Origin of the sequence: Anaerovorax odorimutans DSM 5092 (assembly GCF_000426305.1) — a bacterium.
GTDB classification, from domain to species: Bacteria; Bacillota; Clostridia; order Peptostreptococcales; family Anaerovoracaceae; genus Anaerovorax; species Anaerovorax odorimutans.
In genome coordinates, this window is record NZ_AUFC01000020.1 from 1 (window position 1) to 57671 (window position 57671).

The 57671-nt window shown below is 32.5% G+C and carries 54 protein-coding genes and 1 riboswitch (1 of these 55 running past the window's edge); of the genes, 43 read left to right on the forward strand and 11 right to left on the reverse strand.

Annotation, left to right across the window (positions count from 1 at the left end):
- The 3 genes from K292_RS16535 to K292_RS0108450 all read right to left on the reverse strand — a co-directional run.
- Positions 1-224: hypothetical protein (locus tag K292_RS16535; protein ID WP_037372889.1), on the reverse strand; the 224-nt coding region annotated here is incomplete at its 3' end.
- Between the two features lie 86 nt (positions 225-310).
- Positions 311-1360: a DUF4179 domain-containing protein gene (locus tag K292_RS0108445; RefSeq protein WP_027399468.1), complete on the reverse strand. Its 1050-nt coding sequence runs from the start codon at positions 1358-1360 to the stop codon at positions 311-313.
- Positions 1357-1908 (reverse strand): sigma-70 family RNA polymerase sigma factor, encoded by a 552-nt coding sequence (locus K292_RS0108450; protein WP_027399469.1) that lies wholly within the window; start codon positions 1906-1908, stop codon positions 1357-1359. Before K292_RS0108450 ends, K292_RS0108445 begins: the two co-directional genes overlap by 4 nt.
- Positions 1909-2112: 204 nt before the next feature.
- On the opposite strand from K292_RS0108450, the gene K292_RS0108455 reads away from it, so the two are divergent.
- From K292_RS0108455 to K292_RS0108485, 7 genes are all read left to right on the forward strand, one after another.
- Positions 2113-3384 carry an MFS transporter gene (locus K292_RS0108455; protein WP_027399470.1) on the forward strand — a complete coding sequence of 424 codons (1272 nt, stop codon included), beginning with the start codon at positions 2113-2115 and terminating at the stop codon, positions 3382-3384.
- Between the two features lie 223 nt (positions 3385-3607).
- Complete coding sequence (locus K292_RS0108460) at positions 3608-7033, forward strand: PD-(D/E)XK nuclease family protein (RefSeq protein ID WP_027399471.1); 3426 nt, start codon at positions 3608-3610, stop codon at positions 7031-7033.
- Between the two features lie 236 nt (positions 7034-7269).
- Entirely contained in the window at positions 7270-8196 is a 927-nt protein-coding gene (gene cysK, locus K292_RS0108465; protein WP_027399472.1) for a cysteine synthase A, read from the forward strand.
- Between the two features lie 30 nt (positions 8197-8226).
- Positions 8227-9570: an APC family permease gene (locus K292_RS0108470; RefSeq protein ID WP_027399473.1), complete on the forward strand. Its 1344-nt coding sequence runs from the start codon at positions 8227-8229 to the stop codon at positions 9568-9570.
- Between the two features lie 243 nt (positions 9571-9813).
- Positions 9814-11556 carry an AMP-dependent synthetase/ligase gene (locus K292_RS0108475; protein WP_027399474.1) on the forward strand — a complete coding sequence of 581 codons (1743 nt, stop codon included), beginning with the start codon at positions 9814-9816 and terminating at the stop codon, positions 11554-11556.
- The gene (locus tag K292_RS0108480) at positions 11546-13360 is read left to right on the forward strand and encodes an AMP-dependent synthetase/ligase (protein WP_245570845.1); all 1815 of its coding nucleotides are present in this window, start codon (positions 11546-11548) and stop codon (positions 13358-13360) included. Before K292_RS0108475 ends, K292_RS0108480 begins: the two co-directional genes overlap by 11 nt.
- Before the next feature lie 31 nt (positions 13361-13391).
- A complete protein-coding gene (locus K292_RS0108485; RefSeq protein ID WP_027399476.1) occupies positions 13392-14489 on the forward strand; it encodes an alanine/ornithine racemase family PLP-dependent enzyme in 1098 nt (365 codons plus the stop codon).
- Between the two features lie 61 nt (positions 14490-14550).
- On the opposite strand, the gene K292_RS0108490 is transcribed toward K292_RS0108485, so the two are convergent.
- A complete protein-coding gene (locus tag K292_RS0108490; RefSeq protein ID WP_027399477.1) occupies positions 14551-14955 on the reverse strand; it encodes a bacteriohemerythrin in 405 nt (134 codons plus the stop codon).
- A gap of 71 nt (positions 14956-15026) precedes the next feature.
- Positions 15027-15572: a rubredoxin-like domain-containing protein gene (locus K292_RS0108495; protein ID WP_027399478.1), complete on the reverse strand. Its 546-nt coding sequence runs from the start codon at positions 15570-15572 to the stop codon at positions 15027-15029.
- A 318-nt stretch (positions 15573-15890) separates the two neighbouring features.
- Between K292_RS0108495 and K292_RS0108500 the strand changes: the two genes are divergently transcribed.
- The 13 genes from K292_RS0108500 (at position 15891) to K292_RS0108565 (ending at position 27459) form a co-directional block, all read left to right on the forward strand.
- Positions 15891-17093 (forward strand): ABC transporter substrate-binding protein, encoded by a 1203-nt coding sequence (locus K292_RS0108500; RefSeq protein ID WP_051280549.1) that lies wholly within the window; start codon positions 15891-15893, stop codon positions 17091-17093.
- A 76-nt stretch (positions 17094-17169) separates the two neighbouring features.
- On the forward strand, positions 17170-17394 hold the full coding sequence (locus tag K292_RS0108505; RefSeq protein WP_027399480.1) for a NifU family protein: 225 nt from the start codon (positions 17170-17172) through the stop codon (positions 17392-17394).
- A gap of 8 nt (positions 17395-17402) precedes the next feature.
- Complete coding sequence (locus K292_RS16540; RefSeq protein ID WP_051280551.1) at positions 17403-18647, forward strand: CapA family protein; 1245 nt, start codon at positions 17403-17405, stop codon at positions 18645-18647.
- Positions 18648-18871: 224 nt separating this feature from the next.
- Entirely contained in the window at positions 18872-20323 is a 1452-nt protein-coding gene (pepV, locus tag K292_RS0108515) for a dipeptidase PepV (RefSeq protein ID WP_027399481.1), read from the forward strand.
- Between the two features lie 22 nt (positions 20324-20345).
- A riboswitch (FMN riboswitch) is annotated at positions 20346-20476 on the forward strand.
- Between the two features lie 131 nt (positions 20477-20607).
- Positions 20608-21150 carry an ECF transporter S component gene (locus K292_RS0108520; RefSeq protein WP_245570846.1) on the forward strand — a complete coding sequence of 181 codons (543 nt, stop codon included), beginning with the start codon at positions 20608-20610 and terminating at the stop codon, positions 21148-21150.
- Positions 21151-21197: 47 nt separating this feature from the next.
- Complete coding sequence (gene tsaE, locus K292_RS0108525) at positions 21198-21623, forward strand: tRNA (adenosine(37)-N6)-threonylcarbamoyltransferase complex ATPase subunit type 1 TsaE (RefSeq protein WP_037372883.1); 426 nt, start codon at positions 21198-21200, stop codon at positions 21621-21623.
- A 57-nt stretch (positions 21624-21680) separates the two neighbouring features.
- On the forward strand, positions 21681-22427 hold the full coding sequence (tsaB, locus tag K292_RS0108530) for a tRNA (adenosine(37)-N6)-threonylcarbamoyltransferase complex dimerization subunit type 1 TsaB (RefSeq protein WP_027399484.1): 747 nt from the start codon (positions 21681-21683) through the stop codon (positions 22425-22427).
- Positions 22420-22866 carry a ribosomal protein S18-alanine N-acetyltransferase gene (gene rimI, locus K292_RS0108535; RefSeq protein WP_027399485.1) on the forward strand — a complete coding sequence of 149 codons (447 nt, stop codon included), beginning with the start codon at positions 22420-22422 and terminating at the stop codon, positions 22864-22866. The genes tsaB and rimI overlap by 8 nt, the downstream gene beginning before the upstream one ends.
- Positions 22867-22931: 65 nt before the next feature.
- Positions 22932-23144, forward strand: a complete 213-nt coding sequence (locus tag K292_RS0108540) for a hypothetical protein (RefSeq protein ID WP_027399486.1) — start codon at positions 22932-22934, stop codon at positions 23142-23144.
- Positions 23145-23159: 15 nt separating this feature from the next.
- Entirely contained in the window at positions 23160-24176 is a 1017-nt protein-coding gene (tsaD, locus tag K292_RS0108545) for a tRNA (adenosine(37)-N6)-threonylcarbamoyltransferase complex transferase subunit TsaD (protein ID WP_027399487.1), read from the forward strand.
- Positions 24177-24208: 32 nt separating this feature from the next.
- Positions 24209-26158 (forward strand): ABC-F family ATP-binding cassette domain-containing protein, encoded by a 1950-nt coding sequence (locus K292_RS0108550; protein ID WP_027399488.1) that lies wholly within the window; start codon positions 24209-24211, stop codon positions 26156-26158.
- A 161-nt stretch (positions 26159-26319) separates the two neighbouring features.
- Entirely contained in the window at positions 26320-26547 is a 228-nt protein-coding gene (acpP, locus tag K292_RS0108560) for an acyl carrier protein (RefSeq protein ID WP_027399489.1), read from the forward strand.
- Positions 26548-26817: 270 nt separating this feature from the next.
- Positions 26818-27459, forward strand: a complete 642-nt coding sequence (locus K292_RS0108565; RefSeq protein ID WP_027399490.1) for a redox-sensing transcriptional repressor Rex — start codon at positions 26818-26820, stop codon at positions 27457-27459.
- A gap of 121 nt (positions 27460-27580) precedes the next feature.
- On the opposite strand, the gene K292_RS0108570 is transcribed toward K292_RS0108565, so the two are convergent.
- Complete coding sequence (locus tag K292_RS0108570) at positions 27581-27751, reverse strand: DUF362 domain-containing protein (RefSeq protein ID WP_027399491.1); 171 nt, start codon at positions 27749-27751, stop codon at positions 27581-27583.
- A 143-nt stretch (positions 27752-27894) separates the two neighbouring features.
- Here K292_RS0108570 and K292_RS0108575 point away from each other — a divergent pair, with 143 nt between their 5' ends.
- From K292_RS0108575 to guaA, 8 genes are all read left to right on the forward strand, one after another.
- Positions 27895-28698, forward strand: a complete 804-nt coding sequence (locus tag K292_RS0108575; protein ID WP_027399492.1) for an Asp23/Gls24 family envelope stress response protein — start codon at positions 27895-27897, stop codon at positions 28696-28698.
- A 42-nt stretch (positions 28699-28740) separates the two neighbouring features.
- A complete protein-coding gene (locus tag K292_RS0108580; RefSeq protein WP_037372885.1) occupies positions 28741-29640 on the forward strand; it encodes a DNA-3-methyladenine glycosylase family protein in 900 nt (299 codons plus the stop codon).
- A gap of 16 nt (positions 29641-29656) precedes the next feature.
- Complete coding sequence (locus tag K292_RS0108585; RefSeq protein ID WP_027399494.1) at positions 29657-30343, forward strand: DUF554 domain-containing protein; 687 nt, start codon at positions 29657-29659, stop codon at positions 30341-30343.
- A gap of 225 nt (positions 30344-30568) precedes the next feature.
- Entirely contained in the window at positions 30569-30841 is a 273-nt protein-coding gene (locus K292_RS0108590; RefSeq protein WP_027399495.1) for a co-chaperone GroES, read from the forward strand.
- A 56-nt stretch (positions 30842-30897) separates the two neighbouring features.
- On the forward strand, positions 30898-32532 hold the full coding sequence (groL, locus tag K292_RS0108595; RefSeq protein ID WP_027399496.1) for a chaperonin GroEL: 1635 nt from the start codon (positions 30898-30900) through the stop codon (positions 32530-32532).
- A gap of 200 nt (positions 32533-32732) precedes the next feature.
- A complete protein-coding gene (locus tag K292_RS0108600) occupies positions 32733-33554 on the forward strand; it encodes a M15 family metallopeptidase (protein WP_051280552.1) in 822 nt (273 codons plus the stop codon).
- On the forward strand, positions 33554-35044 hold the full coding sequence (locus K292_RS0108605; RefSeq protein WP_027399498.1) for an IMP dehydrogenase: 1491 nt from the start codon (positions 33554-33556) through the stop codon (positions 35042-35044). The genes K292_RS0108600 and K292_RS0108605 overlap by 1 nt, the downstream gene beginning before the upstream one ends.
- A gap of 39 nt (positions 35045-35083) precedes the next feature.
- Positions 35084-36631 carry a glutamine-hydrolyzing GMP synthase gene (gene guaA / locus K292_RS0108610; RefSeq protein ID WP_027399499.1) on the forward strand — a complete coding sequence of 516 codons (1548 nt, stop codon included), beginning with the start codon at positions 35084-35086 and terminating at the stop codon, positions 36629-36631.
- An 82-nt stretch (positions 36632-36713) separates the two neighbouring features.
- Here guaA and K292_RS0108615 read toward each other — a convergent pair whose 3' ends face one another.
- A complete protein-coding gene (locus K292_RS0108615) occupies positions 36714-37811 on the reverse strand; it encodes an ion channel (protein ID WP_027399500.1) in 1098 nt (365 codons plus the stop codon).
- A gap of 184 nt (positions 37812-37995) precedes the next feature.
- Here K292_RS0108615 and K292_RS0108620 point away from each other — a divergent pair, with 184 nt between their 5' ends.
- The 5 genes from K292_RS0108620 (at position 37996) to K292_RS0108640 (ending at position 41967) form a co-directional block, all read left to right on the forward strand.
- The gene (locus K292_RS0108620) at positions 37996-38298 is read left to right on the forward strand and encodes a tyrosine-type recombinase/integrase (RefSeq protein ID WP_027399501.1); all 303 of its coding nucleotides are present in this window, start codon (positions 37996-37998) and stop codon (positions 38296-38298) included.
- Between the two features lies 1 nt (position 38299).
- A complete protein-coding gene (locus K292_RS0108625; RefSeq protein WP_027399502.1) occupies positions 38300-38647 on the forward strand; it encodes a plasmid mobilization protein in 348 nt (115 codons plus the stop codon).
- Entirely contained in the window at positions 38619-39680 is a 1062-nt protein-coding gene (locus K292_RS16545) for an AAA family ATPase (RefSeq protein ID WP_051280554.1), read from the forward strand. Before K292_RS0108625 ends, K292_RS16545 begins: the two co-directional genes overlap by 29 nt.
- Positions 39681-39875: 195 nt before the next feature.
- A complete protein-coding gene (locus tag K292_RS0108635; protein WP_027399503.1) occupies positions 39876-40163 on the forward strand; it encodes a DUF262 domain-containing protein in 288 nt (95 codons plus the stop codon).
- Positions 40164-40209: 46 nt separating this feature from the next.
- A complete protein-coding gene (locus K292_RS0108640) occupies positions 40210-41967 on the forward strand; it encodes a DUF262 domain-containing protein (RefSeq protein ID WP_330364944.1) in 1758 nt (585 codons plus the stop codon).
- A 657-nt stretch (positions 41968-42624) separates the two neighbouring features.
- Here K292_RS0108640 and K292_RS0108645 read toward each other — a convergent pair.
- Positions 42625-44700 (reverse strand): hypothetical protein, encoded by a 2076-nt coding sequence (locus tag K292_RS0108645; protein WP_027399505.1) that lies wholly within the window; start codon positions 44698-44700, stop codon positions 42625-42627.
- Positions 44701-45119: 419 nt separating this feature from the next.
- Complete coding sequence (locus tag K292_RS17860) at positions 45120-45395, reverse strand: helix-turn-helix domain-containing protein (protein ID WP_051280556.1); 276 nt, start codon at positions 45393-45395, stop codon at positions 45120-45122.
- A 213-nt stretch (positions 45396-45608) separates the two neighbouring features.
- Here K292_RS17860 and K292_RS0108655 point away from each other — a divergent pair, with 213 nt between their 5' ends.
- The gene (locus K292_RS0108655) at positions 45609-45935 is read left to right on the forward strand and encodes a hypothetical protein (RefSeq protein WP_027399506.1); all 327 of its coding nucleotides are present in this window, start codon (positions 45609-45611) and stop codon (positions 45933-45935) included.
- A 40-nt stretch (positions 45936-45975) separates the two neighbouring features.
- Here the strand turns inward: K292_RS0108655 and K292_RS0108660 are convergent, their stop codons facing one another.
- Both K292_RS0108660 and K292_RS0108665 read right to left on the reverse strand, forming a co-directional pair.
- Positions 45976-46626, reverse strand: a complete 651-nt coding sequence (locus K292_RS0108660; RefSeq protein ID WP_027399507.1) for a MutH/Sau3AI family endonuclease — start codon at positions 46624-46626, stop codon at positions 45976-45978.
- On the reverse strand, positions 46627-46863 hold the full coding sequence (locus K292_RS0108665; protein ID WP_027399508.1) for a helix-turn-helix domain-containing protein: 237 nt from the start codon (positions 46861-46863) through the stop codon (positions 46627-46629).
- Positions 46864-47079: 216 nt separating this feature from the next.
- Between K292_RS0108665 and K292_RS0108670 the strand changes: the two genes are divergently transcribed.
- From K292_RS0108670 to K292_RS17865, 9 genes are all read left to right on the forward strand, one after another.
- Positions 47080-47802 carry a TRM11 family SAM-dependent methyltransferase gene (locus tag K292_RS0108670; protein ID WP_037372886.1) on the forward strand — a complete coding sequence of 241 codons (723 nt, stop codon included), beginning with the start codon at positions 47080-47082 and terminating at the stop codon, positions 47800-47802.
- Positions 47803-47900: 98 nt separating this feature from the next.
- Positions 47901-48728, forward strand: a complete 828-nt coding sequence (locus K292_RS0108675) for a DNA adenine methylase (protein WP_027399510.1) — start codon at positions 47901-47903, stop codon at positions 48726-48728.
- An 11-nt stretch (positions 48729-48739) separates the two neighbouring features.
- Positions 48740-49537: a DNA-methyltransferase gene (locus tag K292_RS0108680; protein WP_027399511.1), complete on the forward strand. Its 798-nt coding sequence runs from the start codon at positions 48740-48742 to the stop codon at positions 49535-49537.
- Complete coding sequence (locus tag K292_RS0108685) at positions 49518-50381, forward strand: type II restriction endonuclease (protein ID WP_027399512.1); 864 nt, start codon at positions 49518-49520, stop codon at positions 50379-50381. The genes K292_RS0108680 and K292_RS0108685 overlap by 20 nt, the downstream gene beginning before the upstream one ends.
- Before the next feature lie 14 nt (positions 50382-50395).
- Complete coding sequence (locus K292_RS16555) at positions 50396-50629, forward strand: hypothetical protein (RefSeq protein WP_037372887.1); 234 nt, start codon at positions 50396-50398, stop codon at positions 50627-50629.
- 8 nt (positions 50630-50637) lie between these two features.
- The gene (locus tag K292_RS18260; protein WP_084145949.1) at positions 50638-52134 is read left to right on the forward strand and encodes an AIPR family protein; all 1497 of its coding nucleotides are present in this window, start codon (positions 50638-50640) and stop codon (positions 52132-52134) included.
- Positions 52135-52552: 418 nt separating this feature from the next.
- The gene (locus tag K292_RS0108705; protein ID WP_027399513.1) at positions 52553-55033 is read left to right on the forward strand and encodes a LuxR C-terminal-related transcriptional regulator; all 2481 of its coding nucleotides are present in this window, start codon (positions 52553-52555) and stop codon (positions 55031-55033) included.
- A 205-nt stretch (positions 55034-55238) separates the two neighbouring features.
- Positions 55239-55472 (forward strand): DUF2442 domain-containing protein, encoded by a 234-nt coding sequence (locus K292_RS16570; RefSeq protein WP_037372888.1) that lies wholly within the window; start codon positions 55239-55241, stop codon positions 55470-55472.
- 16 nt (positions 55473-55488) lie between these two features.
- Positions 55489-57671: the 5' portion of an S-layer homology domain-containing protein gene (locus K292_RS17865; protein WP_051280559.1), read on the forward strand. It continues 1447 nt past the right edge of the window; the window shows 2183 of its 3630 coding nt (coding positions 1-2183); the start codon lies at positions 55489-55491; the stop codon falls past the right edge of the window.

Consider the following 57671-nt stretch of genomic DNA (forward strand, 5'->3'; position numbering starts at 1 on the left):
TCCATAAATGCAAACAGTATTATCTTTAATAATTTTAGTGCATCACATTTTGGGCGACCTGTTCTGCAGCCTTCCTCTGCAAAGTATGGTGTTAGGTCAATATGATCCACTACATCACAAAAGGTATACATTGGATCAGACAAATCAATAAGTTTTTCTAAATCCAGTGGTAATTTTAACTGTCTTGTTGTAAAATTAAAGTTGGTATTTTTGTTTTTTTGCATAAATAAATTATACCAAAAACCCGCTATGGTTTCTATGACCACAGCGGGTTTTCTATTTGGGGAGTTTTTTTACAGCCCCTTTTGCTTTAATTTTTCATATCAATTTGTATATCGCAGAAATCAATGGTATCAATTTGAGACAAATCTAATACTTCTGAAAAACTGTAATTTATTATAATTGTATCAAAGCTTGTAGACATTCCTGAACTGAAAATCTTATCAAATGTTTCACCATTTTTTAATTTTATAGTCATATGATCACTTAATCTTTCATTCGAATTGTCTTCAGGGGGTTCTTCATCATATTTTTCGATTTCTGATCCTTTTATTTTTAGACTTAAGGATATAGGAGATAAAGTTATTTCTTTTAATGTTACAGTATAAGATGAAAAGTGAATTTTTTCGTTTATTTTATGAACTATAGAATTATCACGATAGTTTAATTTAAATGAAATACTCCAATTACCTTCAATTAATTTAGTATACCAATCTTCAATTGATTCACCTTCAGGATTATAGCAGGAAAAATCTATAAAATTCAGAGTCATTTCTCTGCCAATAAGTTTTTTCCTTGAATCTAAAGATAGCAACATAGGTATAATGTTATCATTAGGATTATTATCTGAGAGTTCTTCTATATGCCAGCCCATGGAAGTACCACCTGATATATTTACTCTTGTTTCTTCAAATAAATATTGTAAATCCTCTTGAATCTTATCTTCAGGTATGATTACATCAAATATAATATTAACAGAATGTCTGTCTCCTATGGCTTCTTTTACATCTATAGTTAATCCGTTTGCAGATACTTGCTTGTTAATGACAGTTCCAACGGAATTTAGTGAAGATAATTCTTCTTCATTATCAGGTTTAAAAAAATTTAAAGCATCTTCGCTTGCAATATAATGATAAGCAGCAAAGGATAAAGTAAATGTTGCTAATATAATGATACAAGCAATCAGTAATGATCTGAATCTATTTCTGTTAAAACTTGCTTTTACACCTCTATTTAAGTTGGCTTTTTTCAGCGTTTTTGCAAGTATTTGTGATTTTTCTTTATTTGAAAGAGATTCTGATCCTAAATCAAATTCTTTTTCTAAAATGTATACATCCATTAATTCATCTATCTTTTTCATATTATAATACCCCCTTTTTCTAAAATGGTTTTAAGTTTTTTTCTACCCCTGTATAATTTATTTTCTACGGTTTTTGCATCAATAGAAAGTCTTCCTGCAATATCTGATATTTTTTCGTAGAAGTAATAGCGATAAATAAATATTTCTTTATCCGGTGGAGGCAAGCTGTCTATTGCGGATTTAATAATTTCAGCGTTTATATTATTAGAAATTTCGTCAGCAATGTCAGTGTCAATTTTTAATTCTACTTCTTCTAATGGAAGTAAATCTCCTGAGCGTCCAATTTTTCTTCTGTAATCCAATGCTGTATGCCTTGCAATTCCACATAAATAATTTTTTAAGGAGATATTTTTGCTTTTATCAAATCTATGTATGCTCTGCCATAGACGGACAAATGTATCAGAAACACATTCCTCCAAATCTTGCTGATTATTACCGATTATTTTTAATGTAATCCACTTTACTAAATCACCATATTGATTTATTGCTGCTTCTAAACCTTTTGACGGAGAATTTTCTAAAAGTAAAATTATTTGATCATCATTCATATTTTTCCTCCAAGTAAGTTATATAAAACGTTTTATATAAATAAATTCGTATGAAAGAAGAATTTCCACTCAAAAAATATTTAATAATTATATTATAAGAGTAAGTATACAAAATTCAAAAGTATTTTTTATAGTATTGCCATTATAAAGAGTTTACAATATAAACTAATAATAAGAAATTAAAAATTAAGGAGAAATAAAAATATGAAAAATCCTACTATGACTCTGGTTAGGACAGATAAATTTCATCCTACGCAACTAAAAGTATTTTTTACTATGATTACTCTTTATACTTTTTATTTCGCATCTAATTATAACCTTGGACCTGCAACAAAATATATACAGGATGATTTTAATTTGTCTAATAGTGAATTTGGAGTTTTATTTACTATTTTTACAGTTGGATTTGGTTTGGGACAATTCGCAGCAGGATTTTTAGGGGACAGATACAATCCCAAATTACTTATGTTTCTAGGGGCGATTGGTTCAACTATTGCAAATTTTTGCTTTGGATTATCAAATTCTATGACTGCGTTTTCATTCTTCTGGGCAATCAATGCTGTTTCACTTGCTATGGGTTGGTCACCGGGATGCAGTATATTATTTAAATGGATACCAGAGAGGCGATGGGGTCTTTTTATGGGGCTCTTCGATGCATTTGCTTTTTTAGGAGGTATTATTGTATACCCTATTGCAGGGTTTGCAATTACATACCTTAGCTGGAGATATGCTTTTTTTATTCCTCCATTAATGCTATCTGTCTGGACTGTTGTTTTTTTCTTTGTGGTAAAAAGTACACCTGAAGAAGCAGGACTCAGAGTAGAATGGAAAAAACAAGATGAAAAAACTGAAACAGTAACATTAAAAGATTATGCGAAAATATTAAAAAATCCTGTAATGAATTTAATTTGTGTTGTGGCTATATGCAGTCAGTTTGTAAGATGGGGCTTGGTTAATTGGATCATTAAAATTCTTACTGAATCTACTCAATTAGGAGGATTTGGCATATCTTTGGTAGTTGCAGCTGCCATTGCTTCGGCAATGCATTGGGGCGGAGCCTTTTTTTCCATAGGCATGGGATTTATTTCTGATACAGTATTTCGTGGCAGCAGATGGCAAACTGTTGCAATTGGCTTTTTAGTAAGTTGTATATCCTTAATTATTGTTTTCTTTTGCGGTCAACAGATTATAGCTTTAAAAGGTGGCATTATATTCTTAACTGTTTTACTTTTTTTGGCAGGTGGTTGTATTCAAGGTGTTCAAGCACCGATTTTTAACTTGCCGGGAGATATTTTAGGAAGCAGATTAGGAGGTACAGGAGTGGGAGTTGTAAATGGGTGGTCATATATAGGAGCATCATTTGCAGGAGGTACCTTAGGTTTTATGATGGATAACTTTAGCTTGACAAGCGGACTCCTTTTAATGGCAGGAATTTCTTTATTAGGTTCAATTACTATAACAATAGTAAGAAAATAAATTTAAATATAAATATAGGTAAAACATAATAAGTGTCACGGTTATATATATTAAAGTAGGTTACTGAAACTCAGAATCTGCTTTTTTATTATGTAATATATAGTAAGATAATAGGAATAATTCAAAGTGCCAATCTCAGTGCCATAAATATTTTATTATAAGTAAATTAGTGGTATAATTAAGGAAAGATGTTGCGTATAGTATACATATAAAAGAGGTACACATGTTAAATCTATTTTACGGCAGAGAAAGCTTAGACAAGGATAAATTTTTATTTGATAATATTAAAATACAATTAGAAGAAATAAAAAGTACAGGAAAGAACATTATCTTATTAGTACCTGATCAATTTACGCTGCAGGCAGAGCGTAATGCTTTTGCGTATCTTGGTGTGAGTGGAATTATGGAATTGGATATTCTCAGTCAATCCAGATTAGGATTTAAGGTTTTGGAAGAAATAGGAGGAAGTACTCGAACCCATATTGATAAATATGGCAGACACATGATTCTTGCAAAGATATTGGCAGATGAAAATGACAGACTAGATGCATATAAAGGAATGGGCAAAGTTCATTCTTTTATTGATATGATTAACAATTTAATTTCTGAAATGAAGCAGTATAATACTAAAACTAGTGATCTGCCTGGGATTATAGAAAAAACTCAAGATTCGGCTATATTAAAAAGAAAGTTAAAAGACATACATATAATATATACAAAATATGAAAAAGCCATCGAAGGCAAATATATAGATACTGAGGATTATTTAAATCTCTTTATTTCTAAGTTGAAAAAATCAAAACTTATTCGTAATGCAGAAATTTGGGTTACGGGTTTTGATTACTTTACGCCTAAAACGATAGATATATTAAAGGAGCTTATACAAACAGCAAACAATGTAAATATAATTATGACAGGTTCAAATAGATTATCAAGAGATTCCGAGCTTTTTTTGTTAACAAAGAGTATTTCAATTAAACTTAAAGAAATAAGCAATAGGCTTGGAACTAAGTATAATGAAGAGGAAATTGATAATAGATATGAAATAAAAGCAGGTATATGGGAAACTGAAAAAGATTTTGCACTTGCTCATTTGGAAAAAGAACTTTATGCCTATCCAAATAAAAATTATGATAAAGAGCAGAATAAAACAGGGGAACAAACTTCGTTAAGTGACTGTGCACTTACCCTTTGCAATGCAGCGAATTTTTATGCTGAGGCTGAAAGTGCAGCGGCATATATATTAAGCTTGGTTCGTGAAAAAGGTTATCGATATCGTGATATTGTTGTAGTTTGCAACGATATGGATGCCAGAGCTTCTGTTATTAAGCGGGTATTTGCAGATTATAATATTCCTGCATTTATAGATAAGAAAAGAGGCATTTTACACAACCCAATTATCGAATATATTAATGCATTAATTGATATTATTTCAAAATCGTGGAAATATGAAGATGTCTTTCGCCTGATTAAAACAGGATTGACTCCACTTTCACAAGAGGATTGTCAAAGTCTTGAAAACTACGTTATTAAATATCGTATTAGGGGAAGCAGATGGAATTCAGACTTTAAATATGGCATAAAAGATATTGGAGAAAAAGAACTTGCAAGGTTAAATGAACTGAGATTAATTTTGGTGTCATATATTAAACAGTTTGATGATGAATTTAAAAAAAGTAAAACAGTAAGAGAAAAGATAATTTCGATTTATAATTTTTTAAAAGATAAAGCAAAGCTTTATGAAAAAACTGAAGAGCTGATTAATTATTTGAATAAAAACACTCAATTTGAGTATGCAGAAGAGGCGGCTCAAATTTGGGGTATAGTAATGGGAATTTTTGACCAGATGGTTGAACTTCTGGGAGATGAAAAACTCAGTAATTCAGAATTAAGTGACTTATTAAAGGCAGGGTTTGAGTCTGTTGAAATTGGATTGTTACCACCAATAATAGATGAAGTGATAGTAGGGACCATGCAAAGAACAAGAGTAGGGAATATAAAAGCATTAATTGTAATTGGTGCCAATGATGGGCTTATTCCCGCATCTGTGACAATGGAAGGACTTCTAAGTGAGGATGAAAAAATAAAGCTTTTAGACAGAGGTATAGAAATTTGCAAGCTTGATGATTTGCGTGCACGGGAAGAAAGACTTGCAATTTATAAAACTTTTTCAAAACCAATAAAGCATTTATGGGTAGGCTATTCTGCAACAGATCTTGAAGGAAAAGAAATGAAGCCTTCACTTATCTTTGAAAAGCTGAGAAACATATTCCCGAATATAGAAGTGGATAAGGATATACTTAATCAAGATAATGATATTTCACTGATTTCTACTCCAAAAAGTACTTTAACTCATATGACTAAAGCTTTTAGAGGTGCTATGGAGAATGAAGAGTTAAAAGATGAATGGAAAACAGCTGCAAATTGGTATTTACATAACAATAAAAATAAAAGCTTTGTAGATACTTTAGAAGAAGGCTTATTTTTTACAAATGAACAGCGAAGAATAGAAAACAGCTTAATAAATAAACTATATAAATTTGATGAAAAATCTATGCAAGATGATCTTATTTTAAGTCCTTCACGATTAGAGAAATTTTCGAGATGTCCTTTTGCACATTTTATTAATTACGGATTAAAGCCGGAAGAACGCAGAATATTTGAAATTGCAGGAAGAGAGATAGGTGATGTATACCATGAGACTTTGATGAAAATATCAAACCAGTTGACTGTACCGGGTATGGATATAACTGATGTAAATTCTCCATGGATGAAAATTTCAAAAGAAGAATGTCAAAAACATGTAGATGCAATTATAGAGGAAGAATCAAAGACTTATTTAGAAGGAGTTTTAAGTCAGGGTAAAGAAGAAATATATCGTACAAACAGAATTAAGGAAGTTTGTGGACAGTCAGCATGGGCATTGGTGAACCATGTACAGCAAGGACATATAAAAAAAGTGTTTTTTGAAAGTAAATTTGGAAAAGGAGAAAACAGTCATTTCCCGCCAATCGAAATAAATGTTGAAAAAGGCAAAATACGTATAGAAGGTAAGATTGACAGGGTAGATATTCTTGATGGAGATTATGTAAAAATAATAGACTATAAGTCAGGAAGAGAAAAGTTTGATTTAAAAGAAGTAAAAGCAGGATATAAACTACAACTTATGTTATATCTGAAAGCTGCCGTAAATAATGATAATTTGAAGCCGGCAGGTGTGTTTTATTTTGAAATCGCCGAACCATCTATAGATTCAACTCAATTAACTTTAAAGGAGTATAAAGATAAATTACAGATGGAGTTAAGCAAAAAGTTTAAGTTAGATGGTATAGTACTTGATAATACTAAAGTAATAGAAGGTATTGCCGGTAATTTTAATGGCTATTCAGATATAATTCCAGTCAGGAAAACAAAAGAAGGAAATTTTGCAGGAACTTCTGAAGGAAAGCTTTTGAATGAATTGGAATTTATGGAATTTCAAGATGCTGTAAATGAAACTGTCAATAAATTATGTGGTGATTTAATTGACGGCTGTATTGATATCAAGCCAAAGAAAACAAAGACAGATACAGCATGTAAGTATTGTATATATAAAAGCATTTGTAATTTTGATTTAGCATTTTCAGGCTGTAAATATGAGAAGATATAATGCCTGTTTAATTTAAGAAAAAGTACATAAATATTTGTCAAGGTTGCATTATACATTATTAAGAGATAAGAGAAAAATAATAATAAATATTATATTTTATATAAATTAAAAGTCTAGCTAATAAATGTCAACAGTGAATAGATAAAAAGTCCAATATTTTTTAAATTCTAAAAAAGGGTATCTTTCATGGATCTTTTGATATTTAGTTAAGCAGGTGGTTTAAAGGAGGAATACTAATGAAAATAGTAAATAATTTAACAGAATTAATTGGAAATACACCGATGATGTATTTATCCGCATATAGTAAAGCCGTTTCTCTGGAGGGCGTAAACTTAATTGGAAAATTGGAGTATTTTAATCCCCTTGGAAGTGTAAAAGATAGAGCAGCTCTTTCCATGATAGAGGATGCAGAAAAAAGAGGAGAATTAAAGCAGGGAAGTGTTATTATAGAACCAACAAGCGGAAATACAGGAATTGGGCTTGCGTTTGTATCTACAATTAAAGGGTATCGTATAATTCTTACAATGCCTGATAGTATGAGTTTAGAACGAAGAAATTTACTTATGGCTTTAGGCGCTGAACTGGTTTTAACCCCAGGAGCAAAAGGTATGAAAGGTGCAATTGCTGAGGCAGAAAAACTTGCATCAGAACTTCCTGATTCCTTTATCCCGGGTCAGTTTACAAATCCTGCAAATCCAAGGATTCATATAAGTACTACTGCAGAGGAAATTTGGAGAGATACAGATGGTCAAGTTGATATTTTCGTAGCAGGAGCAGGAACAGGCGGCACTATAACAGGAGTAGGAGAAGGCCTTAAAAGCCACAGCAGATTTATTAAAATTGTTGCGGTAGAACCTTATGATTCTCCTGTTCTTTCAGGAGGAGAAGCAGGACCGCATAAGCTTCAAGGTATAGGAGCAGGTTTTGTGCCTACTGTATTAAACGTAAAAATTCTTGATGAGATTATTAAAGTAAAGGCAAATGATGCTTTTGAAACAGCAAGAACACTTGCACAAACCGAAGGCTTACTTGTTGGCATTTCTGGAGGTGCAGCCCTTTATGCAGGTACTCAGCTTGCCAAGAGAAAAGAAAATATTGGGAAAAATATTGTCGTGTTGCTGCCTGATTCAGGAGAAAGATATTTATCTTCGGAACTTTTTTAATATTAATTTATGACACATAAGGAGAATAATATGGAACGACAGAAGCGAGGCTATAGCTTGTTTACTGCAATTGCTATGATTGTAGGTATTGTCATAGGTTCAGGGATCTTTTTTAAGGCAGATAATATGCTGGTTGCCACCAATGGAAATGTGGGATTGGCTGTTATAATGTTTTGTATTGCGGCGTTCAGCATTGTATTTGGAAGTTTAACTTTCAGTCAATTTGCATCACTTACAGATAAGCCGGGAGGGATTATTACTTATGCTAATGAATTTGTCGGTAAACGATTTGCTTGTGCACTTGGATGGTTTCAAACTTATGTTTATTATCCAACCTTGACTATAGTTTTATCTTGGGTTGTAGGTATTTATACAGGAGTAATGTTTGGATGGGATTTATCTCTTGCAGGTCAAATTTATATAGGATTCATATGGTATATTATATGTTTCGGATATAATATGATTTCAGCCAAATTAGCTGGAATTTTTCAAGAAATTGCTATGCTTATCAAATTAATTCCACTTATTGGTATTGCAGTTTCCGGAATTATGTTTGGAGATCCTGTTGGTGCAATTATGAATCCTACACCTGAAGCAATAGAAGCTACAAAAAATTTAGCCTGGATCTCTGCCATAGGACCAGTAGCCTTCTCTTTTGATGGATGGATTATTTCCACTGCGGTAGCTCACGAGGTAAAAAATGCTAAAAGGAATATGCCACGGGCACTAATTGCAGCACCATTATTTGTTTTAGCCGTATATATTCTTTATTTTGTAGGAATTTGTGGTTATATAGGACCCGAAAAAGTAATGGAACTTGAAGATGCCAGTGTATCTCTTCTTGCTGACAAATTATTTGGAACAGGATTTGCAGCAATGATTATGGTATTTATAGTTATATCAGTTATGGGGACTACAAATGGAATTATACTTGGATATATTCGTGTTCCGTATTCTTTAGGAATTAGAAATATGATACCGGGTTCCAGATTTGTAAGCAGGGTAAATCACAATACAAATGTACCTTTTAATTCAGCATGTTATTGCTTTGTCATTGGAGTAATTTGGTGGGTTATTCATTTTATAACACAAAAATATGGATTCCTTCCTAATTCTGATATATCAGAAATTGCCATTGTAATGAATTATTTGCTATATATAGTTCTTTACTATGCAGCTTACAAAATGTGGCGAATAGGCAGAATTCGAGGTGTAGGTGCCGGTTTTGTTTATCCTTTGCTTGCAACAGTAGGTTCATTGACAATATTGTTTGGAGGCTTGCAAAATCCTAACTTTTTTGCATATATTGCAATCAGTTTAATTGTTATCATAGTGGGATTTTTTTATGGCAGCAATGCACGTATGTCAATATAGTAATTAAGCAATAAAAAGGAGCACACAGCTCCTTTTTATTGCTTATATTTGTTAATAATGATAAAATATTTTATATATAGAAAATATCGTTTATAGTATTTTAGGATAAATAAATTTCTATATATTAGATTAATATTACTAAAATGTAAGAGTCATTGAATTAGGTTAAAGATTAAACAGATATAATGATATGCAAAATAACAGCAAAGTTTTGAGCATAAAAATAAAGGGGGAGCCCGTTATATGAATAGCGCTAAATATAAAGATGAAATATATATACATAGACCAATAACAGATTTAAAAAATATGATTAATACAAGTGCCGAGTTGTATGCAGAAAAAAATGCTTTTCTTGTAAAAGATACTCCGGGAGGGGGATATAGGCCAATTAAATTCAAAGACTTTAAAAAGGATATTGATAGTCTTGGCACTGCTTTAATGGATATAGGGCTTACCGGTAAAAAAATAGCCGTAATTGGTGAAAATAGATATGAATGGGTAGTATCCTACTTGTCAGTGGTAAATGGGGTTGGAATTATTGTTCCGTTAGACAGGGAACTTCCTAAATCAGAAATACGTAATTTAATCATGCGTGCAGAGGTTAGTGCCATTGTATATTCAAGTAAAGTAGAAAGAACTGTAAAAGAAGCCGTAGAAGGAGTAGCGTCTATCGAATATATGATTGGAATGGATAGTTTGGAACATGAGGGTATGAATCTTTCGCTGAAGAAGCTAGTTGAACAAGGAAAAAATTTGGTTTCTAAAGAAAAACGATTTTTTATTGATGCACAGATAAATCCTGAGGAAATGTGTTCTATCATTTTTACTTCCGGAACTACAGGTCTTGCAAAAGGTGTAATGCTTTCTCATAAAAATATAGTTGCTAATGTATATCATATGTCAAAGTATGTGGATGTATCAAATAATTTTACAGGGCTTTCTGTTTTGCCTATGCATCATACTTATGAGCTTACTTGTCATGTCTTTACATCAATGTATCAAGGTTGTTGCGTAGCTATTTGTGAAGGACTGAGATATATTGTAAAAAATATGGCTGAAGCAAAGGCTACTGTTATGCTTGGTGTTCCTCTTATTTTTGAGAATATGCATAAAAAAGTGTGGAAAAAAGCAGAAGCAGGGGGTAAAGCAGACAAAATGAAAGCGGCCGTTCAGCTTTCAAAAAAATTAAAGAAATTTAATATAAAGGCAATGAAAAAATTATTTAAAGATGTACATAATGCTATGGGTGGAAGTATGCAGCTGTTTATATCGGGGGCTGCTGCAATAGACCCTGCAGTTGTTGAAGATTTCAATGCCATGGGTTTTACAATGATTCAAGGGTATGGGATGACAGAAAATTCTCCTATTATAGCAGTTAACAAAGACAGATACTATAAACCTGCCTCTGTGGGACTACCCATGCCAGGAACAGAGATAAAGATTATCGATAAAGATGAAAACGGAGTGGGAGAAATAATTTGCAAAGGCGATTCTGTAATGCTTGGATATTATAACGATAAAGAGGAGACTGAAAAAGTTTTAATAGATGGATGGCTTCATACTGGAGATTATGGATATTTTGATAAAGATGGTTTTCTTTATATCTCTGGCAGAAAGAAAAATGTTATCATAACTAAAAATGGTAAGAATGTATTCCCTGAAGAAGTAGAATTTTATTTAAATAAAAGTGATTATATTAAAGAGGTTCTAGTTTGGGGGAAAGATGATGATAACGGAGATACGGTTATTTGTGCAGATATTGTGCCCAACTATATTCTAATAGAAGAAGAACAAGGTAAATTATCAGATGCTGAATTGAGAAAGCTTTTTAAAAAAATTATTGATGATGTAAATGACAGCATGCCTATATATAAAAGGGTAAAGCGTTTTGAAATAAGGGAAACAGAATTTGAAAAGACTACAACACAAAAAATAAAAAGACATACTGCAAAGCATAACGGGGAGGACAGTAAGCATGGACATTAGCCAAGAAGAATATGCATTATTAAAAGAAAAGGAAATGGAATATGCTAAAGAAGTTGTAAACAAGGTAAAAAACAGCAAAGACAGAAATATTATGTATAAAGATATTCGTCCTATTACAGATATTAAGCATATGTTTGAAACAAGTGTAGAGTTATATGGTAATAATACAGCTTTCCATGTAAAAGATAAAGAAGGGGGACCATATAGATCCATTACTTTTAAAGAAAGTAAAATTGATGTTGATGCACTTGGTACGGCTTTTATTTCATTAGGGCTTAAGGATAAAAAAATCTCAATTATAGGGGAAAATCGTTATGACTGGGCAATTACTTATTTAGCAATAGTTTGTGGTACAGGCGTAGCAGTACCTCTTGATAAAGAGTTACCTATAAATGAACTTGCTCAATTAATTAATGAGGCTGATGTTGAATGTGTCATATATTCTAAAAAATACGATAAAATTTTTAAAGAAATGAAAGAGAGTGGAAAAACCTCTTTAAAGCTGTTAATTAATATGGACTTAGAGGAGAGTAATGATTATTCACTGGCATTAAAAGATGTAATTGACGGAGGTAAAGAATTAATAGAGAGGGGAAACAGAAAATTTCTTGATGCACAGATTCATAGAGAAGAGATGCGTATAATTATATTCACATCTGGTACAACAGGTATCGCAAAGGGAGTTATGTTGTCTCATGGTAATATTGTTGAGGATCTAATGGCATCACCAACTTTGCTTGAAGTTCGTCAAAAGGATGTGTTCTTTTCCATACTGCCTATTCATCATACTTATGAATGTACATGCGGTTTTTTAATGCCTCTTTATAGGGGTGCCTCAATTGCTTATTGCGAAGGTTTAAAATATATTACTAAAAATTTAGCTGAAGCAAAACCAACAATATTTTTGGGAGTACCTCTGATCGTAGAAAATCTTTATAAAAAAATATGGCAGAATGTTAGAAAATCAGGTAAAGAGGATACGTTAAAGAAAATGCTTTCCATAAATAAAAAAATGAAAAAAATTGGTATAGATTTAAGCTCGGTTTTATTTAGGCAGATAGCTGCGGTATTTGGTGGAAGAATGAAAGTCATTATATGTGGAGGTGCAGCTATTGATCCTGAAATATTACAGGGAATAAGAGATTTTGGAATTAATGCTGTACAAGGATACGGACTTACAGAATGTGCACCTATTTGTGCATTAAATCCCGATAAATATCCTAAAAATGATTCAGCAGGATATATTCCGCCCGGATTTAAAATTAAAATTGATAAAGCTGATCCTGAAACAGGAATAGGAGAAATCTGTGCTAAAGGGGGAAATGTTATGCTGGGATATTATAATAATCCTGAAGCAACAGCAGAAGTTTTAAAGGATGGATGGTTTTATACAGGTGATCTTGGATATTTGGATAAGGATAATTATGTATATATCACGGGCAGAAGCAAAAATGTTATCATTACAAAAAATGGAAAAAACGTTTTTCCTGAAGAACTTGAACACTATTTAAATAAAATTCCTTATATAGAAGAATGTTTGGTATGGGGTAAAGATAGTGATGAAACTAAAGAAACACAAATCTTTGCAAGTATTAGAGTTTCATATGATGAAGTCAGGGATAAATTAGGAGACAATTACAGTGATCCAGATGTGGAAAAATTAATTTGGAGAGAAATTGATGCAATAAATATAAATCTGCCTCTATTTAAAAGGATAAAAAAGATTAGTATAAGAAAAGAAGAATTTGAAAAAACAACAGGTCAAAAAATTAAAAGATATGCAGAGTCTAATAAAAAATTATAAATTGATTTTTAATAATATGGAGAAATAAAATATGAATAAATTAGATTATCAATATCCAAGAGTAGAGCTGGATTTAAAAAAGTTAAAATGTAATATAGATCAAATTGTTTCACGCTGCAAAGATCAAGGTATAGGAGTTGCAGGAGTAATCAAAGGCTTTAATGGTATTCCAAAAGGTATAATGCAGTATGAAGCATCCGATTGTGATTATATTGCAACTTCAAGATTAGAACAGCTTCAAACAGCGGCAAATTTAGGTGTTACAAAACCTCTTATGTTAATTCGTATTCCTATGCTCAGTGAGGCAGCAGATGTAGTCAGAATTGCTGATGTAAGTTTAAACAGTGAGATTAGTGTAATAAAAAAGCTTAATGAAGAGGCAGAAAAACAAAATAAAATTCATAAAGTTATTCTTATGGTTGAACTTGGCGATTTAAGAGAGGGTTTTTGGGATAAAGAAGAACTTATAAAAACAGCAGTTTATATAGAGAAAGAATTAAAAGGATTAAAACTTTTAGGAATAGGAACTAATCTGGGTTGTTATGGGTCAATTGCCTCAACCCCTGAAAAAATGAATGAGCTTATTGAGTATGCAGAAAAAATTGAAAAAGAAATAGGAAGAAAATTAGATGTTATTTCGGGAGGAGGAACTAGGGCTTTTCCTTTGGTTCTTAAAGGCATTATGCCAAAGAGAATTAATAATCTTAGGATTGGTGAAGTTATTGTAATCGCAAAAGAATTAGAAGAATTGTATGGATATGATATAAGCTTTCTGAATCAAGATACTTTTATATTAAAAGCTGAAATAATTGAACTAAAAGGAAAACCTACATACCCTATAGGGGAAAAGGATTATAATGCTTTTAGAGAAGTAGATGAATATGAAGATCGTGGAATAAGAAAACGAGCACTTGCTGCATTAGGAATAGTTGACTTTGTATTTACAGATCAATTAAAACCTACTGATGCAAATATTAGTATTATCGGTGCAAGCAGTGACCATTTAATTTTAGATGTTGAGGATTGTAAAGAAAATTATAAGGTGGGAGATATTTTAGAATTTAAATTATCTTATTCTACACTCGTAAACGTTACTAATTCACCTAATGTAAAAATTATATGTAAATAAAAAATAATAAAAGGAGTGTATGAACTATAAAATTAGTAAATACATTCCCTTTTGATTAACCTTATTTTGTTGAACGTATATGGGCAGCTACTTTCACATCTTCCTTTTTAATATGGTTAAGAAGCCAGCCGGCAATACTGCTGTTTACTTTGCCTACTAATACAATTGTAGGACCTTCCGCATTTAATTGATTCATTAAATCTTTTACTACACTTTTAAAAGTTTCATGATACTTTTTATGATTTTCATAATCAGGGTATTTGCTTTGTAATTGAAGCTTTTCTTCATCTGCAAAGTGTTTTGATGTATAATCGTATAAAAATTCTGTTACATATTTTAATTCATCTCTGCCTTTTCCTTTTGCGCAGGCGTCCAGTAAGTTATTTATTGCTGCTATTAACTGTTTGTGTTGACCATCAATTTTAGTATTTCCGGTTTCTAAATCGGATGTCCATGCATATGCCATAATTAATTCACCCCTCTAATAAAAATCATCAGGAAGATTAGTATCAATCTTTCTGATGATGATATATAAAATTATCCGAAATATCTATTTAATAGACCTTCAAAAGCTTGACCGTGTCTCGCTTCATCTTTAGCCATTTCATGAACAGTGTCATGTATAGCGTCAAGATTTTTTTGTTTTGCAATTGTAGCAAGAGCTTTTTTACCTGCACAAGCGCCGTTTTCTGCATCTACTCTCATTTCAAGATTTTTCTTTGTAGAATCTGTTATTACTTCACCAAGTAATTCAGCAAATTTTGCAGCATGTTCTGCTTCTTCATATGCAGCCTTTTCATAGTACATACCAATTTCAGGGTAACCTTCTCTGAAAGCTACTCTTGCCATTGCAAGGTACATTCCTACTTCTGTACATTCACCGTTAAAGTTATCTCTAAGACCTTGTAAAATTTCAGCATCTACACCTTTAGCTACGCCAACTACGTGTTGATCAGCCCATTCTTTTTTTCCTTCTTGTGCTTTAATAAATTTGTCTGAAGATGCTTTACATTGTGGACATTGAGCTGGTGGTTCTGCTCCTTCATATGTATATCCGCAAACTGAACAAGTCCATTTCATAATATAATTCCTCCCTTTATTTAAAAAATTTTTTAATTATAAAATCAATATAATATGTATATACCATCAAGATTTTAAAATAAACATAAAATCTAAAAAAAATAAAGAAATAATTCTAAGACTTTACTTTTTATATATAATTGATATAATTAAAAAAGCTTTGTATTTTTTTATCAAAATAACTTGACTTTTGATAAATATAGTTAAAAAGAGGATAAACAATTAAATTATGGCATTTGAAATATTGTTTAAAATATGAATTTAAATTAAAAATATAAATAAATAGATTTTTTTATTGTGAATAAAAGGAAAAAACAAATAATGACAAAGTATTTGAAGAAAACAGTATTCCTATTAATAATTGTATTACTTATAAGTAGTTGTTTTACAGGTTGCAAGACTTTTGATAATTTTAAATCTACATTTATTGACCATGAAGGAAAAACAGAAGAAAAAGTAAGAATAGGAGTATTTGAACCTTTATCAGGAGAGAATAAAGAACAAGGAGAGTTAGAAAAGACGGGCATAGAATTAGCCCATGAATTATATTCAAAAGCATTAGGCAAAGAAGTTGAACTTGTATATGCAGACAATAAATCAGATCTAACTGTTGCCGAAACAATGGCAAAAGAGCTTATTGAAAAAAGACCGGCAGTAATATTAGGAAGCTTCGGAAGTACTTTTTCTCTTATTGGAAATGATATATTTAAGGAAGCTGATACTCCGGCCATTGCAGTTACGTGTTCAAATCCACTTGTGACTAACAGCAGTGAATATTATTTTAGAGTATGTTATGTTGAGTCTTTTCAAGGAATAGCTGCGGCTAAATATGCAGTAGAAGAAATGAAGGTAAAGAAAGCAGCCATTTTAAAAGAATCAAATAATGATTATGCAGCAGCATTTTGTCAGGCTTTTTCAGATAAATTTAAAGCATTAACAAAAGATGAACAAGGGATTGTAAGCAGCATGGAATATAATGCTGAGGATAAAACCTTTAAAGAACAATTAAATGATATAAAGAAATCCGGAGCAGAAGTTATTTTTTTACCAAGTGAAATAACTGATGCGGCAAATATTATGAAAGAAGCAAAGAAACTTAATATAGATGCAACATTTTTGGGAACTGATAAATGGGAAAATGAGGATTTAATAAAACTTGGAGGTAAAGCTGTAGAGGGTGCCGCTTTTTCCACATATTTTGATTCAAAATCAGCAATAACTGAAACCACATCGGTTTTTTTAGAGGCATATCAACAAAAGTATGGAAAAAATTCTGTACCGGATAGTGCCGTTGCACTAGGGTTTGACGCATATTTGTTAGCTGTAACTGCAATTAATCAGGCAGGAACTGCAGTTAGTGGAAAAGCTGTTAAAGAAGTATTAGAGAAAACAAAAGGATTTATCGGCGCTTCAGGAAATATAACCTTTGATAAAAATGGTGATCCTATAAAATCTGTATCAATAAATACTGTAAAAGATGGCAAGATAGTTTATACTTATACAGTAGAACCTACTTGGTCATAATTAAAGAGTTTATATCCATAAAAATATAATAAATTTTAATAAGTTTTTGAAACTAATTTATGAAAGGAGAAATAAGATGGTAGATAACATTAAAGATGCAATTGAGAATATCAGACCGTTTTTACAAAGAGATGGCGGAGATGTTGAGTTTGTTGAATATACAGCAGACAAAATTGTAAAAGTAAGATTACAAGGTGCTTGTCATGGTTGTCCAGCTGCACAGATGACACTTAAAGGTGTTATTGAGAAGATTTTAAAAGAACAATATCCAGAAGATATTAAAGCTGTTGAATCAGTATAGGAGAGACAATGACTAATAATGAAAAAGATAATAATTTTATAATCAAATTAATAGTCATTTTAGGAATCTTTGTATTAATAGTGGGAATTGCAATAGCAATCCCACTGTTTTTCAATGCACATAAAAATGGTCCCTTAAATGATGCATCTTCAATTCTAAGAGAACAGCCTGTAAAACTATCTATTTCTTGTGTGGGAGATATTATGGTGCATTCACCTCAAATTCCTTCACAATATGATAGCGTTACGAGTACATATGATTATAATAATAATTTTGAATTTGTAAAAAAATATATAGAAGCATCTGATCTAGCCATTTGTAACGTAGAAACAACTTTCGGCGGTGGGAAATACGCAGGTTATCCTTTGTTTAATGCACCAGAACAGCTTGCTGATGCTGTTAAGAATGCAGGGTGGGATGTTGCGGTAACTGCAAATAACCATTGTATGGACACTGGCTTTAACGGTTTAGAAAGAACAATCAGAGTTTCCAGAGAAGCAGGACTTGTTACAACGGGAACTATGCTTGAAGGAGACAAAAATTATGCAATGATAACTGAGAAGGGCATTAATATTGCGGTAATTGCATATACCTACGAGACGAGTAATATAAACGGAACAATAACAATTAACGGTAATTCCATATCTTCTGAAGCAGCATCAAGGATAAATTCTTTTAATTATGATACATTAACTGAAGATATGCAGAAAATAAAAAATACGATTTCAGAAGCCAGAAAAGAAGGCGCAGATATAGTAGTTTGCTATTTTCATTGGGGAGAGGAATATCAACGATCTCCTAATGATTATCAATTGAATATTGCAAGACAAGCTGCTGATATGGGAGCAGATATGATATTTGCATCACATCCTCACGTATTACAAGGTGTAGAAATGTTAAAAAATGAAACAACAGGGAAACAAGTACCTGTATTTTATTCAATGGGAAATTTTATTTCAAATCAAAGATTGGAAACTTTAAATAATCGATATACGGAACAAGGTATTATTGCAGAGGTTAATCTTGAATATATGAAGAGTACAAAAGAAATTTTAACAATTCAAATGGATGCTATTCCTGTTTGGGTTGATAAGTATAAGAGCAATGGAAAAGATGTATATTCAGTAGTACCTTTAGATGATCAGATAGAAGCAAATACTTCTTTAGCAGTGTCAGGACATTTGCAAAGAGCACAGCAAGCGCTTTCAGATGTCAAAGAGCTTCTGGGCGAAGAATATATTAGGTCAAATTAAATTTAAAGCTAAAGGAATTAGTGAATTATTTTTAAAAACTTTTACTTTTTCTTTATAAAAAATATCTTAATCGATATTTTTTTATTTTTTGATTAAAATAATATTATAATGATTTCTATATTTGTTTTTTTATTACTTAAAACTATTAACATGGTATAATACTTTATAATAAAAAAGTAAAATTAAAATATAATATAAAATATTTAAATATGGGGGGAATGGATTTGAATTATATAAATTTAATAGAAGAAAACAAAGAAGATATGATAAAAACCTTAAAAGAACTTATTTCTATAAGAAGTGTTGTGAGTGAAGCAGAGGGAGATGCTCCATTTGGAGGGGGTGTACAGGAAGCTTTTGAATATATGCTTAAAAAAGGTGAAGAAGAAGGCTTTGATGTACTGAATGTGGATAATTACGGTGGTCATATTGAATTTGGTGGATGCGAATTAGATGAAAATTTTGAAGTTATCGGTAAAAATGAAGAAACAATGGGAATTATAGGCCATTTGGATGTGGTACCTGAGGGTAAAAATTGGGATTATGATCCTTATGGAGGAGAAATTGCAGATGGTAAAATGTATGGCAGAGGAACTACAGATGATAAAGGACCAGTAGTAGCTGTTTTTTATGCAATGAAGGCGTTAAAAGATTCAGGTATAGTACCTGAAAAAAAGGTGAGACTTATTCTTGGATTAGATGAAGAAACTGATTGGAAGGGTATGGACTATTATTTAAATAAAGTAAAAGCACCGGATTTTGGATTTTCCCCCGATGGTGAATTTCCGGCAATTCATGCTGAAATGGGTATTCTTACCTTTGAATTAGCAAAGAAATTAGGAAAGTCTCAGAAAAAAGGCATAGTTATTAGAAGTATTTCAGGAGGAAACGCCCCTAATATGGTTGCTGACAGTGCAAGAGCTGTAATTCGTGCTGAATCATATGAAGATATAGAAAAAAAGATTATATTATTTAAAGAAGCAACAGGTTTTAATCTAAATATAAAACGTGTAGGGAAAAGCATTGAAATAACAACTCAAGGGGTATCATCACATGCCGCAAGACCGCATAAAGGTCTAAATGCCATATCTTGTATGATGGCATTTTTAAAAGAGCTTGAAATAGAAAATGATGATATGAACGATTTTATCCAGTTTTATAATAACCATATTGGCTTTAATTTACATGGAGAAGAATTGGGATGCGGTTTATCTGATGAAATTTCAGGAAAACTTATTTTTAATGTAGGTATGATAAATGTTGATGAGACAGTAGCAAGACTTACTATTAATATCAGATATCCTGTTACTTTAGACAGCGAAAAAGTATATGACTCCATGATGCCTGTTTTAAATAAATACAATGTAGGAGTAATAAAACAGAAACATCAAAAACCTATATATTTCCCTGAAGATGATCCTATGATTACGACTTTAATGGATATATATAAAAAGCATACAGGAGATAATGAAAGCAAACCTATAGTAATTGGTGGAGGAACATATGCAAGGGCTGTAAAGAATACCGTAGCTTTTGGTGCAACTTTCCCAGGAGAACCGGAACTAGCACATCAGAAAAATGAGTGTATTTCAATAGAAAACTTGATCAAGATGACCAAGATATTCGCAGATGCAATAAACTCACTTGCAATGGGTGTTGACACAAATAAAAAGTAATAGTAATATAATAATTGAATTAAATCTGTTTCAGGGCGAGGTGTAAGTCCTCACCGGCGGTAATGGGTATTATAGCCACAAGTCCGCGAGCTAAATGGCAGAATCGGTTAGATTCCGATACCGACGGTATAGTCCGGACGAAAGAAACGCAGTTTAAAAATTATTTTTGTGTGCGTAAACCTTGAAATTTCTTTTCAGGGTTTTTTTATTTCAGAAAAGTAACAGACTACCTGACAGATTCCCAATAATAATTTTGCATATATTGCATGAGGAGGAATTTGAAAATGAATAATAATATGAACAAAAAAACTGTAAAACTTATAAAAATGGCTATGCTTGCAGCCATATCCCTAGTGCTAGTATTGATTGTCAGAATTCCATTTCCACCAATGCCAGTTCTTGTTTATGACCCAGCGGATATTCCGATTTTTATCGGTGCATTTGCCTTTGGCCCTTTAGCAGGATTTCTGATTACTGTAGTGGTAAGTTTTGTACAGGCATTTGTTTTGGGTGGAGATGGATTGATCGGATTTTTTATGCATGTAGTTGCTACTGGTGCATTTGTATTAGTAGCGGGAAATATTTATTCAAGAAATAAAACTAGAAAAACTGCTGTAATTGCATTAATTTGTGGTACAATAGTTATGACTGCTTCTATGATGTTTTGGAATGTTCTTATTACGCCACTGTATTTACCAGTATCGAGAGAATATGTTATTGCAATTCTAGCTACGGTAATTTTACCGTTTAATCTGTTAAAAGCAGGAATAAATTCAATAGTTACATTTGTAGCATATAAATCGATAGCTAAATTTTTGCATAAATAAATATATTTATATGAAAAATATAAAATCGTTAAATGGACTATATTAATATGATTAAAATTATTAAAAATGAACAAGATACAAAAAAATTCGGTTTGGAATTGGCTAAAGAGTTAAAACCCGGAAGTGTTGTTGCTTTAACAGGAGATCTGGGAACAGGAAAGACCACTCTTACAAAAGCCATAGCTGAAGGGCTTGAAATTAGGGAACTGATTACAAGTCCTACTTTTACTATTGTTCAAGAATACTATGGAGGAAAATTACCTCTTTATCATTTTGATGTGTACAGAATATGTGATACAGAAGAAATGTATGAGTTAGGGTACGAAGAATATTTTTTTGGACAAGGAGTCTGTATAGTAGAATGGGCAGATTTAATAATTGATTTGATTCCGGAAAATGCAGTCATTATTAATATAAAATATGGAAAAACCCCGGAAGAACGTATTTATGAAATTAAAAATTATAATGCATAAATAATAATATAAAATAAAAATATATAGTAATTATAAAAAATAAACAGGAGCCTTAATATGAATATCCTTGCTATAGAAACTACAGGAGCAAATGCATCTGTAGCTGTAATAAATGAACAAAAAGAAGTTTTTTTTGTAAGTTCACAAGATAATTTGAATCATCTGCAAAATTTAATGCCAATGATAGAAAAATTATTGGAAAATTGTCGATTGACATTAGGCGATATAACTTGTATTGCAGCGTCTGAAGGTCCCGGTTCCTTCACCGGAATTAGGATTGGAGTGTCATCTGTAAGAGCAATGGCTCAATGTTTAGAGATTAATACTATCAGTGTTCCTACACTAAAATCTTTTGCTTATAATATATCTTATGAATATGATGGTATTGTTTGCCCTATTTTAGATGCAAGGAGAAATCAGGTTTATGGTGGTGCATATAAGTGGGATGAAGAAGGGAATTGCATAGAGATTATTCCTGCATCAGCATATGATTTAAAGGATTTATTAAAGAAATTAATGCCATTTACATTGGATAACGAAATAACTTTTTTTGGTGATGGAATAAAACCATATGAAGAAATAATAACTGCTTGGAGTAAGGAATTACAAGATATATCGTTTAATAACAATATGCGAATTAAATTTGCAAATGATGACATAAGATTACAAAATGCAAAATCTGTTGCAAAGCTTGCATATGATATTTACAAAGATGACGGTATGAAAAGTTTTTGGGATTTAAAACCTGTTTACATGCGAAAAGCAGAAGCCCAGCGTAAGCTGGAGGAAAAATTAAATGGATAAATATACAATAAGAAAAGCAGAAGAAAAGGATATTGATGAAATATCAAAACTTGATGAAATTTGTTTTACCATACCTTGGAGTAAAGAATCTATTGAAAAAGAGATTAAGGAAAATAAACTGGCCTTGTATTTAGTAGTTGAAGTTAAAAATAGAATTGCAGGGTATGCAGGTCTTTGGATGATTGTAGATGAAGGTCATATTACTAATGTTGCGGTACACCCTGATTGCCGTAAAAAAGGCATTGGAGAATCTTTGGTTTTAGAAATATTCAAAGAAACAAGAAAACAAGGAATAAAAAGTTATACTTTAGAAGTGAGATTTTCCAATTTTGCAGCTATCCATTTATATGAAAAATTAGGATTTAGAAAAGCAGGAATAAGAAAAAAATATTATGAAGATAATGGAGAAGATGCTATAATAATGTGGCGAAATGAATAGAATGACTTTTCGATACAGATACTAATTGTAAATAAATTATAACTAGGATATCTGGAGGAAAAATCATGATTACAAGAAACAATTATTATGAGGATAATGATTATGATCGCAATGAAGATATGAGTATTACAGCATCTCACTGCAGTCGATTTTCAAGGAGACATGATGTAAATACATTTAATATGACTAATTATCAGTCTTGCGAGAATTGCAGGCATTTGACAGCAGATAATCAGTGTGCTGCCAAAATGCAAAATACAATATCAAATATAGAATAAAAATTAGGAGACAAGATGAAAGACAATAAATTTTTGACTATGGCAATTGAATCAAGTTGTGATGAAACTTCAGTAGCTTTGCTTACAGAAGGAAGAAATGTATTATCTAATGTTATATCATCACAAATAAAAGTCCATCAAGCATTTGGTGGAGTAGTGCCAGAAATTGCGTCCAGACATCATCTTGATAACATTAATACTGTTTTGAAACAAGCATTGGATGAAGCTGATGCACGCCTTGATGATGTAGATCTGATAGGCGTTACATACGGACCTGGTCTTGTGGGTGCATTGTTAATTGGTTTAGCCACAGCAAAGGCAATATCTTTTTCAAAAAAAATACCACTTGTGGGAGTACATCATATACAGGGGCATATAAGTGCCAATTATATAGAACATAAGGATTTAAAACCACCTTTTATGGCTTTGGTAGTATCAGGAGGGCATACAAATATTGTAGATGTAAAAGGATATAATGAATATGAGGTTTTAGGCAGAACAAGAGATGATGCTGTGGGAGAAGCCTTTGATAAGGTGGCAAGAGTTTTGGGACTTGGATATCCTGGAGGACCTTTAATTGATAAAATTTCTAAAAAGGGAAATCCACATTCAGTGGAATTTAAACGTGTATATTTAGAAAAAGATAGTTTAGATTTTAGTTTCAGCGGAACTAAAACAGGCGTTCTAAACTATTTGAATTCACAAAAATTAAAAGGTGAAGAAATAGATACAGCAGGAGTAGCAGCCAGCTTTCAATTAGCAGTTATTGAAGTAATAGTAAACAAGGCAATTTATGCTGCGGAAAAAATGAGAAAAAATAAACTGGTGCTGGCAGGCGGTGTTGCAGCAAACAGTCTCTTAAGAGATATGCTTAATAAAGAGTGTAAACGAAAGGGAATTGAGCTTTTTTGCCCTTCACCTGTTCTTTGCACTGATAATGCAGCTATGATAGGATGTGCCGCATATTACAAATATAAAGAAGGTATGGTGGATGATTTAACTTTGGACGCTTATCCAAACCTGCCTTTATAGTTACATAAAAATGAAAAATAGGAAATTAAAAAATGATTATACTTTCAGCAAACAATCTAAGTAAAACATATGGAGTAGATGAAATATTATCTGGAATTTCGTTTCATATAAATTCAGGAGACAGAATTGGAATAATCGGAGCAAACGGAGCAGGTAAGACTACCCTTTTAAATATCCTAGCCGGCAGAATTACTGCCAGTTCAGGAGATTTTTTTATTTCTAATAATACAAAAATCGGATATCTGAGACAAAGTGATAATTTTAACTCTGAAAAGACGGTTTATGATGAAATGATTTCAATTTTTATGCCTCTTATAGAGCTGGAAAAACAAATGGAAGAAATTTCACATGACATTTCTGCGAAATCTGAACAGGGTGAAAATGTTGATAAATTACTTAGTCAATATGATGAATTGCAAGAATATTATAAAAATAATAATGGATATGGGTATAAAAGTGAAATAATCGGCATACTAAATAGCATGGCTTTTTCAGAAGATTACTTTCAAAAAAAGATTTCTTTATTAAGTGGTGGAGAAAGAACAAGGTTGGCATTAGCATCATTACTGCTTAAAAAACCTGATTTATTACTTTTGGATGAACCTACTAACCATTTGGACATTGGTACTTTAAAATGGCTTGAACAATATTTAAAGGCTTATAGTGGTACTATTGTGATAATATCTCATGATAGATATTTTTTAGATCAAACAGCTAATAAAATCTTTGAAATTGAGCATCATAAACTTACTGTATATGAAGGTAATTATACTCAATTTATAGAAAAGAAAAAAATGAGGCAAGTTGAGGAAACCAGACGTTATGAGGAACAGCAAAAGGAAATTGAGAAGCAAGAAGAACTGATTAGAAGATTTAAGCAACATGGGACAGAGAAACTGGCTAAAAGAGCTCAGTCAAGAGAAAAAAGTCTTGATCGCATGGAAAGGCTGGATAAACCTAAAGGAAATTTAGGTAAGATGAAAATTGGTTTTAAACAAAATCATCAAAGTGGAAATGATGTTATTTTTGCTGATAATCTTTCAAAGAGTTTTGAATCAGGAAATGAAAGACGTCTTTTATTTACAAATGTTGAGCTGGATATTAAACGTGGAGAAAAAATTTGTTTGGTTGGACCAAATGGTGTTGGTAAAACTACTTTATTAAAAATCTTAATGAATATAATAGAACCTGACAGCGGTTATTTAAAAATCGGATATAATGTTTCTTTCGGATACTATGATCAGGAGCAAAAACTTTTGAATTATTCAGGTACTGTAATGGATGAAATTCATTCAGAATACAGATTATATACCGAGACTGATATAAGAAACATATTAGGAAGATTTTTATTTAAAAATGATACTGTTTTTAAACAAGTTTCATCATTAAGTGGAGGTGAGAAGGCTCGTCTTTCACTTTTGAAGATTATGTTGTCAGGAGCAAATGTTTTGATTATGGATGAACCGACCAATCATTTGGATATAGAGTCAAAGGAAATTTTCGAAGATGCATTGTTAGATTTCCCTGGAACTGTACTTGTAGTGTCTCATGACAGATATTTTCTTAATAAAATACCTAATAGAATTATTGAATTAAATGAAAAAGGTATAACAAATTATGTTGGCGGTTATGACTATTATATGGATAAGAAGCAATCTTTGGGATCAGGCAAAAATTATTTGGAAAACTTAAATCATAAAGAAGAAAATAAAGATTTGACTGATAAAGAACTTAGGATGGAGCAAAGAAGAAAAAATAAAGAACTACAAGCAATACAACGTAGAACAGAAAGAGAATTGAAATCAGCCGAAGAAAAGATATGCGAATTAGAAAAAGAAATTAAAAGGCTTGAAGCAGAAATGTGTAAAGAAGAAAACTTTAGTAATTATGATAAACTTTCAAAGTACAGCAAAAAAATGGAAGAAACTAAAGAGGAGCTTAGTATTACATATGAAGCATGGATGGCTTTGCAGGATGGTTAAATAAAAAGTACTTTGATTATGAAAGTATTTTTTTAAAAAAAATAAAAATAGTTGTTGCAGATATTAAAACAGTAACTTATAATGGTTTTGACGTTAGAAAACACTAAGCAAATATATAAATTATAAGATACTGCTTGGTAACAATGGAGGTATAACATATGATATTTGAAAAAATAAGAGAAATAATTGTTGAACAGTTAGGAGTAGATGAATCAGCTGTTACATTAGAAACACAACTTATGAAGGATCTAGAAGCAGATTCACTAGACGCAGTTGAAATTATTATGGCGATTGAAGATGAATTTGACATCGAAGTTCCTGATGAAGATGCTGAGAAATTCCAATGTATTGGCGATATCACTAAATATGTAGAAGAAAAAGTAAACTAAAACAGCAGAGGAAAACTCGCAGTAGCGAGTTTTTCTTTTTCTTTAATGTAATTGTAGCATTGCGATATTGTGTAATTAAAATAATGAATTCAGAGTATGTTCGCAAGCTTTAACAATATTTACCGAACTTTTATAGTTGATTGGATAAACTTTTTTCGTTATAGTTTGCAAATAATACTACTGACGCAAATTGTTAAGGCATTATTCTCTTGTAAATGAAGAAAATAATGATATAATAATAACAATTAATAATTAAAGTTAGGGAGTACGATGAAAGAAAATACAAAAATTTCAGGAGCAGTAATTAAAAGACTGCCAAGGTATAGAAGATATTTATCTGAACTAAAAAAGAAAGGCGTAGACAGAATATCATCTAATGAGCTCAGTTCACTTATTGGATACACAGCATCACAAATTCGTCAAGATTTAAATAATTTTGGTGGGTTTGGGCAGCAAGGTTATGGATATAATGTGGATTCGTTATATGAGCAAATAGATATTATTTTGGGATTAAATCATGAATATAAAATGATTATAGTTGGATCCGGTAATCTAGGTCAAGCTATTGCAAATTATACCCACTATTACAAAGAAGGTTTCCGTGTATGCGGTATGTTTGATATTAATCCTAAATTAATAGGTATTAAAATAAATGATATTGAGGTTATGGATTATGATGATCTGTCAAAGTACGCAGAGGAAAACCATATTGACATAGGTATTATTTGTACAAATAAGAGTAGCGCTCAGGATGTGGCAGATAAACTTATGGCAGCGGGTGTAAAAGGCATTTGGAACTTTGCGCCGATGGATCTTCAGATTGATGAAGGTGTTGCTTTAGAAAATGTTCATTTGAGTGACAGCCTCCATTCTTTAACTTATCATATTAACAGAAACAAGCATAGAGATTAATAGATCTGATTAATTGTAATTTAAACCCGCTGTGAAAGAATTTTGCTTATGCGGGTTTTTATTTACAAATAAAAATAACCGTTTCAAAGGAAACGGTTATTCATTCTTCGATAAGGTTAAATTAACCTTCTTGTGGAGCATCTACTGGGCAAGCGTTTGCACAAGCACCGCAGTCGATACATTTGTCAGCGTCGATTACATAGATACCGTCGCCTTCACTGATTGCTTCTGTAGGACATTCTGCTACACAAGCGCCACAGCTAATACAAGAATCTTTAATTACATATGCCATAACATTTTCCTCCTTCAATAGTATAAGCATGTACCATAATTATAGCAGACTAAGAAGCATATAACAATATAATTTTACAACAAATGAGAAATTTCTATATTTTAAATTAAATTTACAAAATTAGTATGATAGGAGTTTTATAAATGAAAGTATATGGATTAGTAGGGAAAAGCGGAACGGGAAAAAGCTATCAAGCTATGAACTTATGCAAAAAAAAGAACATTGAGTGTATTATTGATGATGGTTTGTTTATCTTTGGAAACAGAATACTTGCAGGGATATCAGCTAAACGTCAAGACACTAAAATCGCAGCAATCAAAACTGCTTTATTTACTAATGAAGAACATAGAGCTTCTGTAACAAACAAAATAAAAGAGATAAAGCCGAAGTCAATTTTAATAATAGGTACTTCTGAAAAGATGATTTATAAAATAGTAAAACAACTGGATTTAGAACCTATTGGTGAGATGATATCTATTGAGCATATTACAACTGAAGTGGAACGGGAAATTGCCAGAAAACAAAGACAAGAATTGGGAAAACATGTTATTCCGGTACCTACTTTTCAAATTAAGCATGATTTTTCAGGCTATTTTGTGGATCCGCTGAGAATCTTTCGAAGCTTAGGAGGAAGGGCTTCTTATTCAGAAAAATCTGTAGTAAGACCTACTTTCAGTTATTTAGGTGAATATATAATCTCTGATAAGGTGATTTCTGATATTGTTACATATATTGGCAATACCATAAACGGAATTTATTCTATAATAAGGGTTTCTGTAGAAAGTAAACCTGAAGGTATTCGTATAACTATTTTAATTATAGTAAAATATGGTGCAAAGGTGATAGAGGTTGCAAAAAAACTTCAAAGTGAAGTTGCTATGCAGGTGGAAAACATGACGGCATTTAATATTAAAGGGGTGGATATAGAAGTTAGGGGCTTAAAATAAAATTTAATAAACTATATATGCAAGTAAAAAAGAGGAATAAAAATGTATAATGTATATGAAAAAGACAAGAAAGTGATTGTAGAGGGTATTAAAGATTTTAACTTAGATCATATATTTGATTGCGGACAATGTTTTAGATGGATAAAGGAAAGCGATGATAGTTATACAGGGATTGCATTTGAAAAAACAATAAATATAGCATTTATTCCTGATAGTAAAAATTCCTTTCAAGGGAAAATAATCTTAACTGGCAGCAATATTTCAGATTATGAAAATATATGGAAAAACTATTTTGATTTAGAAAGAGATTATAGCAATATAAAAAAAGCTTTCAGTGAGAAAGATTCTACCATGGCTAAAGCCATTACATATGGACAAGGAATCAGAATTTTACAACAGGATAAATGGGAAACATTGATTTCATTTATTATATCTCAAAATAATAATATCCCAAGGATTAAAAAATGCATAGAATGTATATGCACTTCTTTTGGAAAAAAAGTAGGTGTATTTCAAGGCAGAGAATTCTATTCATTCCCTAGTGCGGAAGTATTATCAAAACTTACACAAGAAGATTTAGCCCACTGTAAATTAGGTTATAGATCTAAATATATTTTAGAAACTGCAAAAATTATAGCAAATGATAACAGTATAACTTTAAATAGCATGGGAGATGCATCTAAAGACGAGGCTATGAAATTTCTATTAAGTTTATGTGGAGTGGGTCCAAAGGTAGCTAATTGTATTATGCTGTTTTCCATGGGAAAATATGATAGCTTTCCAATAGATGTTTGGGTGAAAAGAGTTATGAATAAATTATATGATATAAAAGAAGAGAATACTTCAGAAATGTTAAAATATGCAGAGAAACATTTTGGACAATATGGTGGTATAGCACAGCAGTATTTATTCTACTATATAAGACAGTGTGAAAAGATGTAATAAAGGGGTAAAAATAATGTTAGGAACTATTGTAAACAGTATTGTAATAATAATTTGCTCTTTAATAGGTAAATATTTAGTTAAAGGTCTTCCTTCAAGATTTGAAGAAATAATAAAAAAAGCTATAGGACTTTCTATTATATATATAGGTGTTTCAGGAGCATTAGAAAATGAAAGAGTTATGCTTCTCATAATCAGTATGGTAGTTGGAAGTATTATCGGAGAATTGATTAATATAGATAAGGGTATGAATAATATAGGAGTATGGGCAGAGAAAAAGCTAGGCATAGGAGAAGGTAAATTTGCAAAAGGATTTGTAAACGCAAGCATTTTATTTTGTACAGGCTCAATGGCAATAGTAGGAGCTATGCGAGGAGGTTTACTGGGTAATCATGAAATGCTCTATGCTAAATCCATATTAGATGGGGTAATTGCAATAGTTTTTTCATCAACTATGGGAATAGGAGTAGCTTTTTCAGCAATCCCTGTTTTTTTGTATGAGGGTGGCATCGCTCTTGGAGCAGGATTTATAAAAGACTGGCTCACTCCTCAGATTATAACTGAAATGTCTGCTGTGGGAAGCCTGCTGATTGCTGGTCTTGGATTTAATTTCTTGGAAATAAAAGAAATTAAAGTTGCTAATATGATACCGGCAATATTTATGCCGTGGTTGATCATTACAATAGAAACGATTATAAAATAAAAAAGCCCTGCTAAAAAATGACAAATTTTTTAGAAAACACATGTTAAAATTGGAAATATTAATAAAAAAAGCTTTTAGTAGTATAAAAAATTTTTTTATGAAAATCTATTGACAATAATGAAGGAGTGTATTAAATTATAGTTAGCACTCATCTATAATGAGTGCTAACAAAATATAAATGTTAAAAATAAATTAAAAAATAAATTTCAGAGAGGTGATTTTTAAATGAGTATTAAACCATTAGGAGACAGAGTTGTAATTAAAAGACTTGAAGCAGAAGAAAAAACAAAAAGTGGTATAGTTCTTCCAGGTCAGGCAAAAGAACAACCACAAATGGCTGAAGTCATTAATGTAGGGCCAGGAACTGAAGAAGTTAAAATGGAAGTAAAAGCATCTGATGTAGTAATCTTTTCACAATATGCGGGAACACCTATTAAATATGAAGGTGAAGAATATATTATTCTATCCCAAAGAGATATTTTAGCAATCGTAGGTTAATAATTTTTAATATAGTGAGAAAAAATTAAACTTAGATAAAAAGGAGAGATTTTAAAATGGCAAAAGAAATAAATTTTAGTGAAGATGCGAGACGTAAATTACAAGCAGGTGTTGATAAACTTGCTGATACAGTAAAAGTAACATTAGGACCAAAAGGAAGAAATGTAATATTAGATAAAAAATTCGGATCACCACTTATTACAAATGACGGTGTAACAATTGCAAGAGAAATAGAACTTGAAGACAGTTTTGAAAATATGGGTGCTCAACTTGTTAAAGAAGTTGCAACAAAGACTAATGATGTTGCAGGTGATGGTACAACAACAGCTACACTTCTTGCTCAGATTATTACAAAAGAGGGTTTTAAAAATGTAGCTGCCGGAGCAAATCCAATGATAATTAAAAAAGGTATAAAAGGTGCAGTTGATGCAGCAGTTGAAAATATTAAGAGTACTGCTAAAATTGTTGACAGCAAAGAAAGTATTGCACAAGTTGCATCTGTTTCAGCAGCCGATGAAGAAATTGGTAAATTAATTGCAGAAGCTATGGAAAAGGTTGGAAAAGACGGTGTTATCACTGTTGAGGAATCAAAATCCATGGGAACTACTCTTGACGTAGTTGAAGGAATGCAGTTTGACAGAGGTTACTTATCAGCATATATGGTAACAGATACTGAAAAAATGGAAGCAGTTATCAGTAATCCATATATTTTAATTACAGATAAAAAAATTACAAATATACAAGATATATTACCACTTCTTGAACAGATTGTTCAGCAAGGTAAAAAACTTCTTATTATTGCAGAAGACGTTGAAGGCGAAGCACTTGCAACTATCGTTGTTAATAAAATAAGAGGTACCTTTGATTGTGTTGCAGTAAAGGCTCCTGGTTTTGGTGACAGAAGAAAAGCAATGCTTGAAGATATTGCTATTTTAACAGGTGGTACTGTAATTTCAGAGGAATTGGGATATGAACTAAAGGAAACTTCTTTAGATATGCTTGGAACTGCAAATACTGTTAAAGTAAACAAAGAAAATACAGTTATCGTTGACGGTGCAGGAGAACAGACTGAAATTAAAAACAGAGTTGCACAAATTAAGGCACAGATCGAAGAAACAACTTCAGAATTTGACAAAGAAAAACTTCAGGAAAGACTTGCTAAATTGGCAGGTGGCGTGGCAGTAATCCAAGTTGGTGCAGCTACTGAAACAGAACTAAAAGAAAGAAAGTTAAGAATCGAAGATGCTCTTAATGCTACAAGAGCTGCTGTAGAAGAAGGTATTGTAGCTGGCGGTGGTGTTTCATTAGTTAATGCAATTTCCTCAGTTGAAGAATATATAAAGACACTTTCAGGTGATGAAAAAACAGGTGCTATGATCATTATGAGAGCTTTAGAAGAACCTGTTAGACAGATTGCAGAAAATGCAGGATATGAAGGTTCAGTAGTTGTTGCTGAAATTAAGAAGAATGATGTTGGTGTAGGATTTAATGCTTCAAATGAAAAATATGAAGACATGATAAAAGCAGGTATTGTTGACCCTGCTAAGGTAACTAGATCAGCTCTTCAAAATGCGGCATCTGCTTCAGCAATGCTTTTAACTACAGAGGCTGCTGTTACTGATATTAAGAGTGATGAACCTGCAATGCCACCAATGGGCGGCATGGGAGGCGGAATGCCTGGCATGATGTAGTCAGAAGAAATTAAAATAGAATAAATTAAGAGCGAAAGCTCCGGAATTTTCCGGAGCTTTTTTTACGGATGAATACTTTATTAATATATTTTAATAAAAAGCTGTAACTTATTTATAATAATTATTAAATATGGTTGAACAAAATTTAGTTTTATTATAAAATAACTTATTAAGGATTTAGGAGATTTGAGGATATATTTATGAAAAATAATAGCAAACTAAAAACTGTAGTTATAATTTTTATGATAATAGTTTTTTTAATATTAGCAGGGGTTGAAATATTTTTTAGGCATATGGACAGTTCTCCTCTTACAATAATCGGAGGAGCAGACGGACCTACAAAGATATTTTTAGGAAAAGATAAAAAAGATTTAAGTAAAGAAGAACAGGAAAATACTAAGCAAGAGATTAAGGAAAAGGAAGAAAAATGGCAAGCTCTTATTTCAGAAGCAAAAGATAAAGGATTACTTATATTGGTAAATAAAGATAATCCCGTAGATGAAAATTATAAGCCTGATGATTTAACAGCAGTAAAATATTATGCTGAAGACAGAACCCAGGCATCAAGATATATGAGAAAGGAAGCTGCAGAACAATTTAATAAACTTTCTGAAGCTGCTAAACAAGATGGGTATGAAATTGTTATGACAACAGCATACAGATCTTATGGATTTCAGAAAATATTGTATGATAATTATGTACAAAGAGAAGGGCAGGAAGCAGCAGATAAATTCAGCGCAAAACCGGGATATAGTGAACATCAGTCAGGATTGGCTGTAGATGTCACTTCACCTTCTGTAAATTATTCATTATCTTATGAATACGGAGATACGGCTGAAGGAAAATGGCTTAAAGAAAATGCCCATAATTTTGGATATATTATCAGATATAAAAAAGGTAAAGAAGATATTACCGGCTATAATTACGAGCCTTGGCATATTAGATATGTTGGGGAGACGGTAGCTGACGAAATATATGAAAAAGATATTACGCTTGAAGAATTTTTAGAGGAGGAACAATAATGGCGATTTTTATTAATGAACCATCAAGAACATTTAACGAATACCTTTTAGTACCAGGCTATTCTTCAAAGGAATGCAGAGTCGAAAATGTAAGTTTAAAGACACCTATAGTAAAATTTAAAAAGGGCGAAGAATCGCCGCTTTCTATGAATATTCCACTTGTTTCTGCTATTATGCAGTCTGTTTCAGATGATAAAATGGCAGTAGCTTTAGCAAAAGAAGGAGGAGTATCCTTTATTTTCGGATCACAGCCTATTGAAAGTCAGGCAGAAATGGTTAAACGTGTAAAAAGTCATAAGGCAGGTTTTGTAACGAGTGATTCAAATATCAGACCTGATCAGACTTTGGCAGATATAATTGCGTTGAAAGAAAACAGTGGACATTCAACTGTAGCAGTAACTGATGATGGTACTTCTGCGGGTAAGATATTAGGAATTGTAACGAGCAGAGATTACAGAGTAAGCAGAATGTCTATGGATACAAAAGTAAGTGAATTTATGACTCCTTTTGAATCCTTGATTTATGCAAAAGAAGGATGTACATTATCAGAGGCAAATGATGTTCTTTGGGATAATAAATTAAATGCTCTTCCTATTATAGATGAAAATCAAAGATTAACACATTTTGTATTCAGAAAAGATTATGATTCTCATAAAGAAAATCCAAATGAGTTATTAGACAGTCATAAGAGATATGTAGTGGGAGCCGGTATTAACACAAGAGATTATGAAGAAAGAATTCCGGCGTTGGTCGAAGCAGGAGCAGATGTCTTATGTATAGATTCTTCGGAGGGATTTACAGAATGGCAAAAAGATACGATAGACTTTGTAAGAGCTAAATATGGTGATACTGTTAAGATAGGAGCAGGTAATGTTGTAGATAAAGAAGGCTTCTTATACTTAGCTGAAGCAGGAGCAGATTTTGTTAAAATCGGCATTGGTGGAGGATCTATTTGTATAACACGTGAACAAAAGGGAATCGGAAGAGGACAAGCTTCTGCTGTTATTGAAGTAAATGAAGCAAGAAATGAATACTTTGAAAAGACAGGCATCTACATTCCTATTTGCTCAGACGGTGGCATTGTATACGACTATCATATGACACTGGCATTAGCCATGGGAGCAGATTTTATAATGCTTGGAAGATACTTTTCAAGATTTGATGAAAGTCCGACAAATAAGTTAAATATAAATGGAAGTTATGTTAAGGAATATTGGGGAGAAGGATCAAACAGAGCCAGAAATTGGCAGCGTTATGATTTAGGCGGTGACGGAAAACTGTCTTTTGAAGAGGGTGTTGATTCTTATGTACCTTATGCAGGAAGTCTTAAAGATAACGTAACTCTTTCTTTAAATAAAGTAAAATCTACCATGTGTAACTGTGGTGTAACAAATATACCGGACTTACAAAAGAAGGGAAAACTTACTATAGTATCTGCAACAAGTATTGTAGAAGGCGGAGCGCATGATGTTATTTTAAAGGATAAATAATAGGAATTTTTAAATATTAAATCATAAAAGGAGATATATATGCAATATAAGGGTGTTTTGGTTGTGGACTTTGGTGGTCAGTATAACCAATTGATTGCACGTAGAGTAAGAGAAGCAAATGTTTATTGTGAAATAGTACCTTATTCTAAATGTTTGGAAAAAGTAAAAGAGTCAAAGCCTCAAGGTATTATTTTTACAGGAGGACCGGCTAGTGTATATGAAGAAGGCGCACCTATGCTTTCAAAGGAATTGTTTGAGCTAGGAGTACCTATTTTGGGAATCTGCTATGGAGCACAATTAATGGCACATGTTCTCGGAGGAAAAGTAGTAAGTCCTGACTATAAGGAATATGGCAGGGTTAAACTAATTCAAAGCTCTAATAAAAGCTTATTGTTTAAGGGTATCGCTTCTGATTCTATCTGCTGGATGAGTCATACTGATTACATTGAAGAAGTTCCTTCAGGCTTTGAAGTATCATCATATACTGATAATTGTCCAACGGCTTCTATGGAAAACTCAGAAAAGAAACTTTATGCTGTACAATTTCATCCTGAGGTACATCATACACCATTTGGACAAGATTTATTAAAGAACTTCCTATATGAAGTTTGCGGCTGTGAAGAAAATTGGACAATGGCAAACTTTGCAAAAACTAAAATAGATGAAATTAAAGAAATAGTTGGAAATAAAAGAGTTCTTTGCGCCCTTTCAGGTGGCGTGGATTCATCCGTTGCAGCTGTTCTTACCCATAAAGCTATAGGAGATAATCTAACTTGTATTTTCGTGGATCATGGGCTTTTACGTAAAGATGAAGGCGATCAAGTAATGGAGGTTTACGGAAACCAGTTTAACATGAAGATAATTCGTGTTAATGCACAAGAAAGATTTCTTTCAAAGTTAAATGGAGTTTCTGATCCTGAGAAGAAACGTAAGATTATCGGTGCAGAATTCATTAGAGTTTTTGAAGAAGAATCAAATAAGTTAAGTGAAGAATTAGGCGGCATTGACTTTTTACTTCAAGGAACGATTTATCCTGATGTAGTTGAAAGCGGGTCAGGACAAGCAGCAGTTATAAAGAGCCACCATAACGTTGGAGGACTTCCCGAAGATATGAAAATGAATCTTTTGGAGCCTTTAAGATTATTATTTAAAGATGAAGTAAGAGCCGTAGGAGAAGAACTTGGAATCGCTCATGAACTTGTATGGAGACAGCCGTTCCCAGGTCCGGGGCTTGCAATAAGATGCCTTGGAGAAATTACTCCAGAAAAGCTTGAAATTATAAGAGAGTCCGATGCAATACTTCGTGAAGAAGTTCGATTAAATGGACTAGAAAGTGAAATCTGGCAGTACTTTACCGTACTTCCAAACATCAGAAGCGTAGGTGTTATGGGAGACTTCAGAACCTACGATTATACAGTTGGAATCAGAGCAGTTACATCAGTAGATGGAATGACATCAGACTGGGCCAGAATCCCATATGACGTACTAGAAAAGATTTCAAACAGGATTGTAAATGAAGTTAAGGGCGTAAATAGAATAGTGTATGATATTACAAGTAAACCACCTTCAACGATAGAATGGGAATAGTAAACAAAAGACCACAAACCCAAGTTTCATGCGGGTTTGTGGTCTGTCTTTTTGTGCGTTGATAACACTTTGATAACAGAATTTATTTTGTATATTTTCTAAACAAGGTACCGGTGAAGAGAGTCACTAGTATTGCACCTAACAGTAATTCTACAGACATTGCGATTTGGGTTAATGGTGTTGACGGAGACGCACTTCCCTGACCGACAGAAATCATTGTAAAGAAACTATAATAAAGACTTTGCAAATAATCTGTGAAAAGTGTAGTTAATGAATCAAAGCATCCGGTAATATAATATCGAATTTCTGGAGAATCTGTGGTGGGCGAAAATCCTGTAAATAAATATATTAAGCTAAAAATTAAAATTAGAACCCCCAAGCTTCCAAATGCTCTAAAAGGTTTTTTACCATATCCAATAGTAAATTCAGAGATATATCCAGTAAACCGAGACCATTTGGCTAAACTACGTGTTTCAGCTTTCTTTCTTTGATAATAAAAGTTTGCGTAATTATTATGCTCTTCACGTATATGGTTTGCTGTCCAAATCTGTTCGAAAGTAAATAGTGTATTAGCTACTTCTTTATGCTTAACAGATTTCCATATTTTATATTTAAACCATTCCTCAAGAGTTATGTTAGTTTTGTCATCATAGGAAAATGCGGTAACAACACATTTTGCATCAACGTGAAATTGTTCAACAGCTCCAATAAATGAAACATCAAAAGATTTTGATGGAAAATAAAAGCTTGTATTATTTAATGTGCTAATTCCAGAGAAAACTACTTTATTAAAACTAATTCTATGAAACAAGGAATTGCAAAGATTGGTATTAATAAAATGAATATGATTCAGATTTCCTATGCTAAAAAAAGTATTATTGATATCACAATTTTCAAAGTTTACATTAAAAAAATCACAAGAACTGAATCCTTGAATATAATTGGGGGCAAATCCTACAAAATCCTTTTTGAAACGAATGTTTTTAAAACTGCAATTTCTAAAAGAACAATTATGAAAACAAATCTGCTCCAATTTGAATGATTCAAAAAGAATATTATTAAATTCTATACCTTCATAATATGTGTGGGGAGCTATTTTTGTAATTCTAGTGGGAGGCTCTTTTGGGAAAAAACTTTTCGAATTACTGAATTTGTGATTAAATTCTTTGCTTGAAAACATTTGCAAATACCGATACGGTTTTTCAACATATTTAAATAAATCTTTATGGTAAAACTTATAATGTTCCGAATAAATTTTATATTCAGTATTGTAACAAATTTGGAAGTAGTCATTATTATCTTTAAACTGTTCATAGAAGTAAGACTTTGGTTCTTTTTTGTAATGAATATATTTAAACGAGGAAATGCAAGAATACATAAATTCGCTGTACGGTATAGAACCGACCCAAAGAATCTTCGAGATAACAAAAAGCTACCTCCATCACGAAATGACAAGAGGTAGCAAGGAACAAAATATTAAGCGTATCAGAATACATGATTTAAGGCACTCACACGTTTCACTTCTGATAGAAATGGGGTTTAGTGCAGTAGCAATTGCCGATAGAGTTGGGCATGAAAGCATAGACATTACATACCGATACGCTCACCTATTCCCAACAAGGCAGACAGAAATAGCGGATAAATTAAATGTGGAAAGAGGAGCGTAAAATGTCACATAAATGCTTAGATAAGAAAAACAGGTGGCGAAATAAAACCGTAGGGTTTAGAATGTCACCCGAAGAAGTCCATACACTGGACGCTCTTGCAAGGCTGTCGGGGCTAACAAAGCAAGATTACATCATCAGCCGAGTACTTAACCGAGAAATAACAATTAACCCAAATCCGAGAGTTTACAAGGCACTGAGGAATGAATTGAATTCAGTAGCAGAACAACTAAAAAGGCTTTCTAAAACCGATAAAGATGATGAACTGCTTGATTTGACAGCCTATATTCTAAAAATTATAGACGGAATTAAGGGGGAATTTAATGAAGATGGAAACGAAAAAAACAACTGATTTAATCACATCTGCTCCAACAGATATGAATCAGTCGCTCAATCCCAATAATAATATTATAACCACTGCAAAGTCCAAAAACAATGAAAATATTTTAGAAACCCTGTCACTGAATGAGATTTATGATACAGTGTTCACCCCACGAAAAGAAATCATCGAAGGTATGCTCTACTCCGGAGCATACCTCTTTGTGGGAGCACCAAAAGTAGGAAAATCCTTCTTTATGGCACAACTTGGCTACTGCATCAGCAAGGGGTTACCCCTATGGGATTTTAAGGTTAACGGCGGAGCTGTTCTGTATCTTGCCTTGGAGGATGATTTTTCAAGAATACAAAAACGTCTATCCACAATGTTTGGCGATGAAGATAACGAAAACTTTCACTTTGACACAAGATCTAAAAACTTAACCGAGGGGTTGGAAGAACAGCTTTGTAACTTCTTAGTACAGCACCCAGACACAAAGCTAATTATCATTGACACCTTGCAAAAGGTCAGAGAAAAAGGCGGCGAAAAGTTCAGCTATTCCAGTGATTACGATATTGCATCAGCCTTAAAAGAGTTTGCAGACATGCATAACATTTGTGTTTTAGTAGTTCATCACACACGAAAACAACAGTCTGAAGATAGCTTTGATGATGTATCTGGTACAAACGGATTACTCGGTGCAGTAGATGGTGCATTTATTATGGTGAAACCAAAACGAGTGCAGAATTCAGCTAACATCGACATAGCTGGTAGAGATGTGCAGAATATGCGGCTTAAAGTTTCTTTTGACGGAGAAAAATGTTTATGGAATTTAGATAGCATTGAACGCAATATTGGAGATAAAGCTGAAAATCCGTTACTACTTGAAAGATTAAGGTTTGATGATATATCTCCAAATGTGCTGACAAGACGATTGACTGTTCTTGCTGATGAACTGTTTAACAGGTATGGCATTACTCTTGGTTACAAGCGAACACATACGGAACGGCTGATAATTTTAAAAAAGATAGAAAAATATGACTCTCTAAAACAGGGAGTCACAGGTTGAATTCAAAGGGTGCTGTGATTTACAGCACCCTTTTGCGTCGATATGACGGTATTTTTATGGCTATGTGTGGTGTATAAATATCGTCGCATCGTCGCAGATAAATGTATGTGTTGTTTTTGTAAAATTATGGTGATATACTTTATAATATAAGTATTTATTAATTAAAATGATGAATGCTGAGAGGAGTATTTAAATATGCGAGCTACAGAAACAAATGTACTAAATTTTATAGGAGGACTAGATAAAGTATTTATAATTCCTCCTTTTCAGAGAAATTATGAATGGACATATGAACAATGTGAAGAACTTTTTAATGATATAATTGCATCTCATAAAAATAAAAAAAGTCATTACTTAGGTAATATTGTATATTATGTTGGTAAAAACAATGGGGCATCTTATAATGAATTTATACTTGTTGATGGTCAACAACGTGTTACTACTGTTCTCCTGCTTTTATGTGCATTGAGAGATAGTAGATAGTATAAAAGATGAAAATGTATATGATAGTGTTAATAAGAGATATTTAATTAATGATACAGGAGATAATCGATTTAGAATCAGATTAAAACAAACATCATATGACTCAAGGAGTTTTATGTCAATTATTGACGATACACCAATAGAAAATGATGATAATAACGTTACTAAAAATTATAATTATTTTAAAAAGTTAATATCTAACTGTGATGTAAATGCTAAAGAAATCTATGAAACTATTCCTAAACTTGAAGTCGTAGATGTAAATCTTCAAATTGAAAATGATTTGGGAGCAATACAAACAGTCTTTGAAAAAATAAATTCAACTGGAAAAAGATTAACAGCCGCAGATTTGATTAGAAATTTTTTACTGCTAGCTAATAACTCCTTTGAACAAGAAAGATTATACGAAGATTATTGGGTAAAAATTGAAAAAAGAATAAAGAACCAAAATATATCAAGGTTTTCACGTGATTATTTAATTTTGAACATATTCGAAGATGTGCCAGATTCAAATATATATAAGATGTTCAAAGATCACTTTAATAGCACCGGAGCGTTGCATATAGATATTCTAAGGGATATGTACAAATATTCAAAATACTATGAGTGGTTGAAGTTTGAAAATTGTCCCATTGATAAAATTAATAAATTAATAAAGGTTTTAAACTATGTGAAATCAGATGATGTATACCCATTATATTTGTATTTATTTGATACTCATTATGAAAGCGATAAACCAGAATTAATAAAGATACTAACATTACTTTCAGATTTTATGTTAAGATATAGAATTGTATCACCTTCTGGTGGAGGTGGTGCTCTACGCTCTGTTGTGCAACAATTACTTGAAGGTCTAAATTCTGGAATTATAGAAAATAATTATCAGTCAATACTTTTTGAATTATCCAACAGCAATGCTCCTTCAGGAAGGTTTCCAACTGACGATGAATTTATAGAGGCACTAACTAATTCCGTAAATACTAATTACGCAAAAGTTGTTCTTTTAAAGATAGAAGAGAGCGAAAGAAGCAACATACCTATTCCATTAGAGCAAGTAACAATAGAACACATTATGCCACAAACGCTTAATGATTGGTGGATAGAAAATTTAGGTGGACAAGAGAATGCGGAAAGAATTCATGAAAAATATCTTAATTGTATTGGAAATTTGGCACCTATTTCTCAAAGCTATAACTCTAAAATCTCAAACAAATCATGGGATATTAAGCAATCCAATTTAAAAGATGTGCAATTTATAATTACTTCTGAAATAGTAGATAATATAGCATGGAAAGAAAATGAAATTACAAAAAAAAATAACAGACTTGCTAAAAGAGCTTGCAAAGCAATAACATCTCCTTTAGCAAGAACTCGTAAATATCAAACGAAGAATACTACTAGCGAATTTGAAGCAGGTATATATCCTATTTCTGATATAACCACTCCTATGTCTGGAACAGTATTAGAATATGTTATTTATGAAAGTAGGAACATAGAGGTTTCCACATGGAAGGATTTCATTGCAGAAATTTGTAAAATAGCTTACGAAATAGACTGTGAGTTGTTTAAAAAAATTGTTAGGGATAATAAAATACATAAAGCGACTTCTAAAAACAATTACCCTGAAAAAGATCCTATTATAACTCAAGTAAGTACGTTGCTTCTTGAAGCTAAACCAATTGGAGAAACGGGCTATTTTTCTGAAGGAGTTATAAGTTCTAATAGAGCCCGCGTATATGCAAAGCAGTTAATGGATTTGTATGGTGTTACGGATAGAATACAAATATCAGTACATGAAAGGTAGAAATCAACCATCCGTTGCCTCGTGTTCGCCTCCGTGTGCGATTGACAAGCTAGGGTATTAATGCCACTGCAGAGGGTTAAGGCAAATTTGGCGAGATTTGAGGGTGAACGATTTGTTCACCCATTCCTATGATTTAGAGTGGTGATTTAATTAAAAAAAGAATTGCCAATGGCATGAAGTGTTAGAACAACTGTGGTGAACCCACCGTTCGATTTCGGTGCGGGATAAAGCGAGGTGGTCGGCAAGCGACCCCTCACAGCCACAAACGTCGGCAGTGCCGACGTTTTCGAGAGTTCCTATAGGTGGTCAGATTTGAGGTTTATCGCAGCTTAGGTGGTCGGGATATGCACAAAAGCCAATTTTACGGCATTGTTAAGGTGGTCAGTGAGGTGGTCAAGGCAACTATCTCGCATTTTTATTCTGCTTTTTATATATACACTCAAACCATTCGCTGATAACATTTTGATAACAAAAAATCAGTGAAAGAAAAATAATAGGGATAATATGAAGAAAAACCACTCTAAAAAGGCACTTTTGCTAAACTAATATGTTTAAGTTGTAGACACCTTAATCGAATGGGAATAGTAAACAAAAGCCTCACAAACCTTACAAATTATGGGTTTATGAGGCTTAATTTTTTGGAATGATAACAGAAATTTAGTTATTTGTAAAAAACTTAGAGATAGCAGAATCGTTAATTGTATAGTATCGTTTTTCTCTCCGTTCATATTTAATATAACCAAGAGAAAATAGCTTGTTCATCGATTTTGTTATTGTTAGATGATGCTTTTCTACCTCTAATGAAATTTCATAGGCGGTAAGTTCTTTAGAACGATTATTATATAAAACTCGGAGGATGTTAATATATAGATCTGGTAGACTAATATCTTCCCAGTTTTTAAGTTTTTCCTTAAATGTTTCTTCAAATTTGTTTACTTTTTGTATGCAATCCTCTTTGCCGCATTTTAAGCAACGGTTGAATTTTACAGCCATTTCATATTCTGCTTCATTATTATATTCATAATTACATTCAGTACAAATAGGGATTTCTATTGAGCTTAAAATACTTGGAATAATTTCAGTAAAATCAAACTCATCTTGTCGCCAATAATCGTAAGAACGCCTGAACTCAGGTTTGCCATAATCAATTCCATTCTCAAGACAAAGACCATAGTTTAAACCAAAATAGGAAGCTTTTTTTCCTACGCGTCGACTACTCCCTTCATTGAATTTATTTACAATAAAATATAATTCTAAAGTTTGCAAAATGTTTTCAATATCTTTGTCCACATAGAAATGTGAAGAAGGTAACCAATAAGTTATGCCACTTTTATATTTCTTTAATGTTTCCGAATATATTTGCTTAATATCTTCATTTTTTGTAAATTTAGAAATTTGTTGACGCTTAAACTGCTTTGTAATTTCAATAATCTTTTCCATTAAGTTTTTTTGAGCTAACTGATTCAAAATCTCTTTATCATCGTAAAATGATTGTTTAAATCTTACGTCATTATAAAAGTCAGCTAATACATTGTCTATAAAATATTTTTTTGCTGCTGAATTAATATTTTGAATAGTAATACTATTACCTTGGTTTATCGAACTTAAATAGCAGTATGTCAATATGTATCCTAGCGAACGAGGAATACCAGATGATGCATAAAAAAGGGTTTTGTAATATGTGTTAATTTCAACCTTTGACGTATCAAAGAGATCAGAGGCTGTTATTTGATTGGTTGTATATATTTCAATTCTTTTTTCGATAGTACGCTTGACATAATCTATAGCAGACTCTTCAACTTTGGTATAGTTTGCAGAAGTTTTTTCATAAACATCATAAAAGTCCAACGAATATGGTAATATTTTTGAAGTATCAATATTTCCCATGTATATTCTATATGGATATGCTGCTAGTTTTACAACAAACATATCGTTGTAAGAAGTTATTATAGGAGAGATTAGAGAATCAATAATTAAATGTTGTGATTCATAAGACAACTCACTGAAATCATCTAATAAAAGATAGACTTTGCTTATTTTATGTTTAACAAGAATTTCTTTCAATTTTGTTAGTATTTTGTTGATAGAAAATATTCTTAGTTCTGTTGTAATATGTTTTTCTTCATGATGTTCATTTTTTTCATTGCTAAATGAAGAGGATAGTTTAGGCAATGCTTTTATTGAATCTAGTTCTGCGTTAAAGGAAGTCTTTTTTGTATTATCATTACTGTTTGTAACTTGCATATTTCTTAGAAAATCAGCATCAATATAATCGCCTTTTTTGATTTCCTCAAATAATATGTTTAAATTACGATCTGGTATAACCTTAGCAATACTTTTCTTAATGGTTAATAGAATTTCATTAAAAAAATTGTAATACATATTATAGCGTGTTAATTCTTCTTGCGTTTCGATATTTGCAGTTCTAATTTCTTCATAGCATGACTGTAAATTGATATAAACTGGCAACTTATACTTATCTTTATTAATCTTATTCTCTGCTTGTAGAAAAACAGTGGATTTTCCTGTTCCCTTTCGTCCTTTGAAAATAACATGATTATCATCTAAGGCTTGATTTAATATATAATTATTTTCAAATAGATCAACATATAACTGTGGGACCAGGTTTTGATTGTCCTCATCTTTGATGTCAGGTCGTCCACTTTTTATTAAAGATTTGAATGCCTTTTCAATGCTATCTCTTTGAGATAGTAATTCAAGCTCAGTAGCCATAGCGATTTATCCTCCATATATACATTCTTTAATGTTCTTTTTTATCTTTTAGCTCAAGTTACAATATTTATATTTGGTAATTTCTCACCCTTTATTTTATTCTTAATTATCGCTCATTTCTACATTATGAGATAGTTTTATGGCATGTTATACCACTAACCACAATGTAGATAGAGAAAGATACTATAAAATATACTTTAAGTTAATATTCTGGATTTAGTAGAGTCCAAAATTGATTTATATTTCTCCGAGCTTTCTGGCCAATTAATCTTCCACTCATAGTATTCTTCTTGTGTAATATCTCCGCCTTCAAGAGCTTTTTTCTCTTATGCCCATTCTTCCAAATAGGTATCCAGATATGAGAGCGAAACATACATATTTTTAATGCGTTCGCCTTCAGGAGTGATAGTTTCTTTTTCCTAAAATTTTAATTGGTTATATTCATCCAAATAAATCAGGGTATGTATAATCTCTTCCGTTTTAGTAAGGGCAGGAGCCATCAGATAGTCAAGATTTACATTTAAAACATTAGCAATTTTAAATAGAATTGCCTCTTTTGGCACACGAGTTTCTGATTCATATTGAGCGATGCGCACATCGGCTGTTGCTTGGCTGAAACCAATGTCAATACCTAATTCCTTTTGCGTAAGCTCCCTCTTAATTCTTATCTTTTTTATCTTGTCACCAATGGACATAGCGAAAACCCTTTCTTTACTTTTATCTAGACGTATATAATATCATGCTAGCAACGTCAAGGATGATTCCATAAAGGTTCCATTACAACGAATCCATAATATAATTGTAATTTTATTATATAGCATTTATCTGTTCAATCAATACTGCTAAAGAAAAAAGTTAAAGTTTAATATGTGACTTGCCCTAATAATATAAAATACAGAGACAACAAATTGCACGAAACAGAATTCTTGAAAGAAAGGATGGAATTTTTCGCTACTCAAAATAGCTATTACGAAGGAGCATTTTCTGCTGTTGATCCTATCAATGTCGGAATTGTTAGCGGTGTACATGGCGCAAGTGTTTTGGAAGATATGTCTGATTTCCCTGTACCGGTTAACGCAGAGAATGTAAGGAAGAAGAGCGAAAAGGAACTTAGAGAACTTCGCTTGAAGGGCTATAAGGTATCTGGGAATGAGGAAATTGTTAATGATGTGGGAAACAGAGTATGGATATGTAAAAGGCATTTTATAGAGCATCGTATAAGGCCTGTTTCGTAAATAGAGGCAGGATAATACTGCCTCCGAAGATAGTCTATTATTAGTTTAGAGAAACAATATATTTCATAAACTCTTTTTTAAAATAAAATGCATGGTTTTTATTAGAAACTTTGCGGCCATATGTTGTAGAATAAATAGGTGAATATGGTTTTGAATCTTTGCTTCTGATTTGCATGAATTTTCCGTTTGAGGTATGTATAAATCCATCTGGTGAGGTTCGAATATGTTGGTTAAGCTGCTGACAAATTGAATAGTAATCAAGTTCAAGTTGTTCTTTTAAAGCTCTATATGGTGGTGATTCTAAATTAATATGTATGCATGGAAGGTACATCCAATCTGAAACTGGACCATCTTTGCTAATAGGAACATAAAGGATATTTTTTAGTTTATTATACAATTTTGACGAGTAAAAGTCTTTTTCAGAAAGCAGGTCATCAATAATACTACTTGTTTGTGTAATAAACATAGTTTCCTTTGGGTTTCCAAATTTATCGCATTTATTTGTTTTTAATTCTCCGTCTTCAAAATCTAAAGTAGTATTTGATAAGCCCAAACCTATGGTGAGTTCAAGGAGTTGCCCTGTGCGACCTTTATTTACGATTGCATCGTGTAATTTATCAGGAGATAAATATTCCTTAAAAGGTTTATTAACAAACTTTTTAATTCTTGCTTCTGCATCTAATAATTTCATTTAATTCCTTCTTTCTAAAAGAGATGTGATTTCAATATTCAACGCATTTGCAATATCATTAAGTAAGGCTAGCGAAATGCTTTTATTACAATTTGGAGCTTCAATTTTGGTTAGGTAGCTAATGCTAATACCAGAAAGCTCGCATAATTTTGTTTGTGTAATATTAGATTTCTCACGGTAATATTTTATATTTTTACCAATAGCGGCATATAGTTCACCCTCAGTTTGATATTTCATGATTTCACCTCTTATATTCATAAAATAATTATGACATAGAAACTTGATATGGGTATTTCACATATAGTGAAACACAGGAGCCAGGGCTCTGTCTTATTGAATTATGTTTCACTAAGAAAAAAGATATGTTTAGCAAAGAGTGGGAATAAATAGACGTTGCTTAAATGTAAAATTATGGTAAAATAAAAGTATTAATACGAAAAAGGGGAGATATTTATGATATTACATCCAAACAATTTCGAACTAGAAAGAACAACTATATGGTCTTTTTCTGAAAGAGGGAGTTGGGCAACTCACTCAGGGGGTTATAGGGGTAATTGGTCGCCTTATGTGCCACGTAATTTGATTCTAAGGTATAGTAAATCAAACGACTGGGTATTAGATCAGTTTTTAGGCAGTGGGACCAGTTTAATCGAAGCAAAATTATTAGGAAGAAATGCTATTGGGGTTGATATTAATGAGCAAGCGATAAATTTAGCAAGCTCAAATATTGAATTTAAATGTTTAGCAAATTCCAAAATATGTATTAGATTAGCGGATGCAAAAAAATTAAATTTTATCAAAAGTGAAAGTATTGATTTGATATGTACGCATCCACCTTACGCAAATATTATTAAGTATAGTGATGAAATCGAAAATGATTTATCTCTTTTATCATATGAAGAATTTTTAAGAGCTATGGAAGATGTAGCGTTAGAATCATATCGTGTATTAAAAAGGCAAAAAGTATGTTCGATTATGATTGGAGACATACGTAAAAATGGAAATGTAGTTCCTTTAGGTATGGAAGTAATGAATATATTTTTGAAAATAGGGTTTAAATCAAAAGAAATTATAATTAAGCAACAACATAATTGCAGCTCCACCCCTTATTGGAGAAACAAAAATAATGAATTTCTAATGTTAGCACATGAATATATTTTTATTTTTGAAAAGTAAACATAGATAGTTTTGTTTGTTGTATTTTCTGCATATTTTACTTATAATGGAGTAAGTAGATAGACCTACTTAATTTAAGTTAAAATGAAGGGAATTTCATGAAAAATATAAATGTAGCGCCTTTTGTAAAATGGGCAGGCGGGAAACGTCAACTACTAAATCATATTAGGTTGAGAATGCCTGAAAAGTACAATGGATATTTTGAGCCATTTGTAGGCGGAGGAGCTGTGTATTTCGATTTGCTCCCAGAACGGGCTACGATTAGTGACCTTAACAGTTCTTTAATAAATTCCTACCGAAAAATTAAAGAAGTGCCTGAAGATTTTTTTGATGCAATAACAATTTTTGATAACGGAATTGTAGGGGGCGGAAAAGAATATTTTTATAAAGTTAGAGAAGTTTATAATGATAAGTTGATGAAGGCAGAGTTTGATGTGGAACTAGCTGCCTTGTTTGTGTTTTTAAACAAACATTGTTTCAATGGATTATATAGAGTTAATGGCAAGGGATTATTCAACGTGCCATATAATAATAGCGTAAAAGCATCCTGTACAAGGGAAAGCATAAAAGCCATATCTGAAAGTTTACAAAAGGTAACCATTTTGGAGGGAGATTTTCAAATCACATGCGACTTTGCACAAAAAGGCGATTTTGTATTTATTGATAGTCCATATGCCCCATTAAATCCCACTTCTTTTGAATCATATACGAAAGAAGGATTTGATATTGAGAGTCATAGAAGATTAGCAAAGGTATTTAAGGAATTAACGAATAAAGGATGTTACTGTATGCTTACAAACCACAATACAGAATTGATTAATGAGCTATATGCTGATTTTAATAGAGACGTGGTTAATGTAAAGAGAATGATCAATTCCGATGCGAATAATAGGGTTGGTAAAGAGGTAATTATTACAAATTATTAGAGGTAAGAGTATTGAAAAAACTACTTAGAGGTAGAATTAATGTATATTTTGAAACTGAAACAGAGCAGTTGCTTTTAGGAGATTGCTTTGAAATTTTGAAAAAAGTTAAGCCGGAAAGTGTGGATATGATATTTGCAGATCCACCTTATTTTTTAAGTAATAATGGAATTACTTGTCAAGCAGGTAAAATGGTTTCTGTAAATAAAGGAACTTGGGATGAAGGTAAAGACTTAAATGCTAAGCATAAGTTTAATCGTGGATGGATTCGATTATGTAAGAAAGTGCTAAAACCAAACGGAACGATATGGATATCGGGAACACTCCATAATATCTATTCTATTGGTATGGCGTTAGAACAGGAAGGGTTTAAAATTCTAAATAATATTACATGGCAAAAAACAAATCCGCCACCAAATCTTGCATGTAGATGTTTTACGCATTCAACGGAGACAATCCTATGGGCAAAAAAGAATGAAAAGAAGGCTAAGCAATTATTTAACTATAAAGTGATGAAAGAAATGAATGACGGTAAGCAGATGAAAGATGTGTGGACAGGCAGTCTAACAAAGCCATCTGAAAAAGCCGAGGGGAAACACTCTACACAAAAACCAGAATATTTGTTAGAACGAATTATCTTATCATCAACAAGCGAAGGGGATGTGGTTTTAGATCCTTTTTGTGGTTCAGGAACAACTGGTAAGGTAGCCAGTAAAAATAATAGAATATTTATAGGTGTTGATAATGTGGAAGAGTATTTACAGATAAGTAAAAGAAGGTTGGAGAAAGTACATGAAGGAAAGAAACTTTGATGAATGGCTAAGCAAATTTAAAACAAGTATTTCGAGCTATGACTACTATATAGACTTTGATAAGGTTGTAAGGAATGTAGATGAAATTAAAATAGAACTAAATATTCTTAATACGCTTATTGGATCTAAAAATATAGAATCCGAGTTTGTGGATATTACTGCAAAGTATCCTGAAACATTAAAGTGCATACCGTTAATGCTTGCGGTAAGAAGCACTGAAATTTATGCGCAGGACGAAGAAGGCATATTTTTATATAATTTCAAAAATAAAAACTATGATATTGAACAGTATATAATTTTTATGCGAAAAACTGGATTGTTTAATATTATAGAAAATCATTTGGTGAATAATCTTGTTGATTATGCATTAGGAATTGAAACAGGATTAGATTCCAATGGTCGTAAAAACCGAGGAGGGCATCAAATGGAAGAATTGGTAGAAAAATATATTAAGGCAGCAGGGCTTGAAAAAAATAAGACATATTACAAAGAGATGAATTTGGCTGACGTGGAAAAGAAGTGGAATATTGATTTATCTAAGATTTCTAATGCAGGAAAGACGGTAAAAAGATTTGACTTTGTAATAAAAACAGACAACATGATCTATGGCTGTGAGACAAATTTCTATGGCGGTGGAGGCTCTAAACTGAATGAAACTGCTAGAAGTTATAAAATGTTATCGCAAGAGGCGGATTCGATAGACGGATTTACATTTGTTTGGTTTACAGATGGAATAGGATGGAAGAGTGCCCGAGGAAATCTTAGAGAAACCTTTGAAGTTATGGAACATGTTTATAGCATTGATGATATGGAACAAGGGATAATGGAACGAGTTTTTGAATAAAATGGAGGAAATGGATGTATAATTATAATAATAATTTTAAAGCGAGGAAAGATTTGATTGATAATTATGGTGATAACTCATTACTTATGTATGCATTACAATTGAGATATGATATAGAAGATATTATATCAGTAGCGTCAGAGTCTCTAACAGATGGGCATAATGATAAAAAATGCGACTTGATTTATATTGACAGAGATTCAGGATTAGCAGTAATAGCACAAGCATATATGAAAAAAATCCTTTAGAAAGTGATTTGGCTCCAGGCAATAAAGCGAGTGATTTAAATACAGCAGCCGCTTGGGTTTTTGCGCGTGATATAGAATCTGTACCGACCCAAATTAGAGATTCGGTTCAAGAACTGCAAGAGGCAATTTTGAATGGGGATATTAATTCTATATATTTTTGGTATGTGCATAATTTAAATGAAAAAAATAATAAAGATATCCAAGAGGAATTAAATACTGTTCAAGTTGCAGCCCAAAATTTAGTTAATACATTTTCTCCAGATACTGATATTAAAATAATAGCGTTGGAAGTTGGAAATGCTACTATTGAAAAATGGTATAATAGTTCGAATAAAAGGATAACTATTGAAGATACAATGAGGGTTTATACAAACAAAGAAGGATTTGAAATTGCTGAGGACAAATGGAAAGCTTGCGTAACTGCAGTTTCTGGAATGTGGTTAAGAGAATTAAGCCTAAAATATAAAGAGGATGAAATTTTTTCAGGGAATCCTAGAAATTTTTTGGGCGCAGGAAAAAGAAAGAATAAAATAAATTTAGGGATAATGGCGACAGTAGAAGATAAGCCTAAAAATTTTTGGGCATATAATAATGGTATTACAGCACTTGTAAATGATTATACATTATCTGAAGAAAAAGACTTGATAATTAAAGGAATAACGATAATTAATGGGGCTCAAACAACAGGGGCTGTAGCTTCGGTTGAGAAACTGGTGGATGATTTTTGGGTTCCAATTAGGTTCATTGTATGTAATGATACAAAAGTCATAGAAGAAATCATAAATAACAATAACAAACAGAACGAGATTTTACCTTCTGATTTACGTAGTAATGATAAGCAACAAGAGAGATTAAGAAGGGAATTTAAAAAATATCCTCAATTATATTATAGTGGAGGTAGGCGAGACGATAAAAAACCAAAGAATAAAGAGATTCTTGATCCTTATATGGTAGCACAAACAGTAATGGCTTATCATGGCGATTGTGTAAAAGCTTATAATGGGAAAAAGGCAATATGGGATGGAGACAAAGACTATAATTTTATATTTTCAGATCAGTTGAAGGTTGAACATATTATATTTGTATATTCACTTTCACGTGCGATTGATGAATATAAAATAATGCTTAAAAATAAAAGAGAAATGAGAACGGATAATGAAAATGAACAATTTGATTATTTATCAAAAAGAGGTTCTAAAATGCTTTTAATCTATACCATAGCGGAAAGCATGGAGAGTGTACTGCAGAAAAAAATATTAGCACCATGGAGTATAGCATTTAAGGATAATAATGATTTTGATGTGCTTGTTGAAAAATGGAAGAGTGTAATTAAATCTTTTATGTCATTTAACAAATCTTTGTTACCAGCATTAGAAGGAGGGCTTAAGAATAAGGAGCAGGTTAAACAGTCTGCTGGTCAATTGGTATCAATGGTAAATGCGATTCAAGAGATGCTGCAAATTCAGTTACAGGATTTTATAAAAGCAGTTGATACTGATATGTAACTATATAGTTAAAAACAAAGCTTTTTTATTAAGAGTTCCTTAACATTAATCTGCTAACAAAATGCTAACAAAAATTCCCGAAGCTACAAAGAATACAAATAATCAGACCGAAAAACTCAAATAAAATCACCATTAACTAAACAAATAAGTTTAGTTAAATGATTACGTTGTCAAGTGGCAATAAAACAAATAAATAACATATACAGTGACAGCCAGTCTATAAGATTAGCTGTCATTTTTATACTATATTCGTTTACAAAGAAAGCTCTATATTTTGCAAACACGGAGGGACGAAATGTAGAGATCAAAACCAATTTTAAAATATTCAACAGTAATCCTATAAAAACGATAACTTTTCTGGTACAATAAAAACAATATTTATGCTTATACATTGTTTATATTGAATTAAGGTGATATTTTGATAAATCAACAACATCTTCTAAATAGAGAACGTATTAATGACGAACTCAGTAATATATTTAAGTTTCCTTTAACTGTTGCTGTTGCAGCAATGGGATATGGTAAGACTACAGCTGCAAAGGAATTTTTGAGAAATAGTAAGGCTGATTATATATGGCTTTCCATTGAACGCGATGAATCTTCACCACAATTTATTTGGGATTCAATCACTAGGCAGCTTGCTAAAACCAGACCAGAACTTGGAAATCAGCTTCGTATGTTGGGGTTTCCAATGGATGCAGCACAATCCTATAAAATAAAGCAAATCATTGAAGACCACGCCTATTTGTCAAATACGGTTGTGGTTATTGATGACTACCATTTTGCCCATTCGACCTTGCTAGACGCATTCATAGAAAGTATTGTAAGATCAAATATAGAAGGATTGCACATACTCATTCTGTCAAGGACGATACCGGAAATGGCCATTGAAGAATTAGAGTTGAAAAATTGTTGCTATTTAATTAAAAATTTATATTTTGAGTTTACAGTTAAAGAGATAGCAGAATACTTCCAGCTATACGGCTTTAAGCTTTCGGGTGATATTATAGAAAAAGCATATGCCATATCCGAGGGCTGGATATCAGCTGTGTATCTGATTATGAAAAGGTATGCTGATATAGGTATATTGGAAACTGGAAGAAGCATTGAACGTCTTTTTGAAACAGCCGTTATGCCAAGGTATACAGATAAAGAAGTTATGCTTCTAAAATGTCTATGCTTACTCGATAGTTTTACTCCACAGCAGGCGGTTTATGTTACTGGCAATGATGAGGCGGCTAGAATAATTGAAAATCTAAGCTATTCAAATTCATTTATTCGTTTTGATGAGCAAAGCGGTGTTTTTCAAATACATAATATTTTTAATGATTATCTAAAAAAACTGCTTGAAGAAAAGCCTCAGGGTATCAAAGTAGATGAGCTTTATGAACGTTCTGGAACATGGTGTATTGAAAATGGCGATATCCTTTTAGGTCTGAAATATTATAGAAAATCTCAAAAGTACGATCTTATTTTAAAAGAATTTAAAAACCAGAGTATTACTCGAATAGTGGACAGTAACCCCAATATTATTTTGGAATTATTTGAGCAGATTCCAGATGAAGTGAAGTATAATCATCCGATTGCGTATATTGCTTATATTGGCTTTTATGTTACTAATGTGGATATAGCGGTTGGAGGAAAATATTTAGCGGAAGTAGAGGAACGGTACAAAAACGATGATAATATATCTGCAGAAATGAAAACTCGTATTGCAGGTGAAATTATGCTTATACGAGCTTACTCTTCTTTCAACAATGTTTTCCTTATGCATGAAAGATTTAAAGCAGCTCATACTCTACTCAATGGAGAATCTTGGGTGGCGAACAAAGATAAAATTGTAACATTTGGGTCGCCACATATTTTGTATCTGTATCATAGAGACAAAGGACAGCTGTTGCAGACAGTAGAGTGCCTTGAAAAGTTATCCCCTTATTATCAGGAATTAGCTGGAGGTTGTGGTGTTGGATTTGAATATCAGTTACGGGCAGAATATTTTCTTGAAACTTGTGATTTTGATAAAGCAGAAAATTTTGCTTATAAGGCCATTTATAAAGCAAGAACTAGAGATCAGTTTTCTATAATTATTTGTTCAAATCTTACGTTAATGAGGATATGTATGGTAAAAGGCAGATTTGATGAAGCATTGGATATTCTGGATGCCTTAGGTGCTGAGGCAGGAAGCACTAATCTGCCAATTATTAACAGCGAAATTGATCTGTGTACAGGATATATACAAAGCATAAACGGGGAAAAATCAGGATTTGCCAATTGGCTGAAAGAGGGGAATATATCTCAAAGCGACGTTTTATACCAAGGTGGCGGATTTAATTATATTGTTTATGGAAAATATCTTTTGATAAAAGAGGAATACATAAAGTTAGAAGTGTTAATTGAAGATATGCTGCAAAGCTTTTCCTTGTTTAATAATATTTTGGGGATTATTCACGCATACATTCAGGATGCAGCAGTGAAATGCAAGCTTTACGGCATGGAAACAGCAGAGAGTTCTTTGATGTTGGCTATAGATATAGCCAGGCATGATCATATAATGCTTCCCTTTGCAGAGTATAGTTTTTATATTATAGAGTTGCTTAAAAGCATGCAAAAGAAATCACAGAAAGATGAATACTTGAACCAGCTTGTGAAATATGCGGAAAAATATCAGAAAAATATGATGGGCAGATTAGGAGTGAAAACATTAGAGATAAAGCTTTCCAATCGTGAAAAGCAAATTCTAAAGTTGATGGCTGAAGGGAAAACAAATCGTGAAATAGCATCGGATTTATTTGTAGCGGAGGTAACAGTTATAAAGACCATAACCTCTATTTATCGTAAGCTGGATATTTCAGGACGTGTATCCGCTGTTAAAAAAGCGATGGAGATGAATTTAATATAATAAAAGAAAAAATGTATTGGATACGATAATATTTTTTTGCCCAAAACTCTGTTATTTTTAAATAGCAGAGTTTTTTTATTATATAAAACAAGGAATTATAACTATATTCGCAAAACTCGTTTTGTTGTCCGTTTTTCCATTACAGCTAAAGCTGTGGAAAAAAGGCATTGGGCGGAAGCCATATTTTTAATTAAGGGGTCAAATAATGTCTAAAATTATTAATGCAAAAGCCAATGATGGCTATATCCTAGAGATTGAACTGGATAGCCACCATAAAATCATCTATGATATGAAACCGAGGCTGCATGGAGTTAGGTTTTGCGCCCTTTCAGAGTTAAGCCGTTTTAAGAGCTTTCATATTGAAAACGGTAACACCCTAGTATGGGACAGGCTATGTCAGATTAGCATTGATGAAATTATTAATAACATGGAAAGATAAAAGAGGAGACAGTATTATGAAAAAGAAGTTTTTGGGTATTGTTCTTATATTTTGTATGGTGCTTAGCCTGCTGCCTGCCATGAACGTAACAGCACATGCAGGGTCAGTGGAAGTATGGGACGGTACGGCGAGTACATCTTTGAATGTGGTAGACACGAATTCAACATACGATGCGGACAGCAACCCCCTTGCCATATCATCAGGTGCAGATTTAGCATATATGCATGATCAAGTTAATGCCGGAAAAACCGCAACTATTAAGTACACGGATATTAATGGTTCGGAAAATACCATAACCGCCTATAATGCTAGCTATCAGCTCACTACAAACCTTGTACTAAACGAAAATACAACAGATTATGAAACTTGGGCCATAAGTGCTCCAGCAAATATATGGACACCTATTGGCAACGCAATCAACCCATTTGCAGGAACTTTTGATGGAGATAATCACACAGTCAGTGGCATGTATATCAACAATAATAGCGGATATACGGGAATGTTTGGATATATTGCAGGTGGCAAAGTCCAAAATCTAGGTGTGATTAACAGTTATATTAGTGGGGATGGAGATGTTGGTGGAGTGGCAGGTTCTGTAGATATAAATGAGTATAACGGAGTATTTGGAGCTCTTTCTAATTGTTACAACTCAGCATACGTAACCTCTAACATTAGCGGTGCGCGTTTAGGCGGTGTTGTAGGTGTAATGGCGGGAACTATTTCGGATTGTTATAACACAGCAAATATTATTGATGATAGCACAATAAAACATTACAGGGGTGTGGGCGGTGTTGCAGGTAATATGCTATATTGCACAGCCTCAAACTGCTATAATACGGGTACAATTAGATTAAATAAGTCTGGGATTTCTGTGGGCGGTGTTGTGGGCGAAAGCCGTGGGGAAAAGCTAGTTGGGTGCTATAATACGGGTGAAATTACTGTTAACCTTCAAAAAAATTCAGGTTGGACTGGGGGAGTATTAGGCTCGTCAAGGGGCGAGGTTACAATGACGGACTGTTACAACACAGGTAACATCAAGTGCACTGACGGGTACGAGTCTCGTGCGGGTGGTGTATTGGGGGATAATAGCGATGGGAGTATTGCTTTTGCCAACTGCTATAACACCGGGAATATAGTCAGTAAAGTTAGCACTTTTGGGGCAATCGGTGGCATATTGGGAAATTCTGTAGGCTCAAAACTAACAAACTGCTATAATACAGGTAGTGTCTTAGGTATTGGGAACTCCTCTGCTGACGTAGGAGGAATCTCGGGGATTTTATCTGGTCAGATGACAAACTGTTATAACACAGGCAATGTCAATGGTGCTGCGCCCAAGGCGGGTATTGGAGGCATTGCTGGGTATGTAGGCAGTTCTATAAGTCGACCTAGTCGCTATTGTTATTGGTTATTATCTGCCAATCAGGAGGCAAATAGCATCCAAAGAGAAGATGTAGCTAAGGTTGCAATGGGTAGTTATCGCTATAGTAGTATAACGTATTATGCGGGAGAAGAAGGTTACTCAGATAATTTAGCCAGCGCTGGTATTACTGACTGCTACTCTTTCTCCGGTAGCGATACAACTTGGACTCTTTCAAACAACTCGGATTATTCCGTAACGCCAGCAAGCAATGGTGATGCAATTACCCTATCATCAAATGCATCGCTTTTGACTGTACTTAATGCATGGGTGGATACGGAAGCATATTACCATTGGCAAGTGGATAACGAATATGAGCCCGACAATAGCGGGTATCCACTACTGGGAATTGCAGGCAGTGTAACGATCACAGTAACTGACGGCTATGGTGAAAGCAAAGATAAAATTTGCACTGGAGCAACATTGACAGCTACGTCCAATACAACACCAGATACAAATATTACATACCAATGGGAAGTGTCTAAAAATGGGTTAACTGGATGGTCTGATGCAACCGGGGTCGGAAATTCTACGGAAATATATACCGTTGCAGTAAAAGATGCCGGAAAATATCTGCGTGTAAAGGTGACCTCGGCAGATGCTCCTAGATCGGTTTACTCAGATACAATGTATGTGCCATACCTTATTACTATTTTACAGTCAGCAAATACAACTTCAGATGCCATATCATTCAGCGATACAGATTCCGTAACAACAACATATGCTACTGGTAGTGCGGTAACAATTTATTATACATTGGACAGCAGTGGAAAAGCATCTAA

Coding starts and splice junctions, on each gene's coding strand:
- K292_RS0108585 (WP_027399494.1), top strand. CDS start 29,657: ATGTTAGGAACTATTGTAAACAGTATTGTAATAATAATTTGCTCTTTA.
- K292_RS16540 (WP_051280551.1), top strand. CDS start 17,403: ATGACTAATAATGAAAAAGATAATAATTTTATAATCAAATTAATAGTC.
- K292_RS16570 (WP_037372888.1), top strand. CDS start 55,239: ATGTCTAAAATTATTAATGCAAAAGCCAATGATGGCTATATCCTAGAG.
- K292_RS0108520 (WP_245570846.1), top strand. CDS start 20,608: ATGAATAATAATATGAACAAAAAAACTGTAAAACTTATAAAAATGGCT.
- K292_RS0108685 (WP_027399512.1), top strand. CDS start 49,518: ATGAAGGAAAGAAACTTTGATGAATGGCTAAGCAAATTTAAAACAAGT.
- groL (WP_027399496.1), top strand. CDS start 30,898: ATGGCAAAAGAAATAAATTTTAGTGAAGATGCGAGACGTAAATTACAA.
- K292_RS0108600 (WP_051280552.1), top strand. CDS start 32,733: ATGAAAAATAATAGCAAACTAAAAACTGTAGTTATAATTTTTATGATA.
- K292_RS0108605 (WP_027399498.1), top strand. CDS start 33,554: ATGGCGATTTTTATTAATGAACCATCAAGAACATTTAACGAATACCTT.
- K292_RS0108675 (WP_027399510.1), top strand. CDS start 47,901: ATGAAAAATATAAATGTAGCGCCTTTTGTAAAATGGGCAGGCGGGAAA.
- tsaD (WP_027399487.1), top strand. CDS start 23,160: ATGAAAGACAATAAATTTTTGACTATGGCAATTGAATCAAGTTGTGAT.
- K292_RS0108540 (WP_027399486.1), top strand. CDS start 22,932: ATGATTACAAGAAACAATTATTATGAGGATAATGATTATGATCGCAAT.
- K292_RS0108455 (WP_027399470.1), top strand. CDS start 2,113: ATGAAAAATCCTACTATGACTCTGGTTAGGACAGATAAATTTCATCCT.
- K292_RS0108470 (WP_027399473.1), top strand. CDS start 8,227: ATGGAACGACAGAAGCGAGGCTATAGCTTGTTTACTGCAATTGCTATG.
- K292_RS0108550 (WP_027399488.1), top strand. CDS start 24,209: ATGATTATACTTTCAGCAAACAATCTAAGTAAAACATATGGAGTAGAT.
- K292_RS0108660 (WP_027399507.1), bottom strand. CDS start 46,626: ATGAAATTATTAGATGCAGAAGCAAGAATTAAAAAGTTTGTTAATAAA.
- K292_RS0108485 (WP_027399476.1), top strand. CDS start 13,392: ATGAATAAATTAGATTATCAATATCCAAGAGTAGAGCTGGATTTAAAA.
- K292_RS0108635 (WP_027399503.1), top strand. CDS start 39,876: ATGCGAGCTACAGAAACAAATGTACTAAATTTTATAGGAGGACTAGAT.
- K292_RS0108500 (WP_051280549.1), top strand. CDS start 15,891: ATGACAAAGTATTTGAAGAAAACAGTATTCCTATTAATAATTGTATTA.
- K292_RS0108670 (WP_037372886.1), top strand. CDS start 47,080: ATGATATTACATCCAAACAATTTCGAACTAGAAAGAACAACTATATGG.
- K292_RS0108615 (WP_027399500.1), bottom strand. CDS start 37,811: ATGTTTTCAAGCAAAGAATTTAATCACAAATTCAGTAATTCGAAAAGT.
- K292_RS0108665 (WP_027399508.1), bottom strand. CDS start 46,863: ATGAAATATCAAACTGAGGGTGAACTATATGCCGCTATTGGTAAAAAT.
- K292_RS0108490 (WP_027399477.1), bottom strand. CDS start 14,955: ATGGCATATGCATGGACATCCGATTTAGAAACCGGAAATACTAAAATT.
- K292_RS0108625 (WP_027399502.1), top strand. CDS start 38,300: ATGTCACATAAATGCTTAGATAAGAAAAACAGGTGGCGAAATAAAACC.
- K292_RS16555 (WP_037372887.1), top strand. CDS start 50,396: ATGTATAATTATAATAATAATTTTAAAGCGAGGAAAGATTTGATTGAT.
- K292_RS16545 (WP_051280554.1), top strand. CDS start 38,619: ATGAAGATGGAAACGAAAAAAACAACTGATTTAATCACATCTGCTCCA.
- K292_RS0108575 (WP_027399492.1), top strand. CDS start 27,895: ATGAAAGTATATGGATTAGTAGGGAAAAGCGGAACGGGAAAAAGCTAT.
- K292_RS0108450 (WP_027399469.1), bottom strand. CDS start 1,908: ATGAATGATGATCAAATAATTTTACTTTTAGAAAATTCTCCGTCAAAA.
- K292_RS0108480 (WP_245570845.1), top strand. CDS start 11,546: ATGGACATTAGCCAAGAAGAATATGCATTATTAAAAGAAAAGGAAATG.
- K292_RS0108505 (WP_027399480.1), top strand. CDS start 17,170: ATGGTAGATAACATTAAAGATGCAATTGAGAATATCAGACCGTTTTTA.
- K292_RS0108620 (WP_027399501.1), top strand. CDS start 37,996: ATGCAAGAATACATAAATTCGCTGTACGGTATAGAACCGACCCAAAGA.
- rimI (WP_027399485.1), top strand. CDS start 22,420: ATGGATAAATATACAATAAGAAAAGCAGAAGAAAAGGATATTGATGAA.
- guaA (WP_027399499.1), top strand. CDS start 35,084: ATGCAATATAAGGGTGTTTTGGTTGTGGACTTTGGTGGTCAGTATAAC.
- K292_RS0108565 (WP_027399490.1), top strand. CDS start 26,818: ATGAAAGAAAATACAAAAATTTCAGGAGCAGTAATTAAAAGACTGCCA.
- K292_RS0108580 (WP_037372885.1), top strand. CDS start 28,741: ATGTATAATGTATATGAAAAAGACAAGAAAGTGATTGTAGAGGGTATT.
- K292_RS17860 (WP_051280556.1), bottom strand. CDS start 45,395: ATGTCCATTGGTGACAAGATAAAAAAGATAAGAATTAAGAGGGAGCTT.
- cysK (WP_027399472.1), top strand. CDS start 7,270: ATGAAAATAGTAAATAATTTAACAGAATTAATTGGAAATACACCGATG.
- K292_RS0108445 (WP_027399468.1), bottom strand. CDS start 1,360: ATGAAAAAGATAGATGAATTAATGGATGTATACATTTTAGAAAAAGAA.
- tsaB (WP_027399484.1), top strand. CDS start 21,681: ATGAATATCCTTGCTATAGAAACTACAGGAGCAAATGCATCTGTAGCT.
- K292_RS0108460 (WP_027399471.1), top strand. CDS start 3,608: ATGTTAAATCTATTTTACGGCAGAGAAAGCTTAGACAAGGATAAATTT.
- K292_RS0108645 (WP_027399505.1), bottom strand. CDS start 44,700: ATGGCTACTGAGCTTGAATTACTATCTCAAAGAGATAGCATTGAAAAG.
- tsaE (WP_037372883.1), top strand. CDS start 21,198: ATGATTAAAATTATTAAAAATGAACAAGATACAAAAAAATTCGGTTTG.
- K292_RS0108570 (WP_027399491.1), bottom strand. CDS start 27,751: ATGGCATATGTAATTAAAGATTCTTGTATTAGCTGTGGCGCTTGTGTA.
- K292_RS0108475 (WP_027399474.1), top strand. CDS start 9,814: ATGAATAGCGCTAAATATAAAGATGAAATATATATACATAGACCAATA.
- K292_RS0108590 (WP_027399495.1), top strand. CDS start 30,569: ATGAGTATTAAACCATTAGGAGACAGAGTTGTAATTAAAAGACTTGAA.